The sequence below is a fragment of the Meiothermus sp. genome (assembly GCF_026004115.1).
Classification (GTDB): domain Bacteria; phylum Deinococcota; class Deinococci; order Deinococcales; family Thermaceae; genus Meiothermus.
The window spans coordinates 339983-396132 of sequence record NZ_BPIM01000001.1; the positions used below are offsets into that span (position 1 = coordinate 339983).

The following is a 56150-nucleotide window of genomic DNA, read 5'->3' on the forward strand; positions in this document are numbered from 1 at the left end:
CCCGAGGCCAGCACGTTGATGTGCAGCAGGCGGCCCGGGATGCTGCGCAGCCAGGGGGAAAGCCCCTCGAACAGGTCGGCAGCCAGGCGGGTGCGATAGAGAATCTCCCCCATCCAGATGAACATCGGCAACGCCGCTAGCGACCAGCTCGAGACCGACGTCCACAAACTGCTCGCCACACTGGCTCCCGGGGGGGTGTTGGTGAAAAACTGCAAGCCCACCCAGCCCACCCCCAGCAGGGCCAGGGCAATCCAGACCCCACTGCCCAGGAACAAGAGCAGCAAAAGCACCAAAAAAAGCGCCACCTGGGTTAACTCCACTGGCTACTCCTGTCCCCCACCCTCAGCAAGATAGCTGGGGAGCTCTCCTCTGAGCAAAGCCCCCAGGCTATCGACCAGCGCGATGGTAAATATGGTCAGACCCACCGCCAGAAAGCTCTGCGGTATCCAGATGGGCAGGGGCAACAGTCCCGGGGCCAGGTCGCCATAGCGGTAGGAATCCAGCACCAACCGCCAGAGTTGCAGCGTGGCGTAGCCCGAGGCCAGCAGGGAAAATGCGCTTACAAAAAGCTCGAGCGCCCGCCGCACCCTGCCCTGAAGCCGCCGCACCAGCACCCCCACCCGGATGTGCGCCCCCGCCCGCAGGGTGGGGGCCAGGGCCAGGAACACCGCCCCGGCCATGGCAAAGCCCGACAGTTCGTTGGCCGACGGGATAGCCACCCCAAGCTGCCGACCCACAACCTGGCCCAGGATTAGCAGGAAGATAAAGACCACCAGCAGCCCCGCCAGAAGGCTCGAAAAGCGGTACAGACCTTCCAAAAAACTTCGCATAAGGCCCTCTCAGCACAAGGGGCGGGTAGCCTGGAGCCCGCGAAACCGACACAAGCCACGGGCCACTCGCCCCGGGCTTTATCTACCCAGGTAGGCCCGGTAGATGTTGACCCCGGTCGCCCCGGCCCGCCGTAGCCACTCATTGGTCATGGTCTGGCCCACCTTTTTGAGGTCGGCTACCAGTTGCGGGCCGGGCTGCAAAACCTGCATACCCCGCTGGGCCAGGATGGCGCTCTTGCTAGCGGCTTCCTGCTGGCTGGCCTGCCAGCCGCGCTGCTCGGCCCGGCGGGCTGCTGCCAGCACCGCTTCGCGGTCGGCCTGGCTCAGGCTGTCCAGGGCCCGCCGGCTCACAATGACCATGTTCTTGGGAATCCAGGCCCTGAGGTCGTAGAAGTAGCGGGTGAAGTCCCAGGCCTGGCTATCCACACCGGTAGAGGGGGAAGTGATCATGGCTGCCACAATGCCGGTGGCAAAGGCCTGAGGAATATCGGCGGCCTCAACCTGGGTGGGAATCATGCCGGTGAGCTCGGCGATGCGGGCGGTAGCCGGGTTGAAAGCCCGGAAGCGGATACCCTTCAGGTCGGCTACGCTATTAACCGGCTGCTTGGTGTAGAGGCCCTGCCCCGGCCAGGGCACCGAGAACAGCAGGGTCATGCCCCGGCGGTTGAGCCAGTTTTCGATCTCGGGCCGGGAGACCCGGTAGAGCCGCTGGGCGTCGTCGTAGCTGCCAACTAGGAAGGGAATCGAGTCCAGGGCAAACACCGGGTTCTCGTTGGCCAGGAGCGAGATCAACACCTCGCCTATCTGAATCTGGCCGCCCCGCACCCCAGGCAGAATCTGGGGGTGGGGCAGCAACGAACCCCCGCTGTTCACGCGGATGATCAGACGGCCCTGGGTGGCGGTCTCTACCTCCTTGGCGAACTCACGGATGTTGATGGTGTGGAAGTTGCCATCGGGGTAGGGGGTGGCCATGGTCCACTGGGTCTGGGCCAGGGCTGCGCTCAGGGTCAGGCTTGCCAAGAGTCCAACGAGTTTGTGCATACTTCCTCCTTTATGGCCGAACTGCCAGAAGCGACGACAGAAAACCCTCGAGGTCGGCCTGCCAGGGCCCTACGAACCCAAGCTTTTCCGATATTTCCCGGGCCGATTGACTCAAGGCTTGCAGGTAACCATAGAGCATTTTTGGGTCGCGGTGGTGGGCTTCTGCTCCGGCCAGGCTCAAGGCCGCCAGCACCTCGCCCTCGGGGCCCCGGATGGGGACGGCCAGCTCAGCAGAGTGGGGCTCGAGCTCCCCAAAGCTCACGGCAAACCCGGTTTTGCGAGTCTGATTGAGCAATTCTTGCAAATGCTGCAGGGCTACCGGTGTGGCCGGGGTGTAGCGCCTACGCTCACTCTGGAAGATGCCCTCCTGCACTGTATTTGGGGCAAAGGCCAGCAAAAGCCGGGTGGAGGCCCCAGCGTACAAGGGCGCCCGCCGCCCCGGGGCAATATAGAGGCGTATCCTCGAGCGGGCTTCCACCACCTCGAGGTAGACCCCCTCCAGCCCGTCCCGCACCACCCACTGCACCGACTGGCCTGTGGCGTCGCGCAGGGCCTGCATGAAGGGCAGGGCCACCTGACGGGCCGGGTAGGCCGCCTTGACCAGGGTACCCAGTTGCAACAGCCTTGTCCCCAGGCGGTAGCGGTCGTTTTCGCGCACCAGCAAGCCATGCTGCTCGAGCGCCCGCAGACTGCGCAGGCAGGTGGCCTTGGGCCAGCCGCTCGCCCGGGCCAGCTCCGAAAGGCCCCAGTAGGGGCGTTCCTCGCTGAAAAACCCCAGCAAGTACAGGGGGCGCTCGAGGGTGGGAATGGCTTCAAGTGGTTTCATTGAATGAACCGCCTGTTTATTGAATGAACCTGCTGGCAAAACACTACGACCCGCTCCCCCCAACTGTCAAGGGGGGATGCTCGCTCGAGATCTAAAGCCCAGAGGCACTCGGCCAGATGCTTACCAGCCCAGCACCATGGCGAACATTAAGGGCGCTACAATCGAAGCATCCGACTCGATGATGAACTTAGGGGTGTCGGCGGCCAGCTTGCCCCAGGTGATTTTCTCGTTGGGCACGGCCCCCGAGTACGAACCATAGCTGGTCGTGGAGTCGGAGATTTGGCAGAAGTAGCCCCACACCGGAATATCTGGGCGCTGCATATCCTGGTGCAGCATGGGCACCACACAGATGGGGAAGTCGCCCGCAATGCCCCCGCCAATCTGGAAGAAGCCGATGGAATGGCGGGCGCTGGTCTCAAGGTACCAGTTGGCCAGTTCCATCATGTACTCGATGCCGGTTCGCACCGTGTGCACGTTCTTGATTTCGCCATTCAGGCAGTGTCCGGCATACATGTTGCCCGTAGTGGAGTCTTCCCAACCGGGTACCACGATGGGCAGGTTCTTCTCGGCAGCGGCCATCATCCAGCTATCCTTGGGGTCAATCTGGTAGTAGCGCTCGAGCTTCCCCGAGCGAATAATGCGGTACAAAAACTCGTGCGGAAAGTAGCGCTCCCCGGCCCGGTCAGCGGCCTCCCATTCCTCCAACAAGGCCGCCTCGAGCCGTCGCATGGCTTCCATCTCGGGAATGCAGGTGTCGGTCACACGGTTGAGGTGTCTTTCCAGCAAGCGCTGCTCATCCAGAGCGGTTAGCTCACGCCAGTTGGGGATGCGCTCATAGTGGTGGTGGGCCACCAGGTTAAACAGGTCTTCCTCCAGGTTGGCCCCGGTGCAGCTAATGGCGTGTACCTTGTCCTGGCGGATCATCTCGGCCAGCGAGATACCCAGCTCGGCGGTGCTCATAGCCCCCGCCAGCGTGACCATCATCACCCCACCTTGCTCGAGGTGGGCCCGGTAGGCCTCGGCGGCGTCCACCAACGAGGCCGCGTTAAAGTGACGGAAATGGTGCTTGAGGAAGTTTGAAATCTCGCCGTTTGCCACCTGGATACCTCCCAACTCGCGGGGTGGGCGAAAGTGGCTCCCCCCTTCGGCCTGCGCAGCACACCTGCCGAACGCCGGAATACCGCAGGCCCTGTGGCCTGCCTTGCTCCGCCTGCAAGTGTACTCGAGTCCAGCGCGAATTCAAGACCTGGGAGGCCTTAGTGCACCGGTAACTTGCTTTGCGGTGCGTTTTGCAGCGCGTTGATTGCCCAAAATTGCAATGTGCGGCCATTTGCAGGGGACAGTAGTGCATACCGGGTTCTTGGTTATCAGACCACTTAGCGGCACCCTGTAGCGCTTCTCGAGAACCTCTCCAGTCGGTCGTAGTTCGCCACTGTTCAGTGACGAATTAACCGAATCTGGTATTGGGGGAGAGCTGTCATAACCTGGGCTCAATGGGGGCTTTGCTCACTACCGCCGGGCCGTTCTATGGCCTAAGGTTAGGTCTGTGAACGACATAGCCTCCAGAGCCGACCTCGCCGTAGTGATAGACAGCTTCTATGCCAAAGCCCTTCAGGACGAACAAATTGGCTACTTATTTGAGGGCCTGGACTTGATGAACCACCTGCCTGTCATCCACGACTTCTGGGAGAACATCCTGTGGCATACCGGCGCCTACAGGGGCGGCATGATGTACAAGCATCTGCTGCTGAACGCCCGCAAACCGCTCAGGCTCGAGCACTTCCAGCGCTGGCTCGAGCTCTTCACCCAAACCATAGACGAGCACTACGCGGGCCCCAACGCCCAGACCATGAAGCAGTTCGCCTACTCAATTGCCAACACCATGTACAGCCGTATCTCCCAGCAGAATGCCATCCCGCTGGGCGTTCAGAAAAGCCCTGCCAATCCCTCGACTGGGTAAATGCTTTGCTGTGGCTTTTGGCTGTCAGTTAGTCGGCTTTCAGCACAATGTAGTTAGCGAGGCCAGCGTAGCAGCAGGTTCAGGAGTAAGCTCAACCCCAAGCTGACCAACAACATCGAAGTAAGGGGAAAGTAAAAGCGGAATCCCTCACGTTCGATGCGAATATCGCCCGGCAAGCGACCAAACCAGCTCAAAAGCCAGGGGGCATACAGCCAGATCAGGCCCCAGACCACCAACAACAGGCCCAGCACCAACAGAAGGCGCCCGGTGTCCACCCTTCAATGGTAGCCCAGCTCCCGCAGGGCTTCGGGGTCTTTGCGCCAGTTGGGGTATACCTTGACCTGTAAGTCCAGGTAAACCTTGTGGGCCAGAAAAACCTCGAGCTGCTTTCGTGCTGCCGCCCCAATTTCCCGGAGCATCCGCCCCTTGGCCCCAATCAGAATAGGCTTGTGGCCCTCGCGCTCAACGTAGATGTTGACCTGAATATAAAACATTCCGTTGTCCCGGAGCTCAAATTCCTCGGTTTTGGTAGCAATGGAGTAGGGTATCTCCTCCTTGAGCCGCTTCATGGCTTCCTCGCGCACAATCTCGGCGGCCCATTCCTCGGGGGTCTGGTCGCCCTTGGCAAAGTCAGGCGGGAAGAAAAAGGGGCCTTCGGGCAGCAGGGCCAGTACCTCATCGCGCAGGGCTTTGGCGTCGCGTTCGTTCTGGGCCGAGATCATGCGGGTTTCCAGCCCTGGCAGCAGTTCGGCATAGGCTTGCAGGGCTGATTCGGGATACTTGGCCGCGTCGGCCTTGTTGCCCACCAAAAAAATCGGCACCTGCCCCTTCAGGGGGCGCAGCGCACGGGCGACCAGCTCGTCCTCGTGGGTGGGGGGGTGGCGCAAATCCACCAGCCAGAGCACCACGTTGACCTCGGCCAGCGCCTCGGTAATCTGGCGGATCATGTACTCGCTCATGGCATCGGCGGCTTCGTGCCAGCCAGGGGTATCCACAAACACAATCTGGCGGTTGCCCTCGGTATGGATGCCGCGCACCCGCTTGCGGGTGGTCTGCGGTTTGGGGCTGATGGGCGCGATCTTCACGCCCAGCATGGAATTGACCAGGGTGGACTTGCCCACGTTGGGCTTGCCCACCAGGGCCACAAAACCGGAATAGGTGGTTCCTTCATTCACCGCTTTAGTATAGATGAACCTCCAGGCTCTCCCCCATCCGCTATCCTGATGCGAGCTATGTCCGACCCTCTGGCCCTTGCACTTACCCCCCAGATTGGCCCCAGCCGCCTGCAACAAGCCCTTGCCACTGACCTGAGCGTGGAGGCCGTGGCCGAACTGCTGGGCCGCGAGATTGCCTCCGGCTATGCCAAAACCTTGCAGGAGGGCCGGGCCGTGCAGGAGCGTGAGCAAGCGACCCGGCTGGGCCTGCGGCTGATTGGGCTGTGGGAGCCAGACTACCCCGAGGTGCTGCGGCACCTCGAGAGCCCCCCTATGGTGCTGTACCTGAAGGGGGAACTACCACCTTCCGAGCGAAACATTGCCGTAGTGGGCACCCGCAAAGCCAGCCCCTGGGCCACCGCCTGGACGCACAGAGTAGCGCGCGAACTGGCCGAGGCCGGCGTGGGGGTTATCTCGGGCCTGGCTCTGGGCATCGATGCCGCCTCACACAAGGGCGCTTTGGAGGGGGGCGGCTACACCCTGGGGGTGCTGGGCAGCGCCATGGATCACTTCTATCCCCCACAAAACCGCGCCCTGGCCGAGCAAATGAACATGCTCTCGGAGTTTCCCCTGGGAACACCCCCCCAGGCCGGACTGTTCCCCCGGCGCAACCGCATTGTGGCCGCGCTGGCCAAAGCCGTGCTGGTGGTGGAGGCCGGGGAGAAAAGCGGCAGTCTGATTACTGCCCGGTTTGCCTTGGAGCTGGGCCGCGATGTGCTGGCCGTGCCGGGCCGCCCCGGCGACACCTTCTCGCTGGGTTGCAACCGGCTGATTCAGGACGGCGCTGGGCTGGTGGTGAACACCGAGGATGTGCTGAACGCGCTGGGGGTACGGACGCCGCAAAAGCAAGCGATACAGCTCGAGGGTTCCGAAGCCCAGGTCTACCGGGCTTTACTCGAGCTCTCCGAGGCTCTGCCCGACGACCTGGCCCAAACCACCGGCCTCTCCGCCGCCGAGACCCTCTCGGTGCTGATGATGCTCGAGCTAAAGGGGTTGGTGCAAAGCAGCGCCGGGCGCTACAGCCCGCTGTAATTCCGGCCATCCCCTGATTCACCAAGCGCAAAGCCGACTTTCCGCAAGCTGCAAACTCAAGAGGATTTAACCTGCTCCAAACGGAGTGTTTCAGGTGGGGTTCATTTTAAGTCAGCCATATCATGCACTTTAAAAACTGCTCCATTGCCACAGAACTGGCCGAAACGCCAGGACTACCCGGCTCGAGACGCTCCTGAAACGCCCCTGGAAGCACACTATCGCAATGAACGGTAACTACCGGCGACAAACCTATGCCAGTTTCATTATGCGCCTGGAGTATGTCAACGGGCAGACCATCTACCGACTGTACAACCTAGGTAACGGTAGTCGCTGGGAAGGCCGTTCATGGGAGGAGCTTGGGGCCTTTCTTGCCAAAGTTAGCAAGCCTCGCCTGAAGTAATGCCCAGAAGGAGCTTTGTATGAAAAATCTGGCTTGGTATTCAATTCTTAGCACGGCAGTATTGTTGTTGGCCGCTTGTGGTGGCGGTACGCCCACAAACAACGTGGCTAAGGTTGTCATCGAGCAAGAATCCGTACTCCTGACCGGGGTAGGCAAAACCCAGACCCTGACCGCTAAAGCCTACGACGCCAGCGGCAATCCGGTACAGGCTAATATTACGTTTAGCTCGAGCAAACCCCAGGTTGTAGTAGTCAGCGGCAATACCGTGAGTGGGGTCGCGGTGGGCTCGAGCCAGATTGTAGCCAGCGTGGGCCAGGTGAAAAGCCAACCAGTATTGGCTGCAGTAGCAACCCTAACCAGCGATACTGTCGACATCGTCCAGAGCAACATTGTGGAGGGTCCCAACTTTATCGGGCTAAGCGAAGGCGAGGTTCCGAGTGTGGGCAGCCGTTATACCGCCGTGGTGCGAAACTTAAGCCCAGCCGTGGGGGCTAAGTGGTTCAGCCAGGGCGTTAATGGGCAGCGTCTGCAGGGTCGGGTTGTGGAGGTTGTTGACGCCCCGGGAGGCAACAAACAGGTAACCATCGAGGTCGCACCATTAGAGGACATTTTTGCCCAGCTTGATATAAACGAAGAAATTGACTTCTCTAACGCCCCTGATAGAGTGCCGCCGGCCGTAGTGGAACAGGGTCTTAGCTCGATGGCTTTTGTGGGCTTTGGCGCGCTCCAGTGCGAGTTGAGCAACGTGGGCGCGAGCCCACCCATTACCCTAGGCATTCCTACCATGAGTATTGGCTTCACCACCGATACCGCCCGCACGGGCATCAAGGTTCGGGTCGGATTTGGTCAGGACAATGTAGTGGAAGTGCGCTTTAAGGGAACTTTGAACGCTGCAGTAAATCTCTCCGGAAGCATTATCCGCAACTTTAGTGGTTCGGTCGACTGCCGGGGTAGAGAGCCCGTAGTTAGCAGCATAACCGGCATTCCCCTCCCATTATTTACCAGCCTCAATTTTGAGCGCGGGCTGGGGGTCAAATTCTCAGGCGACTTCAGCGGTCCCACCACCCAGTTCAGCGCAGGCGGGAGCTTAGCCATCACCCTCGACATTGGCGCTAGAGTAAACCTAAATAACGGCACCATCACCAACTTCAATACTGTCTCCTTTTCAGGGAATGCTCTGCTACGCATCACCCAACCCAACCAGATCACCACCTTCAGCACCAACGCCGAAGCCTACGTCTTCTCCAACTGGGTACTGCGGGTTCCAGGTATAACGTTCGATCTCTGGCAGGATCGCACCGCCCTCCGCTCGGTGGCAAATATGGTTACTGTGCCGCAGCAAATTACTTCTGGTACGAGAACCACCTATAAGCTCGAGCGGGCCCACCGCCAGGGCCCTGGCCCCGAGTTCAGAGCTTTTTTGCGCTTCTTCAACGCCACCGAGCTAATACCCCAAACCCAGAGCAGCACCACCGTAATTCGTGACGCTCCCTTTACCCTAGATAGCTTTAGCTGTAGCGCCCTCACCGGCAGCACCAGCCGGGCCCGCTGCTCGGCTAGTTTCAGCCAGCGCGATTTTCCCGTCGTGGGCGACAATATTCTGAAACTAGAAATCTGGGCCCGGCGCGGTAGCGGCACACCATTCCGAGCCGCCGAAAATACCAACGTAAGCTCCTCGGTAATCTCTACCGACACCAGCGTAAATACGACGCTCCAAGCTGGCGACCAGTGCTTCTTGGTGGTATACACCAAAACCCTTCCTTTCGCCGGTATTGTCGCTGGCAATCCAGACACCTGCCTGTAAGGGTTACGCGGCTAGGGCTCTACACGTACCGCCTTCGACTCCGAAGGCGGTACGCTCATTGACTTATCCTGGCTGCCCCGTTCGTAGGGCTTCTACAAATTCCCGCCAAACGTAGCCTGGAATCGCCTGGCGGTTGATTTGGGAAAGCAAGGGTATCACCTCGGCAATTTGCGTCTGGGTGCCGTGTTTGAGTACGGCGATCAGCACCCGCACCCGCCCTCGGTCCATCTCAGATTCCTGGACCAGGGCCAAAGCCCGCTGCAAGGCTTCCCGAGACTTCTGATTTTGGCCTGTGGACGCATAGAGATCGGCTAGATAGCCCAGCGCGACGCAACAGTTGGAGGGATCCGTGGAGGAATGGAGTACCTCTTCAAACATGCCAATGGCTTCCTGCAGGCGACCCAAATCGAGGTAGGCCTTACCCAGGTTGATGCGCAAGATATCACTGCCATCGAAAGCTCCGAGACTCAAACAGACCTCGGCTTCGGCAAGGGCTTGCTCAGGCTGGCCAAGCTCGAGGCAGCAGTAAAGCAGGTTGGCGCTGGCCCAAACCTGCCAGTGCCGATCGTTGGCGGCCTTCGCTGTATAGAGCGCCCGATGGTACATGGGCAGGGCAGCTTCAAACCGCCCCAATCCACACAGCAGCCATCCGGTGTTGGAATACAAGCTAGCAAGGGTACCGCTGGGGGGCTCCCCGGTCATCTGGGACAGCTGCGCTTCCAACAGTGGCAGGGCCTCCGCCTGCTGACCCATTAATGCCGCCATGTTAGCAAAGGCCAAGACTGCTCTTAATCGGGTGGAGACAGGCGCCCCTTCGGTGAGCTGGAGCAATCGCTGAGCATTCTGCCGAGCCTCCTGCAAGAGCCCCTCACGGATCAAAAGATGCACCCAGATAGAAAGGACATAAGGCTCCAAAGGGCTCTGGCGTACCTGCGCCACAAGGGGCTCGAGCACGCTTCGGCAATCCGCATAACGGCCTAAACACAACAAGGCATCGGCCTGCTGCATGCGCAGCTCGGGTCGGTCCTCGACTGGGAGAACTCGCTCCAGCAAACCCAAGGCCTCGGCATACATACCTCGCTGGCTATAGGAGTGCGCTGCCTCTTGCCACATACTTGCAGCTTTTTGTGGCATACCTGCCCTCCACCAGTGCTCGGCCACCACCAGAGGCTCCGTCTTGCCTTCTAAGACTTTAGCCCACGCGCGGTGGAGTATCTCCCGACGTCTTTGAGATATCGAAGCATAGAAGCTCTGACGAATCAGGTCGTGTACAAAGCTCGAGCCACTCACAATCCCTGCTTGCATGGCCTCTTCTATCGCCTCTGCCACAGCCATCTCGGACAACCCAGCCACCTGGCCCAATAAATCCGGATTGAACTCGATTTGCAGCACACTGGCAGTTTGCAAGACCCGCTGGGTGGATTCCCTTAAAGGAGCGATACGCCGTTGCACCAACTCGCCAATCTGGCTAGGTACCTCGAGCTCGGAATAATCTTGGGTGAGCGTGTCAAGTAGGGTGGTCCACACACCCCCCTCAACCCGCAGTGTTTGGCGCTCAAATAAGTCGCGTAGCACCTCGAGCACAAAAAAGGGGTTACCTCCGCTCAGTTTATAAAGCCAGCGCGCAAACAGAGGGGGGCCTTCCTTCTGGTCAATCAAGTCGGCTAAGAGCTGCTGGATCTGCTCTAGCCCCAAAAGATCTAGCTCAATCTCTAGCAGTTTATGCGTTGAGCGCAAGGCCGCTATGGTCCTAGCGAGGGGGCTTTGCACTTCGCTTATCCGGTATGCACCAGCCACGCGCCGATGCCCTCGGGTCGCCAGCAGGACCAAAAGCTCGAGGGTCGACCCATCGGCCCATTGCAAATCGTCAAAAACCAACGTTTGCGCCTCATGCTCAAGAGCCACAGCCAGCCCCTCCATCAGCCGCAGCTTGGCACTCAAGGGATCACCCTGAGCCGCAGCGGTCGGTGTGCCCATATCGGGGAAAAGGCGGGCCACGTCATCGCGGTACGGCCCCAAGCTCTGTAATTTGGCCAAACGTGGCTTGAAATACTCGACCACTGGATACAAGGGCAGGTTTTCCAGGCCCTCATGGCATTGAATTACCACGGCCTGCGGAAAACATTCCTGGAGCAGACGGGTCTTGCCCACACCGGGCTCACCAGCCACCAGCACCATCGGTTGGGAATGGCTCCCGATGAGCTGTTGCTCGCGCTCACGGCCCACCATGCGAGGGGGCCTTTGCAGGCTCAGCGGTATGGCAGCCTGAGCGGGAACTGCCTCCTGCGCCAAAGATGTTACCTGGGTAATCTGTTCAGCCAGTCGCGAGGTATTTTCTAGGGGCTCGAGGCCCAGCTCCTGGCGAAGATGCAAGGCAAAAGCTTGATAGGCTGCAAGGGCCTTATCGCGTTGGCCAGACAGGTAGGCTTGCTTCATATACGCCGCCAACACATCCTCGGCCAGGGGGTCTTGCTCCAGTACATGGAGCAGCAAATGCGCGGCTTTACGATGCTCTCGCTGCAAACCAAGCTCCTGGCTCTCCCGCATGGCCGCTTCCTGCCAGGCCCTGAGTAAGCTTGTTCTCTCAACCTCACACCAGGCTTCAAACCCTGAGACATCGGCTACCCGAAAGCCTTCCAGGAAAGGAGCTTGGTGTAAACGAATCGCCTCGGCCCAGTCTCCTCTACCAATTGCATTGCGAAACGCCTGGACATCGGTAGGAGTAGACCAGCGCAAGCGGGTGTTTTCGACCTCGAGTCCTGCAGCCCACGGCAAGGCCTTGGCACGATTCAGCAGTACCCGCAAGCGTTTCCGCGCATCAATCTCTACATCCTCGGGATAAAAAAGCGCCGCCAACTCTTCCCGGTCTAACCAGTCGCCTCGGAAGGCCAGAAAAATCAGCAGGCAAACAGGCTTGGTAGGCGGCAGCCTCAGGCTGCCCCAGCGAGGCAGACCCAGCATGTAAAGCATGTTCAAAGTGTACTTTAACGCAAACAGGCAACCGCTATTTCCCCTAAATAATGCTGTTTCCGTCAACGTACAGGCGGCCCGGCCCCGGGTACCGCGCCAGCAGGATTCCATTGCTCGTATGGCTTCTTGGCACTCAACGCGAAAGTTGCAAAATTACCTTCCGGGTTCCCCTTCTGGCTGTGGGGCCGGGAGTAGGGGCCGTAACTCAGTCGATCGGGGTAGTCAAACTCGTACCGGCCCTTGGCCTCGTTGTAGGTGGGGTCCATATCGGCATCGGCCTGTTTGTGCCGCTGGGTGGATGGACAAACCGACCTCCGGTTCAAGCACTTCACACAAGGGTAGGTATTCCGGTTACAAACTGATGTACTGCCATCACGGAAAAGGCCTGACCGAAGACCAGGCCAGCCCCTGCGACCCCACCGTGCCCAGCAGCTCGTACCAGCCGGGCTTGAGCCCGAGGGGCACAGGAAAACTGGCCGGAAGGGCCCGGAACTTGTTGCCATCGAAGTAGGCCACCACCCGCACCTGGTTTTGTTCGCCGGCAGCTCGCAGGGCCAGGAAGGGATCCGAGCGGTTACTGGAAAGCCAGGCGCTGACGTGCTGGTACTGCGAAGCTCCCACCAGGCTGGCGGGGCCTTGATAGAAGGCCCAGGGCACGGGGCTATGCAGCTTAACTTCGGTAGCGACAAACACGGGGTAAGCAGAAAATTAACAGCCCGCTGGGGGCTACCCTGCTGGTGCACAGGTAATACCAGATTCGGTTAGTTCGGCGCCGGATGGCGGCGAACTAACCGGGCCGAAGTTATCCGCGTAGCGGAGGGCGATACCGCCCCTTGGAAGTTATCTGCGTAGCGGAGGGCGTAAGCCCCTTTGGAAGGGTGAGGCTTTTTTCGCCGACCGTTCGGGAGGGGGTGTGCTCTAGGATTCAAAAAGATAGCCTCTGGGGGATCTTTGGTTTGGATGATTATCTTTTTGAATCCGGTATACCTTGTTTTGCAGCACCTTTTTAAGCACGTGGATTGCCCAGAATTGCGATGTGCGGCTCATTGAGAGAGACTGTTCGCATACCGAATTCCCGGTTACCGACTGCTAAGCCAGAACCTCTTCTTTACGCCGCTCGGTTTCGGCTTTCACGCGCTCGAGGGCCTCTTGCAACACCTGGACCCCGGCCCCCCGCCGGCAGGCCCGCTCAGAAAGCCACCTGCGCCACAAACGGCCTCCGGGCTGCCCTTTGAACAGGCTGAGCATGTGCCGGGCGATGGCCCAGAGGGGTGTGCCCTGCTCAAGCTGGGTCTCGGCGTAACGCAGCATGGCCTGGGCGACCTCGAGGCGAGTAGGAGCATGGGCCAGCCCAAATAGCCTGGAGTCGGCTCGCTCGAGCACGAAGGGATCTTCGTAAACCGCCCGCCCCAGCATGACCCCATCCACCCGCTTAAGGTGTACCTCCACCTCATCCAGCGTTCGCACCCCCCCGTTGAGCACAACCGTCAGGTGGGGGAAATCCTGCTTGAGGCGGTATACCCACTCGTAGCGCAGGGGCGGAACGGTGCGGTTTTCGGCAGGCGACAGCCCCTTTAGGTAAGCCTTGCGGGCATGGATGACAAAAACCTCGATGCCCACCCCAGCCAGTTTTTCGATGAAACGGGCCACGTAGCCGTAGTCCTCCAGCTCATCGACCCCCAGGCGGTGCTTGGCCGTAACCGGAATCTTCACCGCCTGCCGCATGGCGGCCATGCAGTCGGCCACCAGGTCGGGCGAAAGCATCAAGCAGGCCCCAAACCCACCCCCCTGTACCCGCTCGGAGGGGCAGCCCAGGTTCAGGTTGATTTCGTCGTAGCCCCATTCTTCCCCTATCCGAGCGGCCTCGGCCAGCTTTTGCGGCACCGAGCCCCCCAGCTGTAAGGCTACCGGGTGCTCTTCGGGGTTGAAATTGAGCAGCTTGGGGCGGTGGCCCAGCAAAATGGACTGATCCACCACCATCTCGGTATAAAGCCGCGTCCGCCGGGTAATCTGCCGCAATAAATAGCGAAAATGCCGGTCTGTCCAGTCCAGCATGGGTGCGACAGATAACAGGTAAGGGCTTTGCTGAAGCAGGGGGCTGTTCATTGCAGCTTACGAAATTTTTCTGACGTCTAGGCCCGGCTGGCCAGAACTTCCTGGGGCGATACCCGCTTGGGCTCACGGAATTCGATGTCTTCCCACTCCCCTTCCTCGATAACCTCGAGGGCCGGGTTCTGCTGCTTGAAGTAAGCCACCACTTCCTGCACCAGGTCGTCCGGGGTGGAGGCCGCCGAGGTAATACCTATAGCCCGCACACCCTCGAGCCACTCGGGCCGCAGGTCTGCAACCGTATTGATGCGCTCGGCCCGCCCTACCAGGCTTTGGGCCAGCTCCAGGAGGCGCATGCCGTTGGAGGAGGTGGGGCTGGTCAGCACCAGGAACATATCCACCTGCGGCGCAATCTGCTTGACAGCATCCTGGCGGTTTTTGGTGGCGTAGCACAGGTCGTGGCGGCTGGGGACGACCAGCTCGGGAAAGCGCCGCTTGAGGATGTCAACAGTAGCCAGGGTATCGTCCACCGAAAGGGTGGTCTGGGTCAGCACCACCACCTTTTCAGGGTCGGGCACCTCGACGGTGTGGGGGTCGGCCAGGCGAGGATCACGGCCCACATGGGTATGTACGGCCACCAGAATGGTGTTCTCGGGGGCTTCGCCGCGGGTACCTTTGATTTCCTGGTGATCTGCCGAGTCACCGATTAGCAGAATGGTATAGCCCTCGCGGGCATAGCGCTTGGCCTCGCTGTGAACTTTGGTTACCAGCGGACAGGTAGCGTCAATCTGGTACAGGTTGCGCTCCGCCGCCTCGGTTCGCAGCCAGGGGGGAATCCCGTGGGCTGAGAAAACCACGGTTTCGTTCAGTTTTTTACCCGTGCTGGCAAGCTCAGAGCGCAGTTGTTCGACCTCGGCCAGGTCTTCGACAAAATGCACACCATGCCGTTCTTGCAGGCGTTTGACCACCACATCGTTGTGAACGATGGCATGGTAGACCACCAGTTCGCCCTCGTCGCGCAATTCCCTAGCCGCCTTCTCTACGGCCTCGATGGCCATGACCACCCCGGCACAAAAACCCCTGGGCTTGGCCAGAAAAATTTTCTCCACCATACCGAGAGCTTACCTTAGCACAGGGCGGTCAGCGGCTATGTAATACCAGATTCGGTTAGTTCGGCGCCGTATGGCGGCGAACTAACCCGACCGAAGGGAGTACTCTAGGATTCAAAAAGATAGCCTCTGGGAGATCTTTGGTTTGGATGATTATCTTTTTAAATCCGGTATAAGTTGATGCCAACAAGAAACGGGGCAAATTCAATCGCGCAGATTATGGTAGTTTTCTTGCATGCAGCAAGAGTTACTGGAGTTGACCCAGCGCTTTGGCAGACCTTATGAAATCACCGAGAATCTGAGCACAAACTCCTATTTGGCGTTTAGCAGAACCCGTATTGCAGAAGTCTGTCTGGTGTACCAGCGACCCAGTGGTAAGTTTCTGACCATCACCAAACCCTTCTATCCTGCTGGGGTCTACCGCTTGCCCACTGGAAGCATATTGCCCGGTGAATCGGTGCTGGAGGCCCTCGAGCGCGAAAGTTGGGAGGAAACCGGACTACAAGCCCAAATTCTGCGCTATCTGGCCCACATTACCTATCAACACAACGAAGGCCGCCTGTTCCATAGCTACGTTTTTCTGCTGGCCGTCGAAGGCACCCCACGACCACAGGATCACCTCGAGCAAATCAGCGATTTTCGAGAGGTTTCCGCGCCGGATCTGCTGGAAATTGCCCTGAACCTCGAGGGCCTACCCCCCGATTTCTCCAAAGAACTGGGTGCTACCTGGGCCGACTGGGGTAAGTTCAGGGCGGTAGTTCATCAGGTCGCTGCTCAGGCGCTTACCCAGCATCAGGCTTTTTGAGGTCACAACGCATACAGCATTCCAAATTTGCGGTTCAGATACTCCACCAGGTACTGCGGGTTGAGGTCTTCGCCCGTCACCTGCTTTAGCAGGTCGCGGGGCCAGTAGCGGCTCCCCTGGTGATGAATCTTTTGCCGGGTCCAGTTGAGCAAGGGCGCAAACTCGCCTCGCTCAAACTGAGCTTCCAGCGGCCCCAGGTCTTTTTCGGCCTGCACAAACAGCTGCGCCCCATACAGGTTACCCAGTGAATAGGTAGGGAAATAACCAATCAGTCCCGCCGACCAGTGCACATCCTGCATCACCCCATCCCGGATTTCAGGTGCACGAACCCCCAGATAAGCCTGGTACTTGGCATCCCAGGCTTCGGGGGCGTCGTCTACATCCAGCTCGCCGCGCAACAAAGCCAGCTCGATCTCAAAGCGAATAAGGATGTGCAGGTTGTAGGTCACTTCATCAGCCTCCACCCGGATCAAGCTGGGCTCCACCGCATTGATAGCGAAATGGAAATCTTCCAGACTTACATCGAGCAGCGATTCGAAGCGCTGCTGGGCCGTGGGCCAGAAGTAGCGCCAGAAGCCCAGGCTACGCCCCACCAGGTTTTCCCAGGTGCGGCTTTGCGACTCGTGCATGCCCAGGGAGATTTCGCTCCCCATGGGCGTTCCAAAATGTTCGGCCAGCAAGCCCTGCCCGTACAATCCATGGCCCATCTCGTGCACAATGCCAAAAAAACCCGCGTTGAAGTAATGCTCAAAGTAGCGGGTGGTCAGGCGCACATCGCCAGGGCCAATCCCCTGCATGAAGGGGTGGGCTACTACATCGAGTCGCCCGGCTTCCAGGTCGAAGCCAATTTTGGTAATGACCTCCTTACCGAAAGCCTCCTGGGCGGCCTGGGGAAAGTGGCGGCGGAGTACCGAGGTATCGGGCCTGCGGGAGCTGCCCTTGATACGCCCCAGCAACTGTACGGTGGCCTCACGCAACTGCCCGAAGGTGGCCTCGAGCTGCCGGGCTGTGGCCCCCGGCTCATACTGGTCGAGCAAGGCATCGTAGCGTTCCTCTTTGTAGCCTATTGCGTCGGCGGCCTCACGGGTCAGGGCAAAAATCTTCTTTAGCACTGGCTTGAAGCCTTGCCAGTCGTTTCTGGGACGGGCCTCTTGCCAGATGGCTTCTCCCTCGCTGGTGGCCTGGGCCAGCTCTACGGCCAGACGCTCGGGAATTTTAGTCTGCAGGTCGTAGGCCCGCCGCCACTCCCGCACATTCACCGCCTCCACCGACTCGGGCGGCCCCAACCAGTCCGAACCCTCCACGATGGCGAGCATCTCCCCAATGCGGAGGTCGGTAGCCCGCTGGTGCAGCAGCCTGGCCAGCGTGGCCTGCATCATGGCGCGGTGGGGGTGGCCTTTTTTGGGAATATAGGCCGCCTGATCCCAACCCGCCAGTTTGCCAAACGAAGCCAGATAGGCCGTCTCTTTGCTGTGTTCCAAAAGCCAGCGGTACGCATCCTGGGCAGTCATACCGGCCCATCATATGCTTTTTGATACCGGATTCAAAAAGATAATCATCCAAACCAAAGATCTCCCAGAGGCTATCTTTTTGAATCCTTGAGCACTCCCTTCCAAGGGGCGGTATCGCCCTCCGCTACGCGGATAACTTCGGCCCTGTTAGTTCGCCACCATACGGCGCCGAACTAACCGAATCTGGTATGCTTATCCCTTGACTGCGCCCGCCGTCAAACCGGCCACAATGCGCTGCTGGAAGACTAGCACCAGGATCACCAGCGGCACCGTCACCACCACCGAAGCCGCCATAATCGAACCCCAGGGGATCTCGAAGGGGGTAGCCCCCCCAAAGGAAGCAATGGCCACCGGCACCGTCCGTACGTTATTACCGATGGTAAAGGTCAGGGCAAAAAGGTACTCGTTCCAGGCGGCAATAAAAGCCAGCAAGCCAGTAGTCACCAGACCGGGGCCGGTAAGGGGCAGCATGACCTGGAGCAGGGTCTGGATGGGGGTGGCCCCGTCCACGTAAGCAGCCTCCTCGAGCTCCCGCGGCAATCCGCGAAAATAGCCCGTTAGCACCCAGACCGTGAAGGGCAGGGTAAAAAGCAGGTACGAAAGAATCAAACCGGCGTGGGTATTGAAGAGGCCCGTCTCGCGCAGCAACACAAACATCCCCGAAAGCACCGAAACCTGGGGGAACATGGTCATGGCCAGCACGATGTAGAGCACTGCATTCTTGGGAGGAAAGCGCAAACGACCCAGCGCATAGGCCGCCATCACGCCCAGCACCAGACAAATCAGGGTGGCCCCCCCGGCCACAATCAAGGAGTTGAGCAGGTTACGTCCAAAGGCGGCCCCGCTAAACACGTTCTGGTAGTGGGTCAGGGTGAAGGGAATTGGTAAAAAGCTGGGATTGGAGCTGAAGAGGGCATCGCTGGTCTTGAAGCTGCTGATGACCGCCCAATAGAACGGAAACACACTGTATATAACGATAAAAACCACCAGCGCGTAGAACAGTACCCGCCCCGCGTAGTAACCCAGACCTTTAGTCCTCACCGCGCACCCCCCGTCCGGCCATACGCATATACAAGAACACAAAGATGAAGATAATCACCAGGATGGCCACCGATACCGTGGAACCATAACCCAAGTCCTGAAAGTCAATCAGGGTCTGGCGGTTGTAGATGGCCAGGCTTCGGGTGGCGGTGTTCACCCCTACCATCACAAAAATCACGTCGAAGACCCGCAGTGCATCCAGGGTACGGAAAATAAGGGCCACCACCAAAGCTGGGGTCAGGAGCGGCAGGGTCAGCGTCCAGAACTGCTGCCACTTGCTCGCACCGTCAATATCGGCCGCCTCGTAGATGTCACTGGGAATGAGTTGCAAGCCCGCCAGCAGCAACAAGGCCATGAAGGGTGTGGTTTTCCAGACGTCTACCGCCACCATCGCCCACAGCACCGTGTTGGGGTTGGCCAGGAAGGCAATCTTGTTGGCCACCAGGCCGGTGTTGACCAGGATTACGTTAATCACTCCGTAGATGTCGTTGAGCATCCACTGCCACATCTTGGCCGAGACCACTGTGGGGATGGCCCAGGGAATCAGGATGGCGGCCCGCACGATACCGCGCCCCTTGAAGTTGGAGTGAATTACCAGGGCAATGGCCAGACCCAGCACGGTCTCGAGGAAAACCGAAACAAAAGTAAAGCGCAAGGTATTCCAGAGAGCCCCTCTAAAATCGGGGTCCTGCAGCAGAAAAAGGTAGTTCTTGAAACCCACAAACTCGGTGGGCTCTACAAACGAGATGTCGGCCCGGTGAAACGAGTAATAAAACACCTGGGCCAGCGGATAACCTGCCACAAAGGCCACTACTAGCAGTGTGGGCAAGACTAGCAGCCAGGCCAAGCGGGTTTGCCGAACAGTGAGCATCTATATCCACCTCCACCCTAGTGCACCGGTAGCTTATTTTGCTGCATGTTTTGAAGCACGTGGATTACCCCATATTGCGATGGCGGCTCATTGAGAGGGACTGCTGTGTGTACCGAATTCCCGGTTACCAGACCACTAGCCGACCTTCACAAGTGGCTTGGCGAGATTGTTCCAAAACACAGGTACTATATCGGTTCGAGTAGCTGAATTCAAAAATTCGCCAAACATGCACCATAGGCCTATACCCCAACAACAAATAGCTATACGCGAAATGCCAAATCTACCTACTTACACCAGATTCAGTTAGTTCGGCGCCGGATGGCGGCAAACTAACAGGGCCGAAGTTATCCGCGTAGCGGAGGGCGATACCGCCCCTTGGAAGGGAGTGCTCAAGGATTCAAAAAGATAGCCTCTGGGGGTCTTTGGTTTGGATGATTGTCTTTTTGAACCTGGTATTACCCACAAAGCAAGACCTGCGGCTTGGGAAGGTGCATTGGCGCTTTTGAAAGGCTTAATGCTTTGCTACGAAAGAATGGGGCCGGATATCCGACCCCATTCCCCAACAAGGCTGTGACTCTACAGCCTAGCGCAGAATGCGCCGGAAGGCGGCTTCCATGTCCCGCACGGCTTGGGCGGCGGGCTTGCGCCCGGTGATGGCTTCATGTACGCCGGTCCAGAAGGCTTCGGAGACCTGGTTATAGCGAGCACCGGCTACACCCGAAGGACGACCCACGGCGTTTTGGAAGACCGGCAGCAGATCTTTGAAGAAAGCGTTCTTGGCCAGCACCTGGGCGTCGTTGTAGAGCGCCGGGCGGGTGGGCAGACGCGACAGGCTGATGGCGTTGTCTTTCTGAACCTCCACGCTGGTCAGGTACTTGACCAGGTCGGCGGCCACCTTTTGGTTTTTGGAGTACGTAGAAACCATCAGTTGCCAGCCCCCCAGCGTAGCGGCATTGCGCCCGCCCGAGCCTGCGCCCCGAGGCAATACGGTCACGCCAATTTTGCCCCGCACGGCGCTGCCTTCAGACTGACCCAGACTATAAGCATAAGGCCAGTTGCGCATGAAGGCAGCGTTGCCCGACTGGAAGGCGTTGCGGGCCTCTTCTTCGGCGTAGCTGGTCACACCTGGAGGCGAAATGCGGCCTACCCAACTGCGTACCATGTTGAGGGCGGCAATGGCCTGGGCGTTGTTGATGCTGACCCGGCCATCGGGCTCGATGATACGACCCCCGCCCATGGAAAAAATCCACTCGAGGGCATCGCAGGTCAGGCCTTCGTAGGCTTTCCCCTGCCAGACAAAGCCCCAGAAGTCACGGTTACCTGCCTGGCGTTCGCCAGCCTGGATGCGGGTGGCTTGCTGGTCGAGTTCAGTCCAGGTCTGGGGCGGGCGCTGGAAGCCATACTTTTGCAGCAGGTCGGTGCGGTAGTAGAGCAGACCCGCATCGGTGAAGAAGGGGATCGAGGTCAGCTTGCCCCGGATGGTGTTGTTTTCCACGATGCGGGGGAAGAATTGGCTCAACTCAGCTTCGGTGAAGAACTGCTTGAGGTCGGCAGCGTGGGGCGCCACAATGCCAGGCCAGATTACGTCGATCATGTACACGTCAACATCGGCGCTGCGGGCTGCCCAGTATTGCTGGTACAAGGCCAGACGGTCGTTGGTATCTGCGGGTGAGTCGATGTACTCAATCTTGTTGCCGGTTTTCTGGGCCCACTCTTCCGACTTGGCCTTCATCCAGCGGCCACCCTCGCCCACCGCGGTCGAGTCACCTGCCACGCGGATGGTTACCCCTTGGGCGAAGGCCAACCCGCCCACAGTCAGGGTCAAGGCCAATGCACTTGCCAGCCATTTCTTCATGGTTCCTCCTGTTTCTTTGGAAGTGCTTCCATGCTTATCCGAACCACACCGGAAGAAACAAATTAGCCTTTTGGAAGAACTTCCTCCGGGAAGTCTATATCAGCCATCCTCCACTGTCAACCCAATACCAATCCGTAAGAAACAGCACAGGAACAATAAATATTGAAAAAACCAAGCCGTTTACCAAACAGCCCATTGGCCATTCGCGCAACCGGATCTCATCTGATACTGATACCAGTATCGCCTTGCCCAACATTACGCCTCTGACGCTGATACGTAATACCAGATTCGGTTAGTTCGGCGCCATACGGCGCCGAACTAACCCGACCGAAGGGAGTGCTCTAGGATTCAAAAAGATAGCCTCTGGGGGTGTTTGGTTTGGGTGATTATCTTTTTGAATCCGGTATAATATAACCGCACAGCCAACCCCGATAAACCGAGTACTCTTGGGAAACGCTCTAGTGCACAGGTAACTTATTTTGCGGTACGTGTTGAAGCACGTTGACTGCCCAAAATTGCGATGTGCGGCTTATTGAGAAGGACTGCTGCGTATACCGAATTTCTGGTTACGAGACCACTAGAAACAAGGGACTCAACCGGAACCGAACACCCCGCCGCGAGCCGATGTCAGCCCCCGCCAGCGCGTATCTTTTATCTTTTATAGCTTCTATAGCTTCTTGAGCGACTGCACCAGTTGCCCCAGCACCCCCTGGGCATCGCCATAGAGCATCCGGGTGTTATCGGCGTAGAATAGCTCGTTCTCCACCCCAGCGAAGCCCTTGCCCTGGCCGCGCTTGATGACAATGGCGTTCTTGGCCTTGTCCACATCCAGGATGGGCATCCCGTAGAGAGGGGAACCCTTGCGGTGGGCGGCAGGGTTGACCACGTCGTTGGCCCCAATCACCACCGCCACGTCGGCCTGGGGGAACTCGGGGTTGATGTCTTCCAGATCGTAGAGTTTGTCGTAGGCCACCCCGGCCTCGGCCAGCAGCACGTTCATGTGGCCCGGCATCCGGCCCGCCACGGGGTGAATGGCGTACTTGACCTCGATGCCCTTGGCCTCGAGCACATCCGCCACCTCGCGCAGCTTGTGCTGGGCCTGAGCCACCGCCATCCCGTAGCCCGGCACGAAGATGACCTTGGAGGCATAGGCCAGCATGACCGCCGCATCCTCCAGGTCAATGGGTTTGAGGCTGCCCTTGACCTCCGCCGCTTCCTGTTCCACCCCAAAGCCCCCCACCAGCACGCTCCAGAGGCTTCGGTTCATGGCCTTGGCCATCAGCAAGGTGAGCAGGGTGCCGGCCGCGCCCACCACCGTACCGGCCACAATCAGGGCCGCATTGCCAATGGCGAAGCCTTCGAAGCCCACCGCCAGACCGGTAAAGGCGTTGAAGAGGGAGATTACCACCGGCATGTCCCCCCCGCCAATGGGCAGGGTCATGAGCACCCCAAAACCCAAGGCCAGCAAAAAGAAAAACAAAATCGAAGGCCCCGGCTGCGAAAAGAGTACCCACACGGCCAGCAGCAAAGCCCCCACCCCTACCCCCGCATTGACCAGCTTCTGGGCCGGGAACTGAATAGGGCGGCTCGACATGAGGCCCTGGAGTTTGGCGAATGCAATCAGGCTGCCGGTAAACGAAACCGAGCCAATCAAGGCGCCCAGGATGGCCAGCAACTTGAGCCCCTGGGCCTCGCCAAACTCTCCTCGCAAAAGCTCCACCGCCGCAATGGCCCCGGCAGCCCCCCCGCCCATGCCGTTGTAGATGGCCACCATCTGGGGCATGTCGGTCATCTGCACGCGCTTGGCAGCAATCCAAGCCACCACCGTACCGATGATGACGGCCACCAGCATTAGAAGCTGGTTGTGCATGTTGGGAAGCAGAAAGGTAGCCAGCGTAGCCGCCACCATGGCCACCCCGGCCCAGATCACCCCGCTACGGGCTGTGTTGGGCGAGGACATACGCTTGAGGCCCAGAATAAACAGAAGCGCCGTCAGGAAGTAGATAAGCTCAACAAAGTTTTCCATGGCGAAAAATAGCATTGGGCGATAACCAGTAAGCCCACAGAAGGCTCGCTGCTATCGGTTATGCGCTATTGGCCCCCTTTCGGCTTGCGCTCGAACATTTCCAGCATTCGTTCGGTTACGGCATAGCCGCCCGCAGCATTGGCGGCCCCCAGGATTACTCCGAAGAAGCCGATGGCCTGCTCGAGGGGCGTCTCGGCGTGGCCCAGCACCACCATGGCCCCTACCACCACAATGCCGTGAATAAAGTTAGAGCCCGACATCAGGGGGGTGTGCAGAATCACCGGCACCCGGCTAATTACTTCGTAACCGGTAAAAGCCGCCAACAAAAAGATATAAAGCGCAGCCCAGGTCGAATCCATTACGCACCTCCGATGAGCGCCTTGGTCGGCGCATGGGTAATCTCGCCTTGGTGGGTCAGAAGCGCTCCGGCCAGAATTTCATCGCTCCAGTCGGGCGCGAGTTGACCGTCTTTGATCAGAAGCTTGGACAGATTGTAAAGGTTTTTGGCATACATCTCGCTGGCGTGCACCGAGAGCGCGCTGGGCAGGTTCAAAGGCCCCACAATCTTGACCCCATTCACCTCGACCGTCTTGCCGGGCTGGGTCAGCTCGCAGTTGCCCCCCGACTCGGCGGCCAGGTCTACAATTACCGCCCCCGGATGCATGCGCTCGACCATGTCCCTGGTAATCAGGATGGGCGCGTTGCGACCCGGAATCTGGGCGGTGGTGATAACCGCATCCATGTTGCCCACTTCTTTGGCCAGGGCTTCATGCTGGATTTTCTTTTCTTCCTCGGTAAGCTCGCGGGCATAGCCCCCTTCACCCTCGGCGCTGATGGGCAGCTCGATGACCTTGGCCCCCAGCGACAGGGCTTGCTCGGCTGCCGCCTTGCGGACGTCGTAGGCCCAGACATTAGCACCCAGACGACGCGCCGTAGCAATGGCCTGCAGGCCTGCTACGCCCACCCCCATTACCATCACTTTGGCCGGGCGGATAGTCCCCGCTGCGGTAGTGAGCATGGGAAAAAAGCGGCTGCTCTCGCGGGCCGCAATCAAGGCCGCCACGTAGCCGGCCACGGTGGCCTGGGAAGAAAGCACGTCCATGCTCTGGGCGCGGGTAATTCGGGGAACGAGCTCCATCGCCAGGGCCGAGAGTTTGCCGGTAGCCATAGCCTGCACCCGCGCCGGGCTGCGGTGGGGGTACATTAGGCCCGCCACAATGGTGCCGGGCTCGAGCTGTACCAGATCCAGTCGCTCCAAAGGTTGTACGGTAAAAACCACCTGTGCACCCTTGAAAAGCTCTTCCCTGGATACAATCTCGGCTCCTACGTTTCGGTACGCCTCATCGGAGTAGTACGCTTCGGCGCCCGCATCAGCCTCCAAGCGCACACCCCAGCCTTCCTTGATTAGACGGCCCGTAACCTCCGGTGTAAGCGCCACCCGGCGCTCGCCCGGAGCGGTTTCTTTGGGCACTGCGATTTGAACCATTCGACCTCCTACTAAAACCTGCCGCAGTTTGGTATACCTACTCCGCAGGGAAGTATACCAGTGCAGGGCCACTGAGCAACGTCCCGACGCCGAACATTGACCCCACTTCCGGTTGCTGAATACAATCACTTTTGTTCAGATAAGGAGTGCTTGTGGATTTCCAGGGGAAAGTTGTAGTCGTGACTGGGGGGGCCTCGGGTATGGGCGAGGCCTCGGCCCGGGCCTTTGCCAAAGCTGGGGCCCGGGTGGTGATCGTGGATCGCAACCAGGAGCGGGCCGAGCAGATAGCCAGGGAAGCAGGCGCTCTGGCCTGGGTGGGGGACGTGAGCGATTCGACCTTTTGCAACCGCGTGGTGGCCGAAACCCTGGCCCAGTACAGCCGACTGGACGTGCTGGTCAATGCGGCAGGCATTATTGTGCGGGCCCGCGGCGAGGACACCACCGATGAGCAGTGGAACCGCATCCTGGGGGTAAATGTGAGCGGCACTTTTTTCATGTGCCGGGCCGCCATTAAAGCCATGAAGCCCCAGGGCAGCGGGGCCATCGTCAACTTTGGCTCCATCTGGGGCGACCTGGGGGCCGACGGGGTGGCAGCCTACTGCGCAAGCAAGGGGGCTGTACACAACCTGACCCGCGCCCTGGCTTTGGAGCACGCCAAAGATGGCCTGCGCATCAACGCGGTCTGCCCCGGCGAGGTCAACACCCCCATGCTCTTGTCCGAGCGCAAAGAGCCGGTCACCCCCGCACTCTTGCAACGCCTGGCCGATACCGTGCCGATGGGCCGCCTGGCCGACCCGACCGAGATTGCCGAGGTGGTGCTCTTTCTGGCCTCGAGCAAAGCCAGCTACATGACCGGCTCGCTGGTGCTGGTGGATGCCGGCTTTGCAGCCCGGTAAGGGCTGGCTGCGGAGCCGCCGGCCCGCCATCGTCGAATATGGCTTGGTTTCGATGTCCTCTTGCTACAGCCTGTTACCAGGCGCATCTGTGCATAACACATAGGAGAGCTATCCATGGAATACCGCCATCTGGGCCGAACCGGCGTCAGGGTTGCACCACTGGCCCTGGGCACCGACAACATCTTGAACCCCACCCCAGAAGCCGAGGCCAGGAAGATGATCCTGCGGGCCCTCGAGGCCGGCATCAACCTGATTGACACCTCCAACAGCTACATGCAAGGCGAGGCCGAGCGGGTGATTGGGCTAACCCTCAAAGAAACTGGCCTGCGCGACCAGGTGCTTATTGCCACCAAGGCCCACTACCCCACCGGCCCCGGCCCCAACGACCGGGGAAACTCGAGGCTCCACCTGATGCGGGCCTGCGAGGACTCCCTGCGGCGGCTACAAACCGACTATATTGACCTCTACCAGCTGCACCGCCCGGTCTTCGACATGCCCATCGACGAGACCCTATCGGCCCTGACCGACCTGGTGCGCCAGGGCAAGGTTCGCTACATCGGCAGTTCGACGGCCCCGGCCTGGAAGGTGCTGGAGGGCATTCTGGTCAGCGAGCTGAAAGGCTATGTGCGCTTTGTTTCGGAGCAGCCACCCTACAACCTGCTGGATCGGCGCATCGAGAACGAGCTGATTCCCATGGCCCAGGCCTACAACCTGGCCATTCTGCCCTGGTCGCCCCTGGCCATGGGGATGCTGGCCGGTCGCTACGCCGACGAGGAGCTCCGACCGGAAGGCTCGCGTGCCAGCCTGCGCGGAGGAATTTACGCCGAGCGGGTCTCGCCCAGGGCCGTGCAGATGGGCAACCGTTTTGTGAAGCTGGCCCGCGAGGCCGGCTACGACCCCGCGCAACTGGCCATTTTGTGGGTCAAGGATCAGCCGGGCATCACCGCGCCCATCATCGGGCCCAAGAGTGTAGAGCAGCTCCAGCACCTGCTACCGGTGCTGGACATGACCCTGCCGGAGGATATTCAAGCGGCCTGCGACCGGCTGGTACCCCCGGGCAGCGCAGTGGCCAACTTCCACAACTCGGCCCCCTGGATGAAGATGCAGTTGGAGATAGGCTGAACCTTCGGGGTGGGCCTGATGCCTGTATCCGCTCGAGACCCCCCGCCCGCAAGGAGGGCTCGAGACCATAACGCCCACATAACGCTCCCTTGGCTATACTTTAACAAAAGGAGCCTGCCATGCGAAGCGTCCTCGGCATTCTAGCGTTGGTGGTTTTGGGCACAGCCGCCTGGGCCAGGTGTGACCATCCTTTCTACCCGGTGCGCGAGGGCTGGGTCTGGACGTACCGCTCGAGCCTGGACAATAGTACCTATACCATCCAGACCCTGGAGGTCAAAACAGAAAGCTTCATCCAGCGCTTTACCTTTAGCAGCTTCGGCTTCGACAGCCGCTGGACGTGCGACGCCAAGGGCCTCACCCAGCCCGAGTTCACTCAGTCTGGTCAGACCGGCTTGCAGATGAAGTTCAAAACCCGCAAAGCCACCGGGGTGGTACTGCCCCAGAACCTACGGGTGGGAAGTAGCTGGAACTACGGCTACGAGGTGAGCGGGGAGGCCCAGCAGGGCAACCAGACCATCCAGATGGAGCAGACCCTCAACACCACCAACAAAGTGGTAGGCCAGGAAAGCGTGAGCGTGCCTGCCGGACGCTTTACGGCCCTCAAAGTGGAGAGCACCCAGATCACCCGCGGCACCATGAAGATGGGAGGCCGGAGCATCCCCCTGAACCTGACCGTGAAAAGCACCTCCTGGTACGCCCCCAGCGTGGGGCTGGTGAAAGGCCAGAGCGAGGGCGTGGTCATCGAGTTGGTGAGCCTGAAGCGCTAGGCCCACCCCAGCGCCAGCCAGGCCCATACCCCCAGTGCGAACAGGGCCGCCAAACCCAGCAGCACCCTAAACACCCACACCAGGTAGCCAGCCCCAAAAAAGAGCACGGCCCCCACCCCTGCCATCCAGGCAGCGGCCACCGAGAGCTGGCGGGCCGCACCCTCCAGGAAGCCCGGTAAGTCCACCCGAACGCGCATCAGGTTTTTTTCCAGGTTGGGGTCAATGGTCTGGTTGGCCAGGGTGAAGGCCAGCCAGGCCAAAAGCACCCCCAGCACCACCAGCAGACCGCCCAGGAGCTCGAGCCAGGCCGAGGTCAAATTACCTTTCATGGGGGTAGGATACAGGACATGTCCGCCGCCGTTCGGGTTTTCATCATCCTGCTTTTGGCCTACTTTCTCTCTTACTTCTTCCGCGCTACCAATGCGGTCATCTCGCCCGACTTAAGGCGCGACCTGGGCCTTGGCTCAGCCGAGCTGGGCCTGATGACCAGCCTGTTCTACCTCACCTTTGCTGTAGCGCAGTTGCCCCTGGGGGCCTTGCTCGACCGCTTCGGGCCGCGCTTTGTGCACCCGGCGCTGATGCTCGTGGGGGCCGGGGGTGCGCTGCTGTTTGCTGGTGCGCAAGATTTCCTCAGCCTTTCGCTGGGCCGGGCTTTGCTGGGCATCGGCTTTGCTGCCGCTTTGATGGGGGCTTTGAAGGCTTTTTCGCTGTGGTTCCCGGCCCACCGCTACGCCAGCATCAGCAGTCTGTATGTGGCCCTGGGCGCCTCCGGGGCCATTGCGGCCTCGAGCCCCCTGGCCTGGCTCAAGGAGCAGATCGGCTGGCGGAGCGTGTTCGAATGGGGCGCCCTGGTGATTGTGCTGGTAGCGCTGGTAGTCGCCGTGGGGGTGCGCAATGCCCCGGGAGGTGTTGCGCTGCCCCAAAGCACCCAGACGGGCCATGCAGGGGTCATCTGGAGCAACCCCGACTTCTGGCGCATGGGCTGGCTCAACTTTATGTTGGGGGGCGGGTTTCTGGCCTGGCAGACCCTGTGGGGCGGCGATTTTTTGTTCAAGGTGCGGGGTCTGGGGAGCCTCGAGGTCGGTAGCATCCTTTTTGCCTTTTCGCTGGCCGCCCTGCTGGGCTTTCTGCTCAGCGGCCCGCTGGCCGACCGCTTGGGCCTGCCCAGGGTGTTGCTCTCGGCGGGCCTGGCCTTCACGCTGGGGCCGCTGCTTCTGGCTTTGTGGCCGCAGATGCCTGTGGCACTCTTGTACGCGGTCTACCTGCTCATGGGCTTTACCGGTGCCTTTAACATCCTGAGCCTGGCCCAGGCCCGGCTTACCTTCCCCACCGAGCTCACCGGGCGGGCTGTCACGGCCATCAACTTTATGGGCTTCATGGGGGTCTTTTTGCTCCAGTGGGGGATGGGCATCGTGCTGGGGCAAAGCAACTACAGCACCGCTTTGCTGGTCTGGTCGGCCCTGATCGCGCTGGCCATCCTGGCTTACCTACCCCTGGCAAAAGCCCCGCATCGGGCAAGCAGTCTTTAGCCAGTTTTCATGCCCTCTGCAAGTGCAAACGGTATGCTGGCAGCATGAATCGCACCCTCTGGCTTGGCCTGTTAGCCCTTGTACTCACCGCCTGCCCCAACCCCACCGCCCCCACCCCCCCCAAACATCACCATCAGCCTGAACCCAAGCAGCGCTATTTCACTAGATATTGGCCAGGAAAGAGTCATCACAGCCACCGTGAGCGGCACCAGCAACACCACCGTCACCTGGAGTAGCAGCGATCTTGCAGTGGCCAGCGTAAACAACGGTGTGGTTCGGGGAATGTCTGCCGGTGTGGCCACCATTACCGCCCGCAGCGTGGCCGATACCAGCAAGAGCGCCTCGGTGGAGGTAACGGTACTCGAGCCCCCCTCCCCTCCCCCTCCTGGCAATGGAGTCATTAGTGGAACGGTCAGCATTGCCCTGCAAACCTCGCTGCAAAGTGTTGACCCCAGTGTGCCTTTTGTAGACGGTGAGCTGATCGTAAAGTTCAAACCCCAGGTCAGCCTGCAGTCGCTAAACCGGCTTTCGGTTTCCGGGATAGAGCTGCAACAGGTCAGACCGCTGGGCATGGAGCGCACCTACCTCTACCGGGCCAACCTGAACCGCGCCGACACCCTCACACTTTTACAGTCGTTGCAAAACCGCAGCGATGTGGAGTACGCCCACCCCAACTACATCCTTTCCGCCCAGGCCACCCCCAACGACCCCCAGTACCCCAACCAGCGCTGGCATTACGAAGCCATCAACCTGCCGGGCGCCTGGGAGATCGAGACCGGCGCTTCCAACCCGGTCACGGTGGCGGTGATTGACGGGGGCGTGGTGGCAGGTCACCCCGACCTGGCCGGGAAACTTTTATCCGGCTACGACTTTTATTCCAATACCGCCGACGCCGGCGACGGCGATGGCCGCGACTCCAACCCCGAGGATACCAGCCCCGGCACCGACTACCACGGCAACCACGTCACCGGCACGGTGGGAGCCGCCACCAACAACAACCTGGGGGTGGCCGGGGTCTCGTGGGGCGCTAAAATCCTGCCCATCCGGGCCTTGAGCGGCGGCAATGGAACCCTGGCCGACGTAGCCGACGCCTTGAGATGGGCTGCCGGACTCAACGTGGCGGGCGTTACGGCCAACGCCAACCCGGCCAGGGTGATTAATATGTCGCTGGGTGGGCCCGTAGCCTGTACCAACGCCCCTGCACTACAGCAGGCCATCAACGAGGCCAGTAATGCGGGGGCCATTATCGTGGTGGCGGCAGGCAACTCCAACGTGGATGCCAGCACCTTCAGCCCCGCCGGGTGTAGCGGGGTGATCACGGTGGGCGCGACCAACGCTGCCGGCAACCGGGCCTCGTATTCCAACTACGGCACCCGGATTGATCTGATGGCCCCCGGCGGTGAACCTGCCGGACAGCAAGTGGTGAGCACCCTGGGCAGTGGGCAGTACGGGGGCAAGGCCGGCACCTCGATGGCTGCGCCGCACGTGGCGGGCGTGCTGGCCCTGATGAAAAGCAAAAAGCCTGCCCTGACCGCTGCCGAAGGGCTCTCCATCCTGAAAGAAACCGCCCGGCCCTTGAGCGCGACCCAGTGCAACCGGCCCAGCGGCAGTGAGTGCGGCGCGGGCCTCATAGACGCACAGGCCGCCCTGGCCCGCCTGAACACCCCACCCCCTCGCTCGCTGGTGCTCTCGGCCAGCCCCAACGCCCTGACCCTCAACACCGGCGCGAGCGCTTCCGTTACCCTCAGCATCAGCCGTACCAACTTTAGCGAGCCGGTTGCCCTGAGCGTGAGCGGGCAGCCCAGTGGCACCACCCCCAGCTTCAATCCGGCCAGCCCAGTTACGGGCAACAGCACCACCATGACCCTTCCGGCGGGCAGCGCGCCCGGCACCTATACCCTGGTGGTCAGCGGCAGCGCCAGCGTGAGCGGACAGACCGTGCAGGCCGAGACCCGCATCACCCTGACCGTAGTGCAGCCCCCCACCACCCCACCTCCTGCCCAGAACGTACAGGGCACCCGCATCTACTTCGATGCGGTGTTGCGAGAATCCCCCACCCTGAGCCTGTTGCTGGACTTCAATCCGGTGGTGATCAACCAGACCGGCACCCAGGCGCCTTACAGCCGAAACCAGCTTTCGACGACCGGGCTCTTGGGATACCGCATCTCGGCCTGGAAGGATGTGAACAACAACGGCACCCAGGATGTGGGCGATTTATTCGGGTGGTACAGGACGAATGGCAACATTGCCACCGTGATGCCGAGTGCCAGCAACATCAACGTGGTGCTCGAGCCCGTTCTCTCCACCACCCTCACCCGAGAAAAGTGGCTAAAGCAGATGGGCTACCCGGCCCGCTAACGGTGATAGGGCTCGCCCCGCTTCAGGGTTTCGACCCGGTAAAGCTGCTCCAGGAGCACCACCAGAGCCAACTCGTGTTGAAGGGTTAGTTTGGATAGGGACAGCAGCCAGTCGGCCTCGTCTCGCACGGTCTGGCTATGGCCATCCGCGCCCCCAATCAGGAACGCCACGCCTTTTTCCCCCATCTCCCAAGCCTCGAGCCGGGCCCTCAAGGCCAGGGTATCGGGCATCTGGCCGTGCTCATCCAGCACTATCCGCTTGTAGCCCGCGGAGGCTTCCAGCAAACGCTGCCCTTCCTGGGCCGGGGTGCCCTCCTTGAGGTAGAGGAGCTCGAGCTTTGTGTAGCGCTGCAAGCGCTTTAGATACTCTTCCACACCCGCTTTGGCATAAAGCAGTTTGGGCTTACCGATGACACAGACGCGCAGCTTCATGGGGCTATCCAAATATACCTGGCGGATTCTAGCGACGCCGTCCGGTTGCCATAGCTAACTAGGGTTCGTGCGTAAAGTAAAACCACGCCTTCCTCCCCCAACGGTGGAGGCTAGGTGGGGGCATAACCCCCAACTGGGCCGCCCGCCTGCGAGCATTTTTTACAACACCCAGCGTTTGAAGCGCTCCTGGCTGAGGTTGTGGGGGTTCACGCACCGGCCCTGCATAGCAACTTGACCCCAATTGGCCCTGGGGAAAACCGGCTATAATCTTGGGTACCAAGAGGTCGGTATGGGAAAGAGCCTGAGGCTATCGGCAGTGATTGGCTCTCCCGAAACCTCGAGCCCGGTATACCAAAACCCAGGTGCAGACCTCCCCATGGGGAGGTCTTCTGGTTTTGCTGGGTGGTTGTTCCCCGCGGCAGTCCTTACCCAGGGCGCCCCGGACAAAAAAGCCTTTACCCAAGGCTTAGCAGGTCGGGCCCGCCGGTCATCCCGGCAGGTCAGGAGGAAACATGGTTCAGGAAAAAATACGCTTCCAACCCTTTAGCAACGAACCCATCCGGCTGGTCGACGAACACGGCCACTGGATTGCGCCGTTCGAGCATGGCTTACCTGCCGAACTGCTGCAACGCTTCTATCGCGACATGCTGGCCGCGCGACTGCTGGATGAAAAACTGGTCATCCTGATTCGCACCGGTAAGACCAGCTTCATTGCCCCCCATGCCGGCCACGAGGCCGCCCAGGTCGGCCTTGCCCACGCCCTGCGCAAAGGCCACGACTGGCTCTTCCCCTACTACCGCGACATGGGGCTGGTGCTGGCCATGGGGGTACCGCTGCTGGAAATTTTCGGCCAGACCCTGGGCAATACCGCCGACCCGGCCAAGGGCCGCCAGATGCCTTCGCACCCCGGCAGCCAGCCGCTCCACATTTTCACGGTTTGTTCGGCCATTGCTTCGCACATCCCGCCCGCCACAGGAGCCGCCATCAGCATGAAACTGCGCCGCACCGGCGAGGTAGCGGTCTGCACCTTTGGCGATGGGGCCACCAGCGAGGGTGACTGGCATGCGGGGGTCAACTTCGCTGCGGTACAGAATGCGCCGGTGGTATTTGTGTGCGAGAACAACCGCTACGCCATTAGCGTAAACATCTCCAAGCAGACCGCGTCTGAAAATATCGCCATCAAGGCGCATGCCTACGGTATTCCTGGTTATTACGTGGACGGCCTGGACGTGCTGGCCAGTTACTTGGTGATGCAAGAAGCCCTCGAGCGGGCCCGGGCCGGGCAGGGACCCAGCCTGGTGGAGCTGGTGGTCAACCGCTTTGGGGCCCACTCCTCCGCCGACGACGACAGCCGTTACCGCTCCCGTGAGGAGCTGGCGGCAGAACGCCAGCAAGACCCCCTGCTGCGCTTCCAGCGCTTTCTGGAAAAAGAGGGCCTGTGGGATGCCCAGTGGGCCAACGAACTTAAACTGGAAATCTCCAAGGAGCTCGAGGCCGCCCTGCAGGAAGCCCTCCAGGCCGGTGAGCCCGACCCCTTGCAGATGTTCGACGATGTCTACGCCGCCCGCCCCTGGCATCTAGAAGAACAGCGCCGCTTGGTGATGGACGAATTACAGTCCTGAGGGTGGAAGTTTCTGTCCTGTTTTGACATAAGACTTGTGACCTGTAACGGAGATTGTATGCCAACCATGACCTTAATCCAGGCCCTCAACACAGCCCTGGACGAAGAACTGCGCCGCGACGAGCGGGTGATGATTCTGGGTGAAGACGTAGGCAAACGCGGTGGGGTCTTCCTGGCCACCGAGGGCCTGCAGGAAAAATACGGCCCCGACCGGGTGATGGACACCCCCCTCTCCGAGGCTGCCATCATCGGGGCAGCGGTGGGGCTGGCTGCCCACGGAATGCGCCCGGTGGCCGAGATTCAGTTTGCCGATTACGTCTTCCCCGGCATAGACCAGCTTTTCTCGCAGGCCGCCAAGCTGCGCTACCGCTCGGGGGGACAGTTCACCGCCCCCATGGTCGTGCGCATGCCCACCGGCGGCGGCGTGAAGGGGGGCCACCACCACTCCCAAAGCCCAGAGGCCCATTTCGCCCATACCGCCGGCTTGAAGGTGGTGGTGGTTGCTACCCCCAAAGACGCCAAAGGGCTTCTCAAGGCCGCCATCCGCGATGACGACCCGGTGGTCTTCATGGAACCCAAGCGCTTGTACCGCGCGGTCAAGGAAGAGGTGCCCGCCGACGATTTCCTGCTGCCCATCGGCAAAGCAGCCATCCGTCGCGAGGGCCGCGACATCACCCTGGTTTCTTACGGGGGGCCCATGGTCGAAACCCAGAAGGCCGCGCAGGAAATGGCGGCTGCGGGCATTGACCCCGAGGTCATTGACCTGCGTACCCTGGTGCCTTGGGACAAAGAAACGGTGCTGAACTCGGTGGCCAAGACCGGCCGCCTGCTCATGATTTCCGAAGCCCCCCGCACAGCCAGCGTGGCCTCGGAGGTAGCCGCTACCGTTTCAGAAGAGCTGTTCGACCAGCTTCTGGCCCCCCCTTTGCGGGTCAGCGGGTTCGACACCCCCTACCCGCTGGCCCAGGACAAGCTATATATGCCGACCGTAACCCGTATCCTGAACGCAGCCAAGCGTCTACTTGACTACTAGGGAGGAAACATGCCCAAAGAAGTGGTGTTACCCGAGCTGGCAGAGTCCGTTGTGGAAGGTGAAATTCTTCGGTGGCTGGTGCAGGAAGGCGAAGCCCTTAAAAAAGACCAGCCTTTCGTGGAGGTCATGACGGACAAGGTAACCGTGGAGCTACCCAGCCCCCTCGAGGGGGTCTTGTTGCAAAGGCTGGTCAAGGAGGGCGACGTGGTGCCGGTACATGCCCCCATTGCCCTGATCGCCGAACCTGGGGAAGTTACCGCCCCCATTTCCGACAAAAAACCCAGCCCGGCCCCCAGTGTGCAAGCCCAGGAGGAGCGCTCCATTGTGGAACCGGGCCAGGTCGCCGAGGACGATGGGGCCAACCTCTCCTTATTTAAACCCGATGGCAAGCCGGAGCAGATCAAAAACCCCTTTACCCAGGTAGCGGCACCCTCGGCAGCCCAGAGCACCCCTGTTGCAGGGGCATCCGGGCGGGTGATTGCGGTGCCGGCAGCCCGCAAGCTGGCCCGCGAGCTGGGGCTGGACATCGCCCAAATTCCGGGTTCAGGGCCGCATGGCCGGGTGCGGGTAGAGGATGTACGGGCCTACACACAACGCAAAGAGCAAGCCCCGATCCCTCCAACACCAGAACCCACCAGCCACAGGCCACAAGCTACCGGCTTCCCACCTCCGGTGCAGTACAGGCCCCCCAAGGGCTACGAAAACCTCGAGACCCGCGTCCCTTTGCGCGGGCTGCGGCGGGCCATTGCCCAGCAGATGGCGGCCTCGCACCTCTACACCGTGCGCACCCTCTCGGTGGACGAGGCAGACCTGACCGAGCTGGTAGACCTGCGCGAGCGGCTCAAGCCCGAGGCCGAGGCCCAGGGGGTCAAGCTCAGCTACCTGCCCTTTATCTTCAAGGCCCTGGGCGTCGCCCTCAAGAAGTTCCCGGCCTTGAATAGCTCGCTGGACGAGGCCAGGCAGGAGGTGGTGCTCAAGCACTACGTCAACATCGGCATGGCGGTGGCCGCTGAGAACGGCCTGATTGTACCGGTTGTTCGGGAGGTAGACCGCAAGAGCCTGCTCCAGATTGCCAAAGAGATTAACGAACTGGCCGAAAAGGCCCGTAGCAGCAAGCTGGCCCCGGAGGAGGTGAGCGGCTCTAGCTTCAGCGTGACCAACATCGGCTCGATTGGGGCCCTCTTCAGTTTTCCCATCATCAACGTGCCGGACGCCGCCATCCTGGGGGTGCACTCCATCCAGAAGCGCCCGGTGGTGAACGAACGCGACGAGATTGTGGTGCGGCAGATGATGTACCTCTCGCTCTCCTTCGACCATCGGCTGGTAGACGGGGCCGAGGCGGCCCGCTTCTGCAAAGAGGTCATCCGGCTTTTAGAGAAGCCCGAGCGGCTCTTTCTGGAAGCCTTATAATTTTTTGCCTGTTGGATTTTGTTTTTCATCTGAGCACTCACTAGAATGGGGTGTCTATGTCAAATATCTACGACGTGATCGTGATCGGAACCGGCCCCGGCGGCTACCACGCGGCTATCCGGGCGGCCCAACTGGGCAAAAAGGTGCTGGCAGTGGAAGCGGAGTACGTGGGCGGGGTCTGCCTGAACGTGGGCTGCATTCCCACCAAAGCCCTGCTGCACGCCGCAGAAGAACTCGAGGGCATCCGCCACGGGGCCGAATTTGGCCTCGAGGTCAAAGAGGCCAAAGTAGACACCAAAAAGCTGGGCGGCTGGCGCGACGGAATCGTCAAAAAGCTCACCGGTGGGGTTGCCCAGCTTCTGAAGGGCAACAAGGTCGACCTTAAAACCGGCTTTGCCAGGTTTATCGATAAAAACACCATCGAGGTGGGAAACGAGCGCCTCCAGGGCCAGGCCATCATCGTGGCCACCGGCTCCGAGCCCAACACCCTGCCGGGCTTTGAGGTAGACCAGAAAAACATCGTGGACTCCACCGGGGCCTTGCGGGTGGAAGAGCAGTTCCCCAAACGTTTGCTCTGCATCGGGGGGGGTGCCATTGGCCTCGAGTTCGCCCAGGTCTACAAACGCCTGGGGGCCGAGGTCACGGTGATCGAGTTCATGGGCCAGATTCTGCCCGCCGCCGACCCCGAGACCGCGGGCTTGCTGGCCAAAATTCTGGGCAAGCAGGGCATTGCGATTCGCACCCAGACCAAAGGCGTGAAGGTAGAAAAGAAAAAAGACGGCCTGCACGTCACGCTGGAAGAGGTGAAGACGGCAACACAAGAAACCATTGTGGTGGACAAGATTCTGGTAGCCACCGGTCGGCGGCCCCGGGGCAAGGGGCTGGGGCTCGAGGCCATCGGGGTGGTGGTAGACGAGCGCGGCTACATCCCCACCAACGAGAAAATGGAAACCAACGTGCCCGGCATCTACGCCATCGGCGACGTAACCCGCCCACCCCTCCTGGCCCATAAAGCCATGAAGGAGGGCCTGATTGCCGCCGAAAACGCCGCCGGGGGCAACGCCGTTATGGACTACCAGATACCCAACGTGGTCTACACCAGCCCGGAGTGGGCCGCCGTCGGCATGACCGAGGAGGAGGCCGCCAAGGCCGGTTACAAGGTCAAGGTGGGCAAGTTCCCCCTTGCGGCCTCGGGCCGGGCCATGACCCTGGGGGCCACCGAGGGGCTGATCAAGCTCATCGGCGATGCCGAAACCGACCTGCTGCTGGGTGCCCATATGGTCGGGCCAAGCGCCTCCGATTTGATTGCCGAGATGGCCCTGGCGCTGGAGATGGGGGCTACCGTGACCGATGTGGGCCTGACCGTCCATGCTCACCCCACCCTTTCCGAGGGCATCATGGAGGCCGCCGAGCACCTGCACCGCCAGGCCATTCACATCGCCAACCGCTAGGTTTTTCTGGTATAACTGCGGAGCATGCGGATTCGTGCAACCCTCAACGCCCTGGCCCTCCGGCTGGACGGCAACGAAACCCCCGAAATGCTGCGCAAGGCCCTGGTAGAACTGCCCCCGCTGCCCCTCGAGGTCGAGGTAGCCGGGTCGGTCGGCCCGACGGTGCTGGAGACTTTGCTCGAGCTAGGCCGTGAACGGGGTCTACAACTCAGGCCCCAACGGGGCGAAAAATACATCCCCTATACCGAGGTGATTGACCAGACCCTGCGTTCGGGCGCCCGGGTGGAGTCCCCCGGCACGGTGGTGATTCTGGGGGATGTCAATGCGGGGGCCGAGATCATTGCGGCTGGGGACATCATCGTGGTGGGGAAGCTGCGCGGACTGGCTCATGCCGGGGCCACCGGACAGGAAGAGGCCGCCATCTGGGCCATGAGCCTGGACGCCAAGCAGATTCGCATTGCCCACCACGTAGCCCAGGCTCCCGACGGTGAAAAAAGTAGCCGTGGCCCCGAGCGGGCCCGGGTGGTGAACGGTCAGATTGTGCTCGAGGCCTGGGGCAAGAAAACTTGAGAACTGTTTTCCTTTCTAATCAAAAGCCAATTCCACCCGCCGACTCGCCGTAGGTACGCAGAATCTGGTCAATAACCCAGCCGGTAACCGCCACATAGAGCCAGACCGGCACCGTCCAGCGGGCCCAGGCTTTATGAATGCTGAAGCGCTGCCTGGAGGCGTTGTAGATCAACCACAGCACCAGCGGCCCGTTGATAGCCGCCAGGATGGTATGGCTTATTAAGAGGGCGTAGTAGGCCCCTCGCCACTCCTCTGGCCCCACATAGCGGGTGGTTCCATAAAGCCCCCACTTGAGCAGGTAGAACACCAGAAAAAGTGCGGCCAGGCCGGTGGCTGTCAGCATCACTCGAGGATGCCAGACCCGATCCCCCCGTTTAATGAGAATGACCCCGATGATGACCGCCAGACCCGACAAAGCAATTAATAAGGCGGCGATATCGCCCAACATCTGACCCATGGTGCTTATTTCCTCCTCGATGGTGCACAGGTATACCCTGTAGCCGTTTCAAGATAGCCTATTCCAGCAAAGGACATTTATCCCTGCACGCTATTTGCGAACTCTTGGCCGAGTTTTTCCGCTAGGCGGCGCACCCGCTCCTCCCTCGAGCTGCGCGCATAGCTGTAGCCCAGCATGAAAGCCCGCTCGGCCTCCTGACGCTTGCCCAGCTGACGCTGCATCTGGGCCAGTCGCAAATAGGCCAGGGCCATCATGCCGTCGCGTTCCCTAGAAGGGCGAACCGCCTCCAGCAAACCCACCGACTCTTTCAGCGAACCCACTGCCCGCTCCGGGGGCAGTTCGCGGGCATCTCGAATCAAAATGGCGGCCTGGTCGAGCAAGCGTTGCACAGCCCAAGTATAGGGGGCCGCAAGCGCTTCGTACAGCGAAGCAGCAATGACCAGATGTTGCAGCTCTCAGGCTCAGATTGTAGCTTTGTCCGTTCTTTCGGCTTCCGACATTAGGCTTTGAGCTGTGCGCCAGGCATAATGCCAGGATTCTGCTGGTTGCCTTGCCACCATTGACTATAGACCATTGACCATAGACACTTTCCTCATGACGCCCTACGAAGCCTTTGAACTCCTCGAGCTGCGCGTCGGACGCATCCAGAAAGCCCTGCCTCACCCCAAAGCCCGCAAACCCTCCTACCAGCTTTGGGTAGACCTGGGCCCCCTGGGTCTGAAGCAAAGCAGCGCTCAGCTCACCGACCTCTACACCCCCGAAACCCTGGTGGGGCGGCTGGTCATCTGCGCAACCAACCTCGGCGAGCGCAACATTGCCGGCTTCAAATCCGAGGTGCTGGTGCTGGGCCTGCCCGACTCAGAGGGGCGGGTGGTGCTGCTCTCGGCAGAGCGCGAAGTGCCGCTGGGCGGGCGGGTTTACTGAGGCAAGCTTTCCCGGTAGCGAACGACGCCTCGAGTCATCGCCATCAGTTGAAGCAAGGCAGCCGCTACAAAGCCCTCGGGTTGGGTAGGCGCAGCCGCAGGGGCAATTCGCTCCATAGCGCCGGGGGTTCGGCGGGGGGCGGTTTCAGGTCGCCCGGGCAGCGCCCACGACAAGAGCACCTTTTCCAGGTCGAAGCGGGCCTCCTCGGGGTTGGCAAAGGCCGGGGGGTGGGCGAGCCATTCGCTGACTTCGGCAGGCAGTTCGGCCTCGACCAGCGCATACAACTTACCCCATTCCCGCTGCCAGATGGCCGTCTGTAAACTCAACGGCCAGGGGCTTTGCAGCTTTTTGGACATTAGAAAGTATTATGTCCAGCAGGAGCCTCCTATGCCAGAGCCCATCGCCATTGCCAAAGCTGAATCGGAAGTATTTTTGTATCCCAGGATGGCCAACCGCCACGGCCTGATTGCCGGGGCCACCGGTACCGGTAAGACCGTGAGCCTGCGGGTGCTGGCCGAGCAGTTCTCCCGCATGGGTGTACCCGTCTTTATGGCCGACGTGAAGGGCGACCTCTCGGGCTTGTGCAAGCCAGGGGGCGAGAACCCTAAAGTAGCCGAGCGGGTACAGAAGCTGGGGCTGGCCGACTTCAAATACGAAGCCTGCCCGGTTGTGTTCTGGGACGTGTTTGGCGAGCAGGGCCACCCGGTACGGGCCACCGTCTCGGAGATGGGGCCGCTGCTGTTGGCCCGCTTGCTGGGCTTGAACGACACCCAGAGCGGGGTGCTCACCCTGGCCTTCAAGATTGCCGACGACAACGGCTTGCTGCTGCTGGACTTAAAAGACCTGCGGGCCATGCTGCAGTTTGTGGGCGACAACGCCGAGAAGTTCAAAACCGAGTACGGCAACATCTCGGCGGCCTCCATCGGCGCTATCCAGCGCGGGCTTTTGGCCCTGGAAGAACAGGGCGGCGACCGGTTTTTCGGCGAGCCGGCCCTAAAGCTCGAAGACCTCCTGCAAACCCAGGACGGCCGGGGCGTCATCAACATCCTGGCCGCCGACCAGTTAATGCAATCCCCCAAGCTCTACAGCACTTTTTTGCTCTGGATGCTCTCTGAGCTCTATGAGCGACTGCCCGAGGTAGGCGACCCCGATAAGCCCAGGCTGGTCTTCTTTTTCGACGAAGCCCATCTGCTTTTCGACGAGGCCCCCAAGGCTTTGCGGGACAAAATAGAGCAGGTCGTGCGGCTCATCCGCAGCAAGGGGGTGGGGGTGTACTTCGTAAGCCAGAACCCCCTGGATATCCCCGATGAGGTGCTGGGCCAGCTGGGCAACCGCGTCCAGCACGCGCTGCGGGCCTATACCCCGCGCGACCAGAAAGCCGTCAAGGCCGCTGCCCAAACCTTCCGGCCCAACCCCAAGCTCGACGTGGCCACCGTCATCCTGGAGATGGGGGTGGGCGAGGCCCTGGTCTCGACCCTGGACGAGAAGGGCATCCCCAGCGTGGTGGAGCGGGCCCTGATCTACCCCCCCCGCACCCAGCTCCCCCCGCTCAGCCCCGAGGAGCGCCAGCAGGTAATCCGGCAGTCCCCGGTCTACGGGCACTACGAGAAGGCCCTCGACCGCGAGTCGGCCTACGAAATACTGAAGGCACGTGCCGCTGAGTCGGTGCAGCAGGCCCCCCAGGGTGCCAAATCGCCGGCCCGCGCTGAGCCGCAGGGCGGCAACCTCCTGGGCGACCTGGCCAAGGGAGCGGTGGGTTTCCTGGCCAGCCGGGAGGGGCAGCGCATTGTGCGGGGGGTACTGGGCGGGCTTTTGGCGGCTGGCAAGCGTAAACGCTAGCCAGGGCCAGAATGCAAAGGCCACCTGTTCATGCAGGCGGCTTTGGCTTTGCGGATTCGGCAGCCTGTTTTCGGGCCAGCTCGAGCAACAGCCGGTCGGCTATGTCTTCGGCCCAGGCCCGCACTTCCTGCCAGCGCCGAAAATCCCCTTCAGGTAGCCCCTTGCTCAGCACTTTTACGACCTGGTCGCGCTCGAGGCGGTCATACTCCAGGGAACCTGCGAAAATACCCATCTCGAGCGGTTCGGCCAGGGCCCGTACCTCAGCGAGGCACGCATAAACCTCGTGAAAATGCTCCGGGGTGGGGTTGCTCATCAGGCCCGAGACCACAAAGTACACCACCGGCAACTGCTGTAGCACTTCGCGGTGCGTCCGCACGAAGTCTATGGCTTCCGGGAGCCAGTGCGCTTCTCGAATGGGGCTGCCCAGTATCACCGCCTGATAGTCCTGCAAGCACTTCACTTGGTCCACCGCCAGCACATCCACCACCGCCCCGCGCCGGGTCAGAACCTGGGCAATGGCCTGGGCAATTTCACGGGTGCTGCCCAGGCGGCTGGCGTAGGCAACCAGAACGCGCCATGTCCCCACATCATAAGGCTAGACCCAGGACCACCCGGGCTATAGAGACATCTGCCCCCGACCAGAAAGAGTACCTTTGATGGTGAGGTGATAACGATGCTGGTCAAAGACTTCATGACCCCCAACCCAGATGTGGTCACCCCGGACGTAACGGTGCCCGAGGCCGCGCAGATCATGAAAAAGGGTGGGTTTCGCCGCCTGCCGGTGGTGAAGGAAGGCCGGGTGGTCGGTATCGTCACTGACCGCGACCTGAAGGAAGCCATGCCCTCGGATGCCACCTCGCTTTCCATATGGGAGCTCAACTACCTGATTTCCAAACTCACCGTGGGCGAAATCATGACCCGCGACCCCATCACGGTAGCCGACACCCTGCCCCTCCAAGCGGCTGCCAAGCAGATGCTCGAGCACAAGGTAGGGGGGCTGCCGGTGGTTCATGACGGTAAGCTGGTGGGCATCGTGACCGTAACCGATGTGCTTAAGGCTTTCTTGCAACGCGAGGCCGAGCTGCTGGTGGGCGCAGAAAGCAATTCCTAAATCGACCTGCATTGCCCCCACCTGAGAGCGGTTCCCACGAATACTAGTCTTAGCGGGGTTTGCTGTGGAGGGTCGGTGCGTAAACCCCTGCAAACCTTAGCTAAGTGCGCTTTAGACAGCCGGTGTTGCAAAAAAATGCTCTTAGGTAGGCGACCTACCCGGGTATTAGGCCCCCACCTGGCCTCCCCCGTTGGGGGAGGAAGGACAGGTTTTATACCAACTTTACTTGGACAGTTAGCTTTAAGGGTCGTCCCAAGCTCCCTCAACCGGCGATACCCCAGGTGCAGTCAAGCGTATTCCCATCGCTGTTTGTAAACAGCGCGGTCGGGGCGTCGCCACCTTCTCCCTACAGGGAGAAGGCGAGGGGTTCATGTGGATTTGGTATGATACCAGATTCGGTTAGTTCGTCACTGAACAGTGACGAACTAACCCGACTGAAAGGAGTGCTCTGGGATTCAAAAAGATAGCCTCTGGATTTTTTGGTTTGAATGACTGTCTTTTTGAATCCGGTATGAGATGTAATGGTGGTGAACGCGATGTCCTCCCCCTCTGGGAGAGGGGAAACGTTGCAGTACGCCGGAGCAAAACAGAGCGAAACTGGGCAGGTTTCTAATGAAGGCTTTATCGAGCCTTTAGCTGCAAGCTCAGGTCTTTCTTTTTAGCGCCAGGAGCCGCTCAGCGGGCCAGGTATTAATAATCTGGTCGGGGGAAAGGCCAGCTTTGTGGGCAAAGAGGAGGCCATACTGAATATCGGCGATACCCTCAACGCTGTGCGAGTCGGGGCCCAGCGAGAAGTTGAGGCGGTCGCGCCAGGCCAGCATCAGCCGCCAGTCCAGGTCGAGGCGGTAGGGACTACAGTTAAACTCCACTGCCTTCTGGTTTTGGGCAGCCCTTTCCAGCACCGCTTCCCAGTCGGCCTCGGCGCCTTTGCGCCGCAGGATGAGGCGCCCGCTGGGGTGGCCCAGGATGCTCAGGTAGGGGTTCTCCAGGGCACGCAGCAGACGCTGGGTTTGCTCGGCCTTGCCCAGGTTGAGCCCCGCATGCAAGCTGCCCACCACCACTTCAAACCGGGCCAGCAGCGCGTTGGGATAATCCAGCGAGCCATCGGGCAGAATATCGGACTCGATACCGCGCAGGATGCGAAAAGGGGCCAGCTCGACATTCAGAGCCTCGATCTCGGCCCATTGGCGCAGCACGTCGTCTTCTCGTAGCCCCCCGGCATAGGCCGCCGTCTGGGAGTGGTCGCAGATGACCATGTACTCGAAGCCCTGGGCGATGGCGGCCTCGGCCATCTGGCGCAAGGTACCGCTGCCATCGGAGTAGGTGGAGTGTACGTGAATCAGGCCCCGAAGCTGGGGGGCCTCGAGGGTAGTTTGCGGCGCAGGCAACCCGATGTGTTCCTGTTCACGCCAGTAGGCTGGTACAAAGGGCTGACCCAGGGCTTTAAATACCTCTTCCTCGCTTTCTGCAAAGGCAGGAAGGGTTCCCAGCGTATCGAGCCAGGCCCTCGAGCCCGTCGCCTGCACCAGCACCGAGCCAAACGACGCCGCGGGGGTGCAGAAAACCCGCAAGGGCAGGCCCTCGAGCCGCCCCAGCAGCACATCGCCCTGCACCGCCTCCACGTAGCGGCCCAGCACCCGGCGCACCTGCTCGGGTGAGCCCACCACCACCAGATCCAGGTTGCCCACCGTTTCCAGACCGCGCCGCACACTGCCTGCTAGCTCGGCCTGGAGCCCGGCGTTCTCGAGGTCGGTCAGGAGCAGCCGGGCCACCTCGAGCCCCACCGGCAGCATCACCCGTCGCATATTGGCCAGGGCGTAGCGGGCTGCTTCCAGCAAACTGGCCTCGCTTTTGGCGCCAAAACCGGGCAGGGTACGAATTTTGCCCTGTTCGGCAAACAGCACCAGCTCCTCCAGGCTGTTCACCCCGTTATCCCACAAGGCCCGGATGCGCTTGGGGCCCAGGCCCTGCACCCGAAAGAGCTCGAGCACCCCTGGCGGTACGCGGCCCTCGAGCTCGGCCAGGTAGGGAAACTCCTGGGTCTGCACAATTTCGCTCAGCATGGGGGCCAGCCCCGGCCCCACCCCCGGCACGCCCTTGAAACCCCGGGCGGCCAGCTCACTCAGGTCGGTTTCTTGTTGCTCCAGGTTGCGGGCGGCGTTGCGGTAGGCCCTGGCGCGGAACTCCCCCTCGCCCAGCACTTCCATCAGGTCGGCGGCGTACTCGAGCATCTCCGCCAGGTCTTTACGGTTCATGCCCATAGCCTAACGCTAGAATCTTTACTTTATCTGCTGTTGTCTATGGGCTATTGACTATCGGCGCCTGCCAGCGCATAAGCCTCCGGCTTCCCAGCCTTGAACACCACCGCTTCCCGGTAGCCCACCGACTTTAGCAAGGCCACCGCATCGGCAAAACGGTGGGCCACGTCCTGGGGGCGGTGGGCGTCGGAGCCCAGCACCACCGGAATTTTGAGTTCAAAAGCCCTGGCCAAAAGCTCCGGGCTGGGGTAGATTTCGGCGGCCTTTTTGCGCCAGCCGGCGGTGTTCACGTCCAGCGCCAGCCCTTCCCCGGCTATCACCTGCAAGGCTTCCTCGGCCAGGTCGGCGTAGCCTTCGGGGGGCCTAAAGCCCATCACCTTGGGCAGGTCCAGGTGCCCGATGGCGTGGAACAAGCCGGTGCGGGCGGCCTCGGCCACCAGCTTGAAATAGGCCCGGTAGACCTCCCGCAGGTCGCGCTCCTCGAACTCGGACTCGTAGCGGGGGTTGTCAAAAGGCCAGGCCCCGATGTAGTGCACCGAGCCGATGATATAGTCGTAGTCGTACTGCCGGCGCAGACGCCGCACAAAGTACTCGGTGCCGGGGTGAAAGTCGGCCTCGAGGCCAATCCCCACATAAAAGCTACCCGCTTCCGCCCGAAGCTTTTCCAGCATGGTGTGGTAAAAAGGCAGCTCTGCCAGTTCCATGCGCACCTCGGGGTCGAACCAGGCCGGCATGGGGCTATGATCGGTCATGACGATGCCCAGCAAGCCTGCTTCCCTGGCAGCTTGCACATACTCGGCAGGGGCTCCAGCGGCATGCTTGCAAAGCGGCGTGTGCATGTGGCTGTCGTACACGGGTTTCTCCTGTTACTCATTTTGATGGTTCCGGCACTCTACCAGGGTTCTACCCGCACCACCTGGCCCTGGCTGGCCCAGACCTTGACCCTGGATCCCAGCACTTCGCTGGCCCGGGCCGACAGGGCTTCGTCCGAACCAAGGGCATCGCCCACACTTTGTACCAGGCTGGCCGTTTCGGGGGGCGCAAGCTCGGGCGCACGCAAAAGCACCGCATCCAGTTGCCAGCGGCTGGCCCACAGGCGCTTGAGCGCCCATAGGGTCTCCTGCTTGCCAGCCTCCAGGCCAAAAGGGGCCTCCCCGGCGTAGCGCACGAGCACCAGCCCCTCCGGCAAGGCCGCCCGAAGTTCGTCGGCGCGCTCGGGCAGCAGATACGACTCGCGCAGGAGTTTTTCCGCAAAGACACAGGCTTTCTCTAGTTTTTCTTCGTCCAGGCGTGCGCCAAACACCCCCTCGAAGGCCCGTCGGATCTGCTCGGCCAGGTTGCCCAGCTGGTAAAACTCGGCCTCGAGGCCCCCCAGCACCAGGGTAGGCGTCACCGGCAGGCCCGCCGCTTGTAGGGCTTGCAATTGCGCTACCTCGGCAGGGTAGGCCGGGGCTTGCTCGAGCGAAAAAATCATGCTTTACAGTCTAAGGTCTAAACCTGAAAACCACCCTCCACAAAAAACACCAACCCGCCAGGGAGGCGGCTGGCGGGTGTCTGGGTGGTTGAAGGCAGGCCGAGTCATTGGGATGGTATGAGTGCGCCTGGCTTCTTATTCAGGGTAGCGCACAACAGCAGCGCTTTTGGGTTATTTGACCCTCAGGCGGCCATCAGCCGGGCTTCCAGCCACTCCGGCAACTGACCCATGTGCTCGAGCTGCACATACGGCCCAGGTTTGGGTTCATCCATCTGCAGTAGCTCGTTTCGCGCCCCTGGCGAGGGAATGTAAACCGCCTGACCCCCAATTCCCAGCACCGGCCAGATGTCCGAACGCAGACTGTTCCCCACCATCAGAAAAACCTCGGGGCGGATACGGTGGCGGCGCAGGATGCGGCTGTAGCTGAAAGGGTCTTTCTCGCTCACGACCTCGAGACAGCGAAAATACTCGCCCAGGCCCGAGCGCACAAACTTGGTCTCCTGGTCGAGCAAATCGCCCTTGGCAATCACCATCAGGGGATAGTCGCCCGAGAGCTCGTCGAGCACCGCCTCTACCTCGGGCAGCACTTCCACCGGAGCGGCCAGCAACTCCTTGGTGAGGTTAACCAAAAACCGAATGTGCTCCGGCGAAATTCGCCCCCCGGTGAGCTCGAGGGCCGTCTCGATCATGGAAAGGCCAAAGCTTTTGACCCCATAGCCGTAGTGCTGGATGTTGCGCAGCTCGGTCTCCTTCAGATATCGGTCATCGTATGAACCATTCAAGTACTGCTGCATCAGCACCCTGAACTGCGCCTGAGCCTCGCTAAAGCAGGTCTCGCTGCGCCACAGGGTGTTATCGGCATCAAAGGCAATGTACTCGACCATAGCTTCCTCTATTTAAAGTGTAGAAGGCTATCTGGTACGGCCTGGGTCAGATGACCCAGCAATGCGTTAAACCCAAGACAGCCCGGCTATCCAGGGCTAAAGCCAGGGCCGCATATCAGGGTCGGACGACTGCCGAACAACTGCGCAAAAACGTCCCGGTCTGGCTTCAGGCCTGTATCACCGACAAAATCATCCAGAAGCATCCCAACTCGAGTAGAGTAATCATGCATGCGACTGCTCTATCTCGCCCTCCTGGTAGGTCTTGGCTTTGCCAACGCCCAGACCTGCGCGGGGCTGCCCCGGCTCGAGGTCAGTACCCCCAGCGGCTTCTGCGTGGGCATCGTCAGCCGCGAGCTGCGCTTTCCCAGGGGCCTGTTGCCCTTGCCCTCAGGCGACCTGCTGGTAGTGGAGATGAACGGCTGGAAAGCCAACCAGGGCTCGCTGGCACGGCTCTCCAAGCAGAGAAAGCAGTACCTCGCACAGCGTATTTTCAGTGGGCTGGATCGGCCCCATGGCATTGCCTTGGGCCCGGATGGCAGGGTGTATGTGGGGGAGGTCGGGCGCATCTTCCGCTTCGACCCCAAGCAAGCCCAGCCCCAAAAAGAGTACATCCTGCGTGACCTGCCTGGAAACGGGCGGCATCCCCTCACCCAGATGGTTTTCGATAAAGCAGGCAACCTTTTTGTGAACGTGGGTTCGGCCTCGGACAACTGCCAGCAGGACAAGGGCAAGGCAGTCTGCGCCGAGGCAGCGCGAAACGGCCTGATCCGCAAGTATACCCTTCAGTGGCCCCAGGGCATCGTGCGCGGCTGGAGCGTGCATGCTACCGGCTTGCGCAACTCCATGGCGCTGGCCCTTCACCCCTCGGGCACGCTGTTGCAGGGCGAGAATTCCCGTGACGCCATCCAGGCTGCCGACCCGCACATCTCCGACGAGGCCCACCCCGCCGACGAACTGAACGTGATAGTGCAGGGCACAAACTACGGCTGGCCCTATTGCTACGAAAACGGCCAGAACGCCCCCGAATTTACCCGCTACAACTGCACCCAGACCCGAAACCCCATCCTGCTCCTCCCGGCCCATGCGGCTCCTCTGGGCATGGCGTATCTGAATGCCCAAAGCGAGTGGGGCGACGGCTGGCTGGTGGTGGGCTACCACGGCTACCGCAAAGCCGGGCACCGCGTGGTGGCCTTCCGGGTAAACGGGCAAGGCATCCCCAGCGGCCCTGCACGGGAGCTCATCGGCAACTGGGTCTTCCCAGATGGCAAACTGGGGGCGCCGGTAGATGTGAAACAGGGACCCGATGGGAAAATTTACATTACCGATGACCGCAATGGCATGTTGCTGGTGTTCTCGAGAGTCTGATTCACTCCAGCACCCGCCATAAATACCAGGCCGCATGGGAGCGATAGGGCCGGAAACGCTCCCCCAGTTCTTCCAGCGCTTGCAGCTCGGTGATGCCATACAGCTTTTGCGACCCCTTGCGGATGCCCAGATCCAGTACCGGCCAGACATCGGGGCGGCCCAGACCAAACATCAAGAACATCTGCGCCGTCCAGACCCCAATGCCCTTGACCTGGGTCAGGTGGCGGATCACCTCCGGGTCGGGACGGTGCTCTATGCCCTCGAGGCCCCCTTCCAGGGCAAAGCGTGACAGGTACTGCACGTAGCGGGCTTTGGCATTCGACAGCCCCACGGCCCGTAAATCTTCGCCTGGGGCCTGGTAGAGTACCTCAGGCGCCAGAGCAAAGCGGCTTTTTAAGCGCTGCCAGATGGTATCGGCGGCCTTGCCGGAAAGCTGCTGGCCCACAATCGAGCTGAGGAGCACCACGTATGGCGAACGCTCGGGGAAAGGATGGGGCGCAAAAGGAGCAGGGCCATGCTGCAATGCCAGCTTTTGCATGGCCGCATCGGCAAACGCCACCTGAAGCTTGGGGCGGGGAGCACGGGGCATGGCCGATTCTACTGCCCCCGCTTCCACTCCCCCGACTTACCCCCGGCTTTGTGCAAGAGGCGCAGGTCGGTAATTTCCAGGCCCTTGCTGGCCGCCTTGAGCATGTCGTAAACCGTAAGGGCCGCTACCGCGCAGGCCGTGAGGGCTTCCATCTCGACCCCGGTCTCGGCCTTGGTTTTGACGGTAGCCGTAATGTGCACCCGGGCTTCTTCCGGCAGGAAGCGAAGTTCTACGTCTGCACTGGTAATGGGCAGGGGGTGGCATAGGGGTATAAGCTCCCCGGTTTTTTTAGCGGCCAGAATGCCTGCAAGCTGGGCCACGCTCAGGGGGTCGCCCTTGCCCACCCCGCCTTCCTGGAGGGCCTCCACCGCCTCCGGTTGCAACCGTACGGTAGCCTCGGCAGTCGCGGTGCGCAGGGTGGCGGTCTTCTCGCTTACATCGACCATGCGCGGCTTGCCATCTTCAAAATGGGTGAGTTTGCCCATATGAAAAGCCTAAAGCCAAAAGCCCAAAGCGGAAAGCCTGCTTTAAATGTCTTTCCGCTCGAAAATGAGCAAAGCCAAAAAGGCAAAGCCCACCGTGTAGATAATAAGCAGGGGCAGACCCAGGCCCACAGCAGCGGGGCGGATGTACAGGTCTAAGTAGCTGGTGAGCAGGAAGGGTTGGATGGCCGGAAAGGCAATCAGAAGGCGCATCAAGAGCAGGGTCGAGACCGCCGCCAATGCCGCCGAGGTAGTACTCAGGAAGATCACCGCATAGAGCATGGCTAAAGCCGATAGCGGCCACAGCACCACACCGGCCAGCGCATGGGCCCGCAGCAGCTCCATAAAAGCAGCAGGAGGCGTGAGCTGGCCCACCCCGGCAAAGCTACCCTCACCCAGGCCCGTGCCACCGAAGAAGCTACCCAGGCCAAAGGGCAGGCCAGCCAGGAGTGAGCCCGCCAGACTTACCAGCAGCAGAATGAAGGGGTACGCCAGCACCACGACGATTTTGGCCCCCAACAAGCGGCTGCGGGGGCTGGGGCGCAGCAGCACCGACTTGAGGGTGCCCATCGAGACTTCCGAACCCAGGACTTCCGCCGCCGCCATGGCCGTCAGGAAGGGGAACAGGAAGTCCATGCCGGTCAGGAGCGAAAGCGCCGGCACCTGCCAGCCCGAGACCAGCTCGAGGCCATACTGTGCCCGGAGCCCCGGCGCGAAAGCCCACAAGATGGGCAGCACCAAAGCCGCCAGCAGCCCAATCTGCACCGAGCGCAGCCGCACCAGCTTGCCAAATTCCCAGATCAGTACCCGCAGCATCGGTTGCTCCTTCTCGCAATGGATGGTTGAATCAAAGACAACAGGTTAGCTCTCGAGGGAGAAGGGGCAGGAAAACCCATCTGTCCCACCCTGAACCCTGGGCCCTCCCCCCTGACCCCTGCTATATGGCTAGGCATTTTTCACCCGTTCCCGGTAGTAGTCGTAGAGGTCGAAGTAGTCGGGCTCCAGAAACTGCACCTGGTAGTTCTCGCGCACCAGCGCCGCCAAAGCCACATTGGGCGACCCTTCAAAAATGACATTTACATCGCGCAGGCTCACGTTTTGCACCCCCGGTACAGTCTTGAGGAAGGCGGCCGCCCTGGGCGGGTCGTCCACCCGCAAGCGGTAGGTTTCGCCCCTGGCGCCCAGCTTGACCTCTTCCAAGAGCCGCCCTCCGCCCAGAATGCCCACCTTGTCGGAATAAGCCGATACCTCGCGCAGGTGGTGGGTGGACAACAGCACCGCCACCCCTTTCCAGGCCAGCTCGGACAGAATTTCGTGGACTTTGCTGATGCCCTGCGGATCGAGGCCGCTGGTGGGCTCATCCAGGATAAGGATTTGCGGCTCGTGCAGAATGGCCGAGGCCAACCCCAGGCGCTGGCGCTGGCCGAGCGAGTAGGTACGCACCGGCTGGTCGGCCACCGAGAGCAACTCGAGCCGCGCCAACACCTCGCGGATGCGGCTCTCCACGTTGGACATACCCGTCAGGAAGGCGACCATCTCCAGGTTCTGTCGCCCGGTCATGTGGGGGTAAAAGGCCGCCGGAGCCTCCACCACCGCCCCCAGCGCCCGCCGGGCCACATAGCCACCGTTGTAGATATCCTGCCCCAGCATCCGCACCACGCCCGAGGTGGGGAAGGCCAGACCGGTGAGCAGGCGAATCAGGGTGGTCTTGCCGGAGCCGTTGGGCCCGGCCAGGGCATAGACTTCGCCCGGCTGCACGGCAAAGGTGATGTTCTCCAGCACGGGTTTGCGCCCGTACTTTTTGCCCAGTTGCTGGGCCTCGAGGGCCGCACCCGGGGTGCTGGTTGCCACAGCTTCACTCATGGATGTGATTATAAGCAGGTAACGCGCCGGGCCTGGTTCACGTCCGACAGATGTGTGTTGGGCGTAACGAGGCAGCTTAATGCTTTGGGTGGACACAGAAGGGATACGAGCATAGTCTATGGTCTGTGATCCATAGCCGACGAAAAAATCAGGCAAGGCTGGCAGGACTGGACGCTCGACTTTTTTGCGACCCGGCTTTCTGAGAGTGCGGGTCGAGGGCCTTTCAACGAGGGCTTGTACCCATCTTGCCTTTAGGCGTGGGTGTGTTATCCTCGAGGTCGCGTCCTCGGTCTGACGCGGCGCACCAGCGTGAACCGGGTCAGGGCCGGAAGGCAGCAGCCCTAAGCGCCACGGAGCGGGTGCCGTCAGGGAGCCGGGGGCGCTTTTTTTGTGTGAATAAAGCGTGAAGAAAGCCTCAGGCCATGGTTCTTGATCAACCCCGAATAGTCAAAATCAACCTCAAAACAGCTCGAGCACCTGGGGGATTATTGCTATAGAAGGTCAAATTGGCCGCTTCTCACCTGGCAGACCCTTATACTTCGCTCTGGGATGTTGCAGCGTTATCTATTGCGCGAAACGTTGTCGCTGTATCTGCTGGGCGTGCTGCTATTCGTGGGGCTAATCACCTTCGATCTGCTCTCCTCGCTCTCGGGGGCCTTCTTGAGGGCCAGAACCCCCGTGGCCGAAATAGCCCAGATGGTGGCCTACCGGGTGCCCTATACGCTGGGCATCGCGCTGCCGCTGGGGCTGGTGTTTGCCCTCCTGGTAGCCCTGGCCCGCTGGATTCGCCAGTCCGAACTCAAGGCCACCTATGCTGCGGGAGTCCCCCCCCGCACCTTCATTGGGCCGGTGCTGGGGCTTGCCCTGCTGGTAGGGGCGGTAGTGCTCTACAACGAAGGCTGGCTCAAGCCCATTGCCCAGGAGCGCTTTGAAGCCTTGCAGTACAAAATCTACTACGGTTCCGAGCCCTCCGGCGTCCTGACCGAGCGCACCTACACCCCCCAGGGCCTTGGGGTGTACTATGCCCAGCGCATCTATCCACCGCCCGAAGGGGGGGTGGGTTCTCGGCTGGAGGGCATCCGGGTGGTGGAGCCGGGTGGCTCCGTATGGAGTGCCGAGCGAGGGGTCTGGGTCAGTGGGGCCTGGCGGCTGCAAAATGCCTACCGGGTAGACCCCAATGGCAAAATCTTCCAGGAGGCCGAGCATCCGCTGCCCTTCCCCATCGGGGTGCAGCCCAAAGCCGTCTCATACGAAGCCCTGCGCATGCCCGACCTGCATGCGGTGGCCAAAGCCGACCCTGCCGCACAGTTCCCCCTAGCCCGGCGCTACGCCAACGCCGCGGGTACGGTGGTGCTGGCCTGGCTGGCCATTGTGATTGGCCTCTCGCTGCGCGAGGCGTCCTGGGCCTTTATCGCGGTGGTGGGGCTTATTTTTGGCTACTGGACGCTTTTTACCCTCTCGGCTCAGTTTGCCCGCTTCGATCTGTGGGGGGCGTATGGGGCCTGGCTGCCCAATCTGGTCTACGGGGCGCTGGCCCTCCTCGGCACCTGGAGGCTGGCCAGATGAAGAAAGCTGCACCAGCGCCGGGAGGAAGAGCATCTGGGTGTAGCACCCCCTATCTCCTGGGTTCCCTCGTCCCTGCTCCAGGCTGGAGGCAGCCGTGAACACCCTGGACCGCTACTTGTCCAAGGAAGTGGGGTCCTATGTGCTGGGGGCGCTGGCGGTGGTGGTGCTGGCCTTGCTGGGCGGGGCCTTGTACGAGGTGCTGGCCCCGCTTTTGGCCCGGGGGGCCGATCCCTGGGTGGTGAGCCAGTATCTGGCCTTCCGGGTGCCCGAGGCGCTGGTACGGGGGATGCCGCTGGCCTTCTTGTTCGCTTTATTGCTGGTGCTCTCGCGCATGGGCGAGGAGTCCGAGCTCAAGGCCATGCTGGCCGGGGGGGTTTCCAAGCTGCGGGTGCTGTTTCCCCTGCTTTTGTTGGGCAGTTTCCTGTTTGTGGTGTGTTTGGTGGCCGCCGACAGCCTGGTGCCGCGCAGCCTGCAGCAGGGGCAAAACGTTTTGCGGCAGGCGGTGTTGCAAAAACCCAGGGCGTTGCTACAGCCCGGCACCCGATTGGTAGATGCCTACGGGCGCATCGTGTACGTGGGTGAGGTGAGCGAGAGCGGCATTGGCCAGGTGCGGGTCATTACCGCAGAAGAAATTCTGCTGGCCGAGAAGGGCCGTTTTGAGCAGGGCGCGCTGGTTCTTTCGGAGGGGCTGCGGGTGACCTATGGGGGCGCTCGGCCCCGCACCGTGGCACGGTTTGAGCGGGCTACGGTGCCCTTGGTTGAACTCTCGCTGGAGCCCCCCGGCGGCCTCTTCAGCCTAACGGTAGCCGAGCTGCGCCAGCGCATCACCCAGTACAAAGCCCAGGGGCTCCCCTACCACGCCGAGCTAACCGCCCTGCACCGCAAATGGGCCGAGCCCGCCGCGGTGTACTCGTTCGCCATTTTTGCGGTGGGGTTGGCTTTTTTCCTGCTGGGAGGCAGTCGCAGCCTGGGCATGCTGGGGGTAGTGGTTCTCACCTTCATCTACTACGCCACCTGGAGCGTGGGCCGCATCATGGGCGAACAGGGGGTGCTGCACCCCATCCTGGCCGCCTGGGGGCCCAACCTGCTCTATGCGCTGGCCGGGCTGGCGCTATTGCGACTGGGGAAAAGATGAGCATGGATGTTGGAAAACCAAGTCGCACCGTGCGAAGCCCCCTCATGGCCCGCCGCGTCCGGTTTTCGACTCCCCCGCTTTGCATCCGCTCGCTGCTCTGGCTCTCCATGGCGATGCTGGTTTTTTGGTTTGGCCCCTCTGTATGGGCACAGGAGGCCGAGGCCCCAACCTCGGGGGGGAAACGTCTGAAAATCCTCGAGGCCGAGCGCTTGGAGCTCCGAAATGAGAACAACGAGGAGCTGGTCATTCTGGTAGGCAGCCCGGTCAGGATGGACCGGGACGGTGAAAGCATCGAGGCCCCCCGGGTGGTGTTCAATCGCACCCGAAAGCGCCTTTTGCTGATGGGCGGGGTGCGCTACAAAGACAAGCAGGGTCAGCTCATCGAAGCCGACGAGCTCGAGCTCTTCACCGACGACGAAAGCTTCGAGGCTATTCAGGTCAAGATCGAGTCGGGCGAGTTTTATCTGGAAGGCCCCATCTGCCAGCGGGCCGCCGGGCAGATCCTGCTGCAAGAGGGTTACCTGACCCCCTGTCAGCGCTGCGAGCAGGAAGTAGCCGACTATGCCTTCCAGGCCCAGGAAGTGCTGCTTTATCCGGGCGACCGGATCATTGCCCGGGGGGTGTGGGTGCTTCTGCGCGGCGAGCGCACTTTGTATCTGCCGGTGCTGCTTTTGTTCTTGAACGAGCGGCGGCCCAAGCTCGAGTTCGGTCAGAGCGAGACCGATGGGGTGTTCGTAACCGCCGACCTGCCCTACGTCTCGGACTTTGGCATCGGCTTTACCCTGCTGCGCTATTTCGAGCGGCGGGGCTGGGGCTTTGGCTTCGACCATTACGGCATTGGGACAGCCCTGGAACGCTATCAGTTTTTGTACCTGCCCCCCCCTGCCGGGCTGGTGCTACCCGATAGCGACCCGCGCAAGGACGGCATTTTTAAATACCGCTTCAGCTACAAGCTGGAAGAGCCCGATTGGCGCCTGGAGGGGCAGGTCGTGCGCGACGATAGCTCGCAGGCCGAGCCGCGCTTTTTGCAGGGGGCGGGGGGCCAGCCCGACTACACCACCTTCCTGATCGAGGGGGCCACCCGGCAAACCCCAACCAGCAGCGAGCCCCTCTACCGCGTCACCCTGGACGGCTACCTGGATCACAACCCCCTGGCCCTGCCCAACGAACGCACCACCCCCAAACGTCTGCCCGAGGCCGAGATCAGTTTTCCCAGGGGCATCGAGGGCGAGTTCAGGCTCAACGGGCGGGTCTTGCTGGGCTACTACGAAGCCCCCTCCAACCCCCTCAACCGTAGCGCCCGGCGGCTGGGACCCTACATTGGAGCGGGGCGGCTCTGGGTGGAGCACCGCAGCAGCTACCGCCCGGCGACGCCTCCCTGGCCAGGATTCAGTTTTAGCGTCGAGAACACCTTTATTGGCCGCTATTACACCACGCAGAATTTCGACCCTCAGGGCAATCCTACCGAGTTCGAGCGCCTGATCCGCTGGGATACCCGGGCCAGTGTGGGCCAGACCCTGGGGGCCTTCAGCGTGAACCTGAGCGTGAGCCGCAATGTGGTGGAGGGCGAAACCCCCTTTCAGTTCGACTTCGAGCGCCCCCAGCGAACGAGCCGGCTGGAGGGCTCGATTAGCTTCAACCCCGACCCCCTTTTTTCCTTCACCGCACGAGCTACCCGCGACCTCGAGCGCCGTATCTTCGACCCCCCGGCCGAGTTCGCTTTTACCTCGCGCCCCTTCCCCTGGTTCAACTTCACCACCAGCATCAGCCGCGACCTCGAGCAAGGCCGCTGGGGCCTGTTGCGCAGTGGCCTGGGCCTCTCCCCCGCTCCTTTTAGCCTGAACCTGGCCTACGAGCGCCAGCTCGAGCTGGGTCTGGATCGCCTCCTCACCCTGAGCGCGGCCTACAGCCCACAACCCTTCAACTTCTCGCTGCGCACCGGCTACCGCTACTGGGACGTGCAGGAAAAAGAAGCCCGGCCCATAGACCAGATTCCCCTGATTGCCCGCTACGACCCCCTCGAGCTCTCCGCCAGCTACAACCCCCCCGGCAACACCACCTCGCTCAGCCATAGCCGCGACCTGAACAACGGGCAGGCCATCCGTACCGAGCTGAACGTGGTGCTACAAGAGGCGCCGGATAGCTTCCGCCTGCGCCAGACCTTCACCCACCTGTATACACCCCT

At 61.0% G+C, this 56150-nt stretch carries 54 protein-coding genes and 1 other RNA gene (2 of these 55 running past the window's edge); 23 read left to right on the plus strand and 32 right to left on the minus strand.

The window, feature by feature from the left end; all coding sequences use genetic code 11:
- From Q0X23_RS01625 to Q0X23_RS01645, 5 genes are all read right to left on the minus strand, one after another.
- Positions 1 to 320, minus strand: the beginning of a protein-coding gene (locus tag Q0X23_RS01625; protein ID WP_297858662.1) for a TRAP transporter large permease. 985 nt of this gene lie to the left of the window's left edge; the window shows 320 of its 1305 coding nt (coding positions 1-320); it begins with the start codon at positions 318 to 320; its stop codon lies beyond the left edge, outside the window.
- 3 nt (positions 321 to 323) lie between these two features.
- Positions 324 to 830 carry a TRAP transporter small permease gene (locus tag Q0X23_RS01630; protein ID WP_297858663.1) on the minus strand — a complete coding sequence of 169 codons (507 nt, stop codon included), beginning with the start codon at positions 828 to 830 and terminating at the stop codon, positions 324 to 326.
- 78 nt (positions 831 to 908) lie between these two features.
- Positions 909 to 1871, minus strand: a complete 963-nt coding sequence (locus Q0X23_RS01635) for a TRAP transporter substrate-binding protein (protein WP_297858664.1) — start codon at positions 1869 to 1871, stop codon at positions 909 to 911.
- A gap of 10 nt (positions 1872 to 1881) precedes the next feature.
- Positions 1882 to 2697, minus strand: a complete 816-nt coding sequence (locus Q0X23_RS01640; protein ID WP_297858665.1) for an IclR family transcriptional regulator — start codon at positions 2695 to 2697, stop codon at positions 1882 to 1884.
- A 120-nt stretch (positions 2698 to 2817) separates the two neighbouring features.
- A complete protein-coding gene (locus Q0X23_RS01645) occupies positions 2818 to 3795 on the minus strand; it encodes a deoxyhypusine synthase family protein (protein ID WP_297858666.1) in 978 nt (325 codons plus the stop codon).
- A 448-nt stretch (positions 3796 to 4243) separates the two neighbouring features.
- Here Q0X23_RS01645 and Q0X23_RS01650 point away from each other — a divergent pair, with 448 nt between their 5' ends.
- Positions 4244 to 4657 carry a group III truncated hemoglobin gene (locus Q0X23_RS01650; RefSeq protein WP_297858667.1) on the plus strand — a complete coding sequence of 138 codons (414 nt, stop codon included), beginning with the start codon at positions 4244 to 4246 and terminating at the stop codon, positions 4655 to 4657.
- 53 nt (positions 4658 to 4710) lie between these two features.
- On the opposite strand, the gene Q0X23_RS01655 is transcribed toward Q0X23_RS01650, so the two are convergent.
- Both Q0X23_RS01655 and era read right to left on the minus strand, forming a co-directional pair.
- On the minus strand, positions 4711 to 4932 hold the full coding sequence (locus Q0X23_RS01655; RefSeq protein ID WP_297858668.1) for a DUF2905 domain-containing protein: 222 nt from the start codon (positions 4930 to 4932) through the stop codon (positions 4711 to 4713).
- 3 nt (positions 4933 to 4935) lie between these two features.
- Complete coding sequence (gene era / locus Q0X23_RS01660; protein WP_297858669.1) at positions 4936 to 5832, minus strand: GTPase Era; 897 nt, start codon at positions 5830 to 5832, stop codon at positions 4936 to 4938.
- 57 nt (positions 5833 to 5889) lie between these two features.
- On the opposite strand from era, the gene dprA reads away from it, so the two are divergent.
- From dprA to Q0X23_RS01675, 3 genes are all read left to right on the plus strand, one after another.
- Complete coding sequence (gene dprA, locus Q0X23_RS01665; protein ID WP_297858670.1) at positions 5890 to 6903, plus strand: DNA-processing protein DprA; 1014 nt, start codon at positions 5890 to 5892, stop codon at positions 6901 to 6903.
- Positions 6904 to 7126: 223 nt separating this feature from the next.
- Positions 7127 to 7303 carry a hypothetical protein gene (locus Q0X23_RS01670; protein ID WP_297858671.1) on the plus strand — a complete coding sequence of 59 codons (177 nt, stop codon included), beginning with the start codon at positions 7127 to 7129 and terminating at the stop codon, positions 7301 to 7303.
- Positions 7304 to 7322: 19 nt separating this feature from the next.
- Positions 7323 to 9107, plus strand: a complete 1785-nt coding sequence (locus tag Q0X23_RS01675; protein ID WP_297858672.1) for an Ig-like domain-containing protein — start codon at positions 7323 to 7325, stop codon at positions 9105 to 9107.
- 63 nt (positions 9108 to 9170) lie between these two features.
- Here the strand turns inward: Q0X23_RS01675 and Q0X23_RS01680 are convergent, their stop codons facing one another.
- The 4 genes from Q0X23_RS01680 to ispH form a co-directional block, all read right to left on the minus strand.
- Positions 9171 to 12077, minus strand: coding sequence for an AAA family ATPase (locus tag Q0X23_RS01680; RefSeq protein ID WP_297858673.1), 2907 nt, complete (start codon positions 12075 to 12077; stop codon positions 9171 to 9173).
- Positions 12078 to 12449: 372 nt separating this feature from the next.
- Positions 12450 to 12770 (minus strand): hypothetical protein, encoded by a 321-nt coding sequence (locus Q0X23_RS01685; RefSeq protein WP_297858674.1) that lies wholly within the window; start codon positions 12768 to 12770, stop codon positions 12450 to 12452.
- Positions 12771 to 13166: 396 nt separating this feature from the next.
- Positions 13167 to 14183: a tRNA dihydrouridine(20/20a) synthase DusA gene (gene dusA, locus Q0X23_RS01690; protein WP_297858675.1), complete on the minus strand. Its 1017-nt coding sequence runs from the start codon at positions 14181 to 14183 to the stop codon at positions 13167 to 13169.
- Positions 14184 to 14209: 26 nt separating this feature from the next.
- Positions 14210 to 15238, minus strand: coding sequence for a 4-hydroxy-3-methylbut-2-enyl diphosphate reductase (gene ispH, locus Q0X23_RS01695; RefSeq protein WP_297858676.1), 1029 nt, complete (start codon positions 15236 to 15238; stop codon positions 14210 to 14212).
- A gap of 232 nt (positions 15239 to 15470) precedes the next feature.
- Here ispH and Q0X23_RS01700 point away from each other — a divergent pair, with 232 nt between their 5' ends.
- Positions 15471 to 16040 carry an NUDIX hydrolase gene (locus Q0X23_RS01700; RefSeq protein ID WP_297858677.1) on the plus strand — a complete coding sequence of 190 codons (570 nt, stop codon included), beginning with the start codon at positions 15471 to 15473 and terminating at the stop codon, positions 16038 to 16040.
- 2 nt (positions 16041 to 16042) lie between these two features.
- On the opposite strand, the gene Q0X23_RS01705 is transcribed toward Q0X23_RS01700, so the two are convergent.
- The 7 genes from Q0X23_RS01705 to Q0X23_RS01735 form a co-directional block, all read right to left on the minus strand.
- Positions 16043 to 17551, minus strand: coding sequence for a carboxypeptidase M32 (locus Q0X23_RS01705; protein ID WP_297858678.1), 1509 nt, complete (start codon positions 17549 to 17551; stop codon positions 16043 to 16045).
- Positions 17552 to 17743: 192 nt separating this feature from the next.
- Positions 17744 to 18592 carry a carbohydrate ABC transporter permease gene (locus Q0X23_RS01710; protein WP_186814664.1) on the minus strand — a complete coding sequence of 283 codons (849 nt, stop codon included), beginning with the start codon at positions 18590 to 18592 and terminating at the stop codon, positions 17744 to 17746.
- Positions 18582 to 19463, minus strand: coding sequence for a carbohydrate ABC transporter permease (locus Q0X23_RS01715; protein WP_297858679.1), 882 nt, complete (start codon positions 19461 to 19463; stop codon positions 18582 to 18584). The genes Q0X23_RS01710 and Q0X23_RS01715 overlap by 11 nt, the downstream gene beginning before the upstream one ends.
- A gap of 583 nt (positions 19464 to 20046) precedes the next feature.
- The gene (locus tag Q0X23_RS01720) at positions 20047 to 21318 is read right to left on the minus strand and encodes an ABC transporter substrate-binding protein (protein ID WP_297858680.1); all 1272 of its coding nucleotides are present in this window, start codon (positions 21316 to 21318) and stop codon (positions 20047 to 20049) included.
- 667 nt (positions 21319 to 21985) lie between these two features.
- Entirely contained in the window at positions 21986 to 23344 is a 1359-nt protein-coding gene (locus Q0X23_RS01725; RefSeq protein WP_297858681.1) for an NAD(P)(+) transhydrogenase (Re/Si-specific) subunit beta, read from the minus strand.
- A gap of 65 nt (positions 23345 to 23409) precedes the next feature.
- Positions 23410 to 23703, minus strand: coding sequence for an NAD(P) transhydrogenase subunit alpha (locus Q0X23_RS01730; protein WP_013014151.1), 294 nt, complete (start codon positions 23701 to 23703; stop codon positions 23410 to 23412).
- A complete protein-coding gene (locus Q0X23_RS01735) occupies positions 23703 to 24830 on the minus strand; it encodes a Re/Si-specific NAD(P)(+) transhydrogenase subunit alpha (protein WP_297858682.1) in 1128 nt (375 codons plus the stop codon). The genes Q0X23_RS01730 and Q0X23_RS01735 overlap by 1 nt, the downstream gene beginning before the upstream one ends.
- Before the next feature lie 152 nt (positions 24831 to 24982).
- Between Q0X23_RS01735 and Q0X23_RS01740 the strand changes: the two genes are divergently transcribed.
- The 3 genes from Q0X23_RS01740 to Q0X23_RS01750 all read left to right on the plus strand — a co-directional run bounded on the left by Q0X23_RS01740 (position 24983) and on the right by Q0X23_RS01750 (position 27615).
- Positions 24983 to 25726, plus strand: a complete 744-nt coding sequence (locus tag Q0X23_RS01740; RefSeq protein ID WP_297858683.1) for an SDR family NAD(P)-dependent oxidoreductase — start codon at positions 24983 to 24985, stop codon at positions 25724 to 25726.
- 114 nt (positions 25727 to 25840) lie between these two features.
- Positions 25841 to 26848 carry an aldo/keto reductase gene (locus Q0X23_RS01745; RefSeq protein WP_297858684.1) on the plus strand — a complete coding sequence of 336 codons (1008 nt, stop codon included), beginning with the start codon at positions 25841 to 25843 and terminating at the stop codon, positions 26846 to 26848.
- 119 nt (positions 26849 to 26967) lie between these two features.
- Entirely contained in the window at positions 26968 to 27615 is a 648-nt protein-coding gene (locus tag Q0X23_RS01750; protein WP_297858685.1) for a hypothetical protein, read from the plus strand.
- Here the strand turns inward: Q0X23_RS01750 and Q0X23_RS01755 are convergent.
- On the minus strand, positions 27612 to 27944 hold the full coding sequence (locus Q0X23_RS01755; RefSeq protein WP_297858686.1) for a hypothetical protein: 333 nt from the start codon (positions 27942 to 27944) through the stop codon (positions 27612 to 27614). The two genes, Q0X23_RS01750 and Q0X23_RS01755, sit on opposite strands and share 4 nt — an antisense overlap.
- Before the next feature lie 18 nt (positions 27945 to 27962).
- On the opposite strand from Q0X23_RS01755, the gene Q0X23_RS01760 reads away from it, so the two are divergent.
- Both Q0X23_RS01760 and Q0X23_RS01765 read left to right on the plus strand, forming a co-directional pair.
- A complete protein-coding gene (locus Q0X23_RS01760) occupies positions 27963 to 29144 on the plus strand; it encodes a nitrate/nitrite transporter (protein WP_297858687.1) in 1182 nt (393 codons plus the stop codon).
- Between the two features lie 198 nt (positions 29145 to 29342).
- On the plus strand, positions 29343 to 31502 hold the full coding sequence (locus Q0X23_RS01765; protein WP_297858688.1) for a S8 family serine peptidase: 2160 nt from the start codon (positions 29343 to 29345) through the stop codon (positions 31500 to 31502).
- Here the strand turns inward: Q0X23_RS01765 and Q0X23_RS01770 are convergent.
- Positions 31499 to 31933 carry a 23S rRNA (pseudouridine(1915)-N(3))-methyltransferase RlmH gene (locus Q0X23_RS01770; protein WP_297858689.1) on the minus strand — a complete coding sequence of 145 codons (435 nt, stop codon included), beginning with the start codon at positions 31931 to 31933 and terminating at the stop codon, positions 31499 to 31501. The genes Q0X23_RS01765 and Q0X23_RS01770 overlap by 4 nt on opposite strands.
- 512 nt (positions 31934 to 32445) lie before the next feature.
- Between Q0X23_RS01770 and Q0X23_RS01775 the strand changes: the two genes are divergently transcribed.
- From Q0X23_RS01775 to minC, 5 genes are read left to right on the plus strand one after another with little or no spacing between them, the layout of a single operon-like run.
- Complete coding sequence (locus Q0X23_RS01775; RefSeq protein WP_297858690.1) at positions 32446 to 33555, plus strand: thiamine pyrophosphate-dependent dehydrogenase E1 component subunit alpha; 1110 nt, start codon at positions 32446 to 32448, stop codon at positions 33553 to 33555.
- Between the two features lie 57 nt (positions 33556 to 33612).
- Positions 33613 to 34587 (plus strand): alpha-ketoacid dehydrogenase subunit beta, encoded by a 975-nt coding sequence (locus tag Q0X23_RS01780; RefSeq protein ID WP_119341175.1) that lies wholly within the window; start codon positions 33613 to 33615, stop codon positions 34585 to 34587.
- A 9-nt stretch (positions 34588 to 34596) separates the two neighbouring features.
- Positions 34597 to 35997: a dihydrolipoamide acetyltransferase family protein gene (locus tag Q0X23_RS01785; RefSeq protein WP_297858691.1), complete on the plus strand. Its 1401-nt coding sequence runs from the start codon at positions 34597 to 34599 to the stop codon at positions 35995 to 35997.
- A 56-nt stretch (positions 35998 to 36053) separates the two neighbouring features.
- Positions 36054 to 37448 carry a dihydrolipoyl dehydrogenase gene (gene lpdA, locus Q0X23_RS01790; RefSeq protein ID WP_297858692.1) on the plus strand — a complete coding sequence of 465 codons (1395 nt, stop codon included), beginning with the start codon at positions 36054 to 36056 and terminating at the stop codon, positions 37446 to 37448.
- Positions 37449 to 37472: 24 nt separating this feature from the next.
- On the plus strand, positions 37473 to 38018 hold the full coding sequence (minC, locus tag Q0X23_RS01795) for a septum site-determining protein MinC (RefSeq protein WP_297858693.1): 546 nt from the start codon (positions 37473 to 37475) through the stop codon (positions 38016 to 38018).
- 19 nt (positions 38019 to 38037) lie between these two features.
- Here minC and Q0X23_RS01800 read toward each other — a convergent pair whose 3' ends face one another.
- Positions 38038 to 38475 (minus strand): DUF420 domain-containing protein, encoded by a 438-nt coding sequence (locus tag Q0X23_RS01800; RefSeq protein ID WP_297858694.1) that lies wholly within the window; start codon positions 38473 to 38475, stop codon positions 38038 to 38040.
- Positions 38476 to 38552: 77 nt separating this feature from the next.
- Positions 38553 to 38864: a hypothetical protein gene (locus Q0X23_RS01805; protein WP_297858695.1), complete on the minus strand. Its 312-nt coding sequence runs from the start codon at positions 38862 to 38864 to the stop codon at positions 38553 to 38555.
- Positions 38865 to 39069: 205 nt separating this feature from the next.
- Between Q0X23_RS01805 and Q0X23_RS01810 the strand changes: the two genes are divergently transcribed.
- Positions 39070 to 39399: a tRNA-binding protein gene (locus Q0X23_RS01810; RefSeq protein ID WP_297858696.1), complete on the plus strand. Its 330-nt coding sequence runs from the start codon at positions 39070 to 39072 to the stop codon at positions 39397 to 39399.
- On the opposite strand, the gene Q0X23_RS01815 is transcribed toward Q0X23_RS01810, so the two are convergent.
- The gene (locus tag Q0X23_RS01815; protein ID WP_297858697.1) at positions 39393 to 39755 is read right to left on the minus strand and encodes a hypothetical protein; all 363 of its coding nucleotides are present in this window, start codon (positions 39753 to 39755) and stop codon (positions 39393 to 39395) included. The genes Q0X23_RS01810 and Q0X23_RS01815 overlap by 7 nt on opposite strands.
- Before the next feature lie 31 nt (positions 39756 to 39786).
- On the opposite strand from Q0X23_RS01815, the gene Q0X23_RS01820 reads away from it, so the two are divergent.
- Entirely contained in the window at positions 39787 to 41238 is a 1452-nt protein-coding gene (locus tag Q0X23_RS01820) for a helicase HerA-like domain-containing protein (RefSeq protein WP_297858698.1), read from the plus strand.
- Between the two features lie 28 nt (positions 41239 to 41266).
- Here the strand turns inward: Q0X23_RS01820 and Q0X23_RS01825 are convergent, their stop codons facing one another.
- Positions 41267 to 41824 carry a flavodoxin domain-containing protein gene (locus tag Q0X23_RS01825; protein ID WP_297858699.1) on the minus strand — a complete coding sequence of 186 codons (558 nt, stop codon included), beginning with the start codon at positions 41822 to 41824 and terminating at the stop codon, positions 41267 to 41269.
- A gap of 87 nt (positions 41825 to 41911) precedes the next feature.
- Between Q0X23_RS01825 and Q0X23_RS01830 the strand changes: the two genes are divergently transcribed.
- Positions 41912 to 42349, plus strand: coding sequence for a CBS domain-containing protein (locus Q0X23_RS01830; RefSeq protein WP_297858700.1), 438 nt, complete (start codon positions 41912 to 41914; stop codon positions 42347 to 42349).
- 644 nt (positions 42350 to 42993) lie between these two features.
- On the opposite strand, the gene Q0X23_RS01835 is transcribed toward Q0X23_RS01830, so the two are convergent.
- The 4 genes from Q0X23_RS01835 to Q0X23_RS01850 form a co-directional block, all read right to left on the minus strand.
- A complete protein-coding gene (locus tag Q0X23_RS01835) occupies positions 42994 to 44604 on the minus strand; it encodes a DNA polymerase/3'-5' exonuclease PolX (protein ID WP_297858701.1) in 1611 nt (536 codons plus the stop codon).
- A 50-nt stretch (positions 44605 to 44654) separates the two neighbouring features.
- Positions 44655 to 45461: a histidinol-phosphatase gene (locus tag Q0X23_RS01840; protein ID WP_297858702.1), complete on the minus strand. Its 807-nt coding sequence runs from the start codon at positions 45459 to 45461 to the stop codon at positions 44655 to 44657.
- Positions 45462 to 45499: 38 nt separating this feature from the next.
- A complete protein-coding gene (locus Q0X23_RS01845; protein WP_297858703.1) occupies positions 45500 to 46081 on the minus strand; it encodes a hypothetical protein in 582 nt (193 codons plus the stop codon).
- Positions 46082 to 46263: 182 nt separating this feature from the next.
- A complete protein-coding gene (locus tag Q0X23_RS01850) occupies positions 46264 to 46965 on the minus strand; it encodes an HAD family hydrolase (protein ID WP_297858704.1) in 702 nt (233 codons plus the stop codon).
- Positions 46966 to 47193: 228 nt separating this feature from the next.
- On the opposite strand from Q0X23_RS01850, the gene Q0X23_RS01855 reads away from it, so the two are divergent.
- On the plus strand, positions 47194 to 48330 hold the full coding sequence (locus Q0X23_RS01855) for a sorbosone dehydrogenase family protein (protein WP_297858705.1): 1137 nt from the start codon (positions 47194 to 47196) through the stop codon (positions 48328 to 48330).
- 1 nt (position 48331) lies between these two features.
- Here the strand turns inward: Q0X23_RS01855 and Q0X23_RS01860 are convergent, their stop codons facing one another.
- The 4 genes from Q0X23_RS01860 to Q0X23_RS01875 form a co-directional block, all read right to left on the minus strand.
- Positions 48332 to 48868, minus strand: coding sequence for a DNA-3-methyladenine glycosylase (locus tag Q0X23_RS01860; protein ID WP_297861143.1), 537 nt, complete (start codon positions 48866 to 48868; stop codon positions 48332 to 48334).
- Positions 48869 to 48927: 59 nt separating this feature from the next.
- Entirely contained in the window at positions 48928 to 49404 is a 477-nt protein-coding gene (gene moaC, locus Q0X23_RS01865) for a cyclic pyranopterin monophosphate synthase MoaC (protein ID WP_297858706.1), read from the minus strand.
- Positions 49405 to 49446: 42 nt separating this feature from the next.
- The gene (locus tag Q0X23_RS01870; RefSeq protein ID WP_297858707.1) at positions 49447 to 50217 is read right to left on the minus strand and encodes an ABC transporter permease; all 771 of its coding nucleotides are present in this window, start codon (positions 50215 to 50217) and stop codon (positions 49447 to 49449) included.
- A 129-nt stretch (positions 50218 to 50346) separates the two neighbouring features.
- The gene (locus Q0X23_RS01875; RefSeq protein WP_297858708.1) at positions 50347 to 51264 is read right to left on the minus strand and encodes an ABC transporter ATP-binding protein; all 918 of its coding nucleotides are present in this window, start codon (positions 51262 to 51264) and stop codon (positions 50347 to 50349) included.
- Between the two features lie 283 nt (positions 51265 to 51547).
- Between Q0X23_RS01875 and ffs the strand changes: the two genes are divergently transcribed.
- The 4 genes from ffs to Q0X23_RS01895 all read left to right on the plus strand — a co-directional run.
- An RNA gene (ffs, locus tag Q0X23_RS01880) (signal recognition particle sRNA small type) lies at positions 51548 to 51641 on the plus strand.
- Between the two features lie 172 nt (positions 51642 to 51813).
- On the plus strand, positions 51814 to 52830 hold the full coding sequence (locus tag Q0X23_RS01885) for an LptF/LptG family permease (RefSeq protein WP_297858709.1): 1017 nt from the start codon (positions 51814 to 51816) through the stop codon (positions 52828 to 52830).
- A 94-nt stretch (positions 52831 to 52924) separates the two neighbouring features.
- Positions 52925 to 53965, plus strand: a complete 1041-nt coding sequence (locus Q0X23_RS01890; RefSeq protein WP_119341196.1) for an LptF/LptG family permease — start codon at positions 52925 to 52927, stop codon at positions 53963 to 53965.
- Positions 53962 to 56150 carry the 5' portion of an LPS-assembly protein LptD gene (locus Q0X23_RS01895; protein WP_297858710.1) on the plus strand. The gene runs 796 nt beyond the window's last position, so the window shows 2189 of its 2985 coding nt (coding positions 1-2189); it begins with the start codon at positions 53962 to 53964; its stop codon lies beyond the right edge, outside the window. Before Q0X23_RS01890 ends, Q0X23_RS01895 begins: the two co-directional genes overlap by 4 nt.

Coding starts and splice junctions, on each gene's coding strand:
- Q0X23_RS01630 (WP_297858663.1), bottom strand. CDS start 830: ATGCGAAGTTTTTTGGAAGGTCTGTACCGCTTTTCGAGCCTTCTGGCG.
- Q0X23_RS01635 (WP_297858664.1), bottom strand. CDS start 1,871: ATGCACAAACTCGTTGGACTCTTGGCAAGCCTGACCCTGAGCGCAGCC.
- Q0X23_RS01640 (WP_297858665.1), bottom strand. CDS start 2,697: ATGAAACCACTTGAAGCCATTCCCACCCTCGAGCGCCCCCTGTACTTG.
- dprA (WP_297858670.1), top strand. CDS start 5,890: ATGTCCGACCCTCTGGCCCTTGCACTTACCCCCCAGATTGGCCCCAGC.
- Q0X23_RS01670 (WP_297858671.1), top strand. CDS start 7,127: ATGAACGGTAACTACCGGCGACAAACCTATGCCAGTTTCATTATGCGC.
- Q0X23_RS01675 (WP_297858672.1), top strand. CDS start 7,323: ATGAAAAATCTGGCTTGGTATTCAATTCTTAGCACGGCAGTATTGTTG.
- Q0X23_RS01680 (WP_297858673.1), bottom strand. CDS start 12,077: ATGCTTTACATGCTGGGTCTGCCTCGCTGGGGCAGCCTGAGGCTGCCG.
- dusA (WP_297858675.1), bottom strand. CDS start 14,183: ATGAACAGCCCCCTGCTTCAGCAAAGCCCTTACCTGTTATCTGTCGCA.
- ispH (WP_297858676.1), bottom strand. CDS start 15,238: ATGGTGGAGAAAATTTTTCTGGCCAAGCCCAGGGGTTTTTGTGCCGGG.
- Q0X23_RS01700 (WP_297858677.1), top strand. CDS start 15,471: ATGCAGCAAGAGTTACTGGAGTTGACCCAGCGCTTTGGCAGACCTTAT.
- Q0X23_RS01705 (WP_297858678.1), bottom strand. CDS start 17,551: ATGACTGCCCAGGATGCGTACCGCTGGCTTTTGGAACACAGCAAAGAG.
- Q0X23_RS01715 (WP_297858679.1), bottom strand. CDS start 19,463: ATGCTCACTGTTCGGCAAACCCGCTTGGCCTGGCTGCTAGTCTTGCCC.
- Q0X23_RS01720 (WP_297858680.1), bottom strand. CDS start 21,318: ATGAAGAAATGGCTGGCAAGTGCATTGGCCTTGACCCTGACTGTGGGC.
- Q0X23_RS01725 (WP_297858681.1), bottom strand. CDS start 23,344: ATGGAAAACTTTGTTGAGCTTATCTACTTCCTGACGGCGCTTCTGTTT.
- Q0X23_RS01730 (WP_013014151.1), bottom strand. CDS start 23,703: ATGGATTCGACCTGGGCTGCGCTTTATATCTTTTTGTTGGCGGCTTTT.
- Q0X23_RS01735 (WP_297858682.1), bottom strand. CDS start 24,830: ATGGTTCAAATCGCAGTGCCCAAAGAAACCGCTCCGGGCGAGCGCCGG.
- Q0X23_RS01745 (WP_297858684.1), top strand. CDS start 25,841: ATGGAATACCGCCATCTGGGCCGAACCGGCGTCAGGGTTGCACCACTG.
- Q0X23_RS01750 (WP_297858685.1), top strand. CDS start 26,968: ATGCGAAGCGTCCTCGGCATTCTAGCGTTGGTGGTTTTGGGCACAGCC.
- Q0X23_RS01755 (WP_297858686.1), bottom strand. CDS start 27,944: ATGAAAGGTAATTTGACCTCGGCCTGGCTCGAGCTCCTGGGCGGTCTG.
- Q0X23_RS01760 (WP_297858687.1), top strand. CDS start 27,963: ATGTCCGCCGCCGTTCGGGTTTTCATCATCCTGCTTTTGGCCTACTTT.
- Q0X23_RS01770 (WP_297858689.1), bottom strand. CDS start 31,933: ATGAAGCTGCGCGTCTGTGTCATCGGTAAGCCCAAACTGCTTTATGCC.
- Q0X23_RS01775 (WP_297858690.1), top strand. CDS start 32,446: ATGGTTCAGGAAAAAATACGCTTCCAACCCTTTAGCAACGAACCCATC.
- Q0X23_RS01780 (WP_119341175.1), top strand. CDS start 33,613: ATGCCAACCATGACCTTAATCCAGGCCCTCAACACAGCCCTGGACGAA.
- Q0X23_RS01785 (WP_297858691.1), top strand. CDS start 34,597: ATGCCCAAAGAAGTGGTGTTACCCGAGCTGGCAGAGTCCGTTGTGGAA.
- lpdA (WP_297858692.1), top strand. CDS start 36,054: ATGTCAAATATCTACGACGTGATCGTGATCGGAACCGGCCCCGGCGGC.
- minC (WP_297858693.1), top strand. CDS start 37,473: ATGCGGATTCGTGCAACCCTCAACGCCCTGGCCCTCCGGCTGGACGGC.
- Q0X23_RS01800 (WP_297858694.1), bottom strand. CDS start 38,475: ATGGGTCAGATGTTGGGCGATATCGCCGCCTTATTAATTGCTTTGTCG.
- Q0X23_RS01810 (WP_297858696.1), top strand. CDS start 39,070: ATGACGCCCTACGAAGCCTTTGAACTCCTCGAGCTGCGCGTCGGACGC.
- Q0X23_RS01815 (WP_297858697.1), bottom strand. CDS start 39,755: ATGTCCAAAAAGCTGCAAAGCCCCTGGCCGTTGAGTTTACAGACGGCC.
- Q0X23_RS01820 (WP_297858698.1), top strand. CDS start 39,787: ATGCCAGAGCCCATCGCCATTGCCAAAGCTGAATCGGAAGTATTTTTG.
- Q0X23_RS01830 (WP_297858700.1), top strand. CDS start 41,912: ATGCTGGTCAAAGACTTCATGACCCCCAACCCAGATGTGGTCACCCCG.
- Q0X23_RS01835 (WP_297858701.1), bottom strand. CDS start 44,604: ATGAACCGTAAAGACCTGGCGGAGATGCTCGAGTACGCCGCCGACCTG.
- Q0X23_RS01845 (WP_297858703.1), bottom strand. CDS start 46,081: ATGATTTTTTCGCTCGAGCAAGCCCCGGCCTACCCTGCCGAGGTAGCG.
- Q0X23_RS01850 (WP_297858704.1), bottom strand. CDS start 46,965: ATGGTCGAGTACATTGCCTTTGATGCCGATAACACCCTGTGGCGCAGC.
- Q0X23_RS01855 (WP_297858705.1), top strand. CDS start 47,194: ATGCGACTGCTCTATCTCGCCCTCCTGGTAGGTCTTGGCTTTGCCAAC.
- Q0X23_RS01860 (WP_297861143.1), bottom strand. CDS start 48,868: ATGCAAAAGCTGGCATTGCAGCATGGCCCTGCTCCTTTTGCGCCCCAT.
- moaC (WP_297858706.1), bottom strand. CDS start 49,404: ATGGGCAAACTCACCCATTTTGAAGATGGCAAGCCGCGCATGGTCGAT.
- Q0X23_RS01870 (WP_297858707.1), bottom strand. CDS start 50,217: ATGCTGCGGGTACTGATCTGGGAATTTGGCAAGCTGGTGCGGCTGCGC.
- Q0X23_RS01875 (WP_297858708.1), bottom strand. CDS start 51,264: ATGAGTGAAGCTGTGGCAACCAGCACCCCGGGTGCGGCCCTCGAGGCC.
- Q0X23_RS01885 (WP_297858709.1), top strand. CDS start 51,814: ATGTTGCAGCGTTATCTATTGCGCGAAACGTTGTCGCTGTATCTGCTG.